The 55,084-nt window shown below is 70.2% G+C and carries 57 protein-coding genes, 1 tRNA gene and 5 pseudogenes (1 of these 63 cut by a window edge); 45 read left to right on the top strand and 18 right to left on the bottom strand.

Annotated features, from left to right (window positions below):
• Positions 1-255 precede the first annotated feature (255 nt).
• A complete protein-coding gene (locus tag ABZ659_RS20795) occupies positions 256-981 on the bottom strand; it encodes a hypothetical protein (protein ID WP_360221893.1) in 726 nt (241 codons plus the stop codon).
• A gap of 380 nt (positions 982-1,361) precedes the next feature.
• Positions 1,362-2,459, bottom strand: a complete 1,098-nt coding sequence (locus tag ABZ659_RS20790) for a DUF1152 domain-containing protein (protein WP_360221890.1) — start codon at positions 2,457-2,459, stop codon at positions 1,362-1,364.
• Positions 2,460-2,539: 80 nt separating this feature from the next.
• On the opposite strand from ABZ659_RS20790, the gene ABZ659_RS20785 reads away from it, so the two are divergent.
• The 13 genes and pseudogenes from ABZ659_RS20785 (at position 2,540) to ABZ659_RS20725 (ending at position 11,037) form a co-directional block, all read left to right on the top strand.
• Complete coding sequence (locus ABZ659_RS20785) at positions 2,540-3,280, top strand: GntR family transcriptional regulator (protein WP_210924146.1); 741 nt, start codon at positions 2,540-2,542, stop codon at positions 3,278-3,280.
• 276 nt (positions 3,281-3,556) lie between these two features.
• A complete protein-coding gene (locus ABZ659_RS20780) occupies positions 3,557-3,997 on the top strand; it encodes an ATP-binding protein (protein ID WP_360221887.1) in 441 nt (146 codons plus the stop codon).
• A gap of 89 nt (positions 3,998-4,086) precedes the next feature.
• Complete coding sequence (locus ABZ659_RS20775; protein WP_360221884.1) at positions 4,087-4,815, top strand: GntR family transcriptional regulator; 729 nt, start codon at positions 4,087-4,089, stop codon at positions 4,813-4,815.
• Between the two features lie 127 nt (positions 4,816-4,942).
• Entirely contained in the window at positions 4,943-5,293 is a 351-nt protein-coding gene (locus ABZ659_RS20770; RefSeq protein WP_210924143.1) for a hypothetical protein, read from the top strand.
• Positions 5,294-5,298: 5 nt separating this feature from the next.
• Positions 5,299-6,672 (top strand): FtsK/SpoIIIE domain-containing protein, encoded by a 1,374-nt coding sequence (locus tag ABZ659_RS20765; protein ID WP_360221881.1) that lies wholly within the window; start codon positions 5,299-5,301, stop codon positions 6,670-6,672.
• 84 nt (positions 6,673-6,756) lie between these two features.
• On the top strand, positions 6,757-7,350 hold the full coding sequence (locus ABZ659_RS20760; protein ID WP_360221878.1) for a DUF2637 domain-containing protein: 594 nt from the start codon (positions 6,757-6,759) through the stop codon (positions 7,348-7,350).
• Positions 7,351-7,368: 18 nt separating this feature from the next.
• Complete coding sequence (locus ABZ659_RS20755; RefSeq protein WP_360221875.1) at positions 7,369-7,560, top strand: hypothetical protein; 192 nt, start codon at positions 7,369-7,371, stop codon at positions 7,558-7,560.
• Entirely contained in the window at positions 7,560-7,751 is a 192-nt protein-coding gene (locus ABZ659_RS20750) for a mobile element transfer protein (RefSeq protein ID WP_360221872.1), read from the top strand. Before ABZ659_RS20755 ends, ABZ659_RS20750 begins: the two co-directional genes overlap by 1 nt.
• Before the next feature lie 9 nt (positions 7,752-7,760).
• Complete coding sequence (locus ABZ659_RS20745; RefSeq protein ID WP_210924133.1) at positions 7,761-7,955, top strand: hypothetical protein; 195 nt, start codon at positions 7,761-7,763, stop codon at positions 7,953-7,955.
• An 11-nt stretch (positions 7,956-7,966) separates the two neighbouring features.
• Positions 7,967-8,221: a SpdD protein gene (locus ABZ659_RS20740; RefSeq protein WP_360221868.1), complete on the top strand. Its 255-nt coding sequence runs from the start codon at positions 7,967-7,969 to the stop codon at positions 8,219-8,221.
• Between the two features lie 132 nt (positions 8,222-8,353).
• Entirely contained in the window at positions 8,354-9,655 is a 1,302-nt protein-coding gene (locus tag ABZ659_RS20735; RefSeq protein WP_360221865.1) for a replication initiator, read from the top strand.
• A complete protein-coding gene (locus tag ABZ659_RS20730; RefSeq protein ID WP_360221862.1) occupies positions 9,652-9,867 on the top strand; it encodes an excisionase family DNA-binding protein in 216 nt (71 codons plus the stop codon). Before ABZ659_RS20735 ends, ABZ659_RS20730 begins: the two co-directional genes overlap by 4 nt.
• Positions 9,867-11,037, top strand: a pseudogene (locus tag ABZ659_RS20725) (site-specific integrase). Before ABZ659_RS20730 ends, ABZ659_RS20725 begins: the two are co-directional and overlap by 1 nt.
• A 49-nt stretch (positions 11,038-11,086) precedes the next feature.
• Here ABZ659_RS20725 and ABZ659_RS20720 read toward each other — a convergent pair.
• Positions 11,087-11,160 (bottom strand) — tRNA-Gly (locus tag ABZ659_RS20720).
• Positions 11,161-11,708: 548 nt separating this feature from the next.
• Between ABZ659_RS20720 and dcd the strand changes: the two genes are divergently transcribed.
• Together dcd and ABZ659_RS20710 are read left to right on the top strand one after the other, a co-directional pair.
• Positions 11,709-12,284, top strand: a complete 576-nt coding sequence (gene dcd / locus ABZ659_RS20715; protein WP_360221859.1) for a dCTP deaminase — start codon at positions 11,709-11,711, stop codon at positions 12,282-12,284.
• A gap of 2 nt (positions 12,285-12,286) precedes the next feature.
• A complete protein-coding gene (locus ABZ659_RS20710; protein WP_360221856.1) occupies positions 12,287-12,775 on the top strand; it encodes a phosphoribosyltransferase in 489 nt (162 codons plus the stop codon).
• A gap of 74 nt (positions 12,776-12,849) precedes the next feature.
• Here the strand turns inward: ABZ659_RS20710 and ABZ659_RS20705 are convergent, their stop codons facing one another.
• Complete coding sequence (locus ABZ659_RS20705; RefSeq protein ID WP_360221853.1) at positions 12,850-13,866, bottom strand: Yip1 family protein; 1,017 nt, start codon at positions 13,864-13,866, stop codon at positions 12,850-12,852.
• Between the two features lie 177 nt (positions 13,867-14,043).
• On the opposite strand from ABZ659_RS20705, the gene ABZ659_RS20700 reads away from it, so the two are divergent.
• Positions 14,044-14,382: an antibiotic biosynthesis monooxygenase gene (locus ABZ659_RS20700; protein ID WP_360221850.1), complete on the top strand. Its 339-nt coding sequence runs from the start codon at positions 14,044-14,046 to the stop codon at positions 14,380-14,382.
• Between the two features lie 107 nt (positions 14,383-14,489).
• Here the strand turns inward: ABZ659_RS20700 and ABZ659_RS20695 are convergent, their stop codons facing one another.
• The 4 genes from ABZ659_RS20695 to ABZ659_RS20680 all read right to left on the bottom strand — a co-directional run bounded on the left by ABZ659_RS20695 (position 14,490) and on the right by ABZ659_RS20680 (position 18,691).
• Positions 14,490-14,615, bottom strand: a complete 126-nt coding sequence (locus tag ABZ659_RS20695) for a hypothetical protein (protein WP_360221847.1) — start codon at positions 14,613-14,615, stop codon at positions 14,490-14,492.
• The gene (locus ABZ659_RS20690; RefSeq protein ID WP_360221844.1) at positions 14,612-15,280 is read right to left on the bottom strand and encodes an ATP-binding cassette domain-containing protein; all 669 of its coding nucleotides are present in this window, start codon (positions 15,278-15,280) and stop codon (positions 14,612-14,614) included. Before ABZ659_RS20690 ends, ABZ659_RS20695 begins: the two co-directional genes overlap by 4 nt.
• A 46-nt stretch (positions 15,281-15,326) precedes the next feature.
• Entirely contained in the window at positions 15,327-16,088 is a 762-nt protein-coding gene (locus ABZ659_RS20685; protein WP_360221841.1) for a hypothetical protein, read from the bottom strand.
• Between the two features lie 398 nt (positions 16,089-16,486).
• Positions 16,487-18,691: a (Fe-S)-binding protein gene (locus ABZ659_RS20680; protein WP_360221838.1), complete on the bottom strand. Its 2,205-nt coding sequence runs from the start codon at positions 18,689-18,691 to the stop codon at positions 16,487-16,489.
• A 229-nt stretch (positions 18,692-18,920) separates the two neighbouring features.
• On the opposite strand from ABZ659_RS20680, the gene ABZ659_RS20675 reads away from it, so the two are divergent.
• The 5 genes from ABZ659_RS20675 (at position 18,921) to ABZ659_RS20655 (ending at position 24,243) form a co-directional block, all read left to right on the top strand.
• Positions 18,921-19,973, top strand: a complete 1,053-nt coding sequence (locus ABZ659_RS20675; RefSeq protein ID WP_360221835.1) for an MraY family glycosyltransferase — start codon at positions 18,921-18,923, stop codon at positions 19,971-19,973.
• Between the two features lie 93 nt (positions 19,974-20,066).
• Entirely contained in the window at positions 20,067-21,914 is a 1,848-nt protein-coding gene (gene dnaK, locus ABZ659_RS20670; RefSeq protein ID WP_360221832.1) for a molecular chaperone DnaK, read from the top strand.
• Positions 21,911-22,558, top strand: a complete 648-nt coding sequence (grpE, locus tag ABZ659_RS20665) for a nucleotide exchange factor GrpE (protein ID WP_360221829.1) — start codon at positions 21,911-21,913, stop codon at positions 22,556-22,558. Before dnaK ends, grpE begins: the two co-directional genes overlap by 4 nt.
• 45 nt (positions 22,559-22,603) lie before the next feature.
• A complete protein-coding gene (gene dnaJ, locus ABZ659_RS20660; protein WP_360221826.1) occupies positions 22,604-23,785 on the top strand; it encodes a molecular chaperone DnaJ in 1,182 nt (393 codons plus the stop codon).
• Between the two features lie 5 nt (positions 23,786-23,790).
• Complete coding sequence (locus ABZ659_RS20655; RefSeq protein WP_360221824.1) at positions 23,791-24,243, top strand: helix-turn-helix domain-containing protein; 453 nt, start codon at positions 23,791-23,793, stop codon at positions 24,241-24,243.
• Positions 24,244-24,290: 47 nt separating this feature from the next.
• Here ABZ659_RS20655 and ABZ659_RS20650 read toward each other — a convergent pair whose 3' ends face one another.
• Positions 24,291-24,464, bottom strand: coding sequence for a hypothetical protein (locus tag ABZ659_RS20650; protein ID WP_360221822.1), 174 nt, complete (start codon positions 24,462-24,464; stop codon positions 24,291-24,293).
• 295 nt (positions 24,465-24,759) lie between these two features.
• Here ABZ659_RS20650 and ABZ659_RS20645 point away from each other — a divergent pair, with 295 nt between their 5' ends.
• Complete coding sequence (locus tag ABZ659_RS20645) at positions 24,760-25,869, top strand: substrate-binding domain-containing protein (RefSeq protein ID WP_360221819.1); 1,110 nt, start codon at positions 24,760-24,762, stop codon at positions 25,867-25,869.
• A 440-nt stretch (positions 25,870-26,309) separates the two neighbouring features.
• Positions 26,310-27,338: a LuxR C-terminal-related transcriptional regulator gene (locus tag ABZ659_RS20640; RefSeq protein ID WP_360221816.1), complete on the top strand. Its 1,029-nt coding sequence runs from the start codon at positions 26,310-26,312 to the stop codon at positions 27,336-27,338.
• On the opposite strand, the gene ABZ659_RS20635 is transcribed toward ABZ659_RS20640, so the two are convergent.
• Together ABZ659_RS20635 and ABZ659_RS20630 are read right to left on the bottom strand one after the other, a co-directional pair.
• The gene (locus ABZ659_RS20635; RefSeq protein ID WP_360221813.1) at positions 27,301-28,287 is read right to left on the bottom strand and encodes a helix-turn-helix transcriptional regulator; all 987 of its coding nucleotides are present in this window, start codon (positions 28,285-28,287) and stop codon (positions 27,301-27,303) included. The genes ABZ659_RS20640 and ABZ659_RS20635 overlap by 38 nt on opposite strands.
• A complete protein-coding gene (locus tag ABZ659_RS20630; protein ID WP_360221810.1) occupies positions 28,284-29,276 on the bottom strand; it encodes a helix-turn-helix transcriptional regulator in 993 nt (330 codons plus the stop codon). The genes ABZ659_RS20635 and ABZ659_RS20630 overlap by 4 nt, the downstream gene beginning before the upstream one ends.
• 320 nt (positions 29,277-29,596) lie before the next feature.
• Here ABZ659_RS20630 and ABZ659_RS20625 point away from each other — a divergent pair, with 320 nt between their 5' ends.
• Positions 29,597-29,932: a hypothetical protein gene (locus tag ABZ659_RS20625; protein ID WP_210924086.1), complete on the top strand. Its 336-nt coding sequence runs from the start codon at positions 29,597-29,599 to the stop codon at positions 29,930-29,932.
• A gap of 151 nt (positions 29,933-30,083) precedes the next feature.
• Here ABZ659_RS20625 and ABZ659_RS20620 read toward each other — a convergent pair whose 3' ends face one another.
• The gene (locus ABZ659_RS20620; RefSeq protein ID WP_360221807.1) at positions 30,084-30,500 is read right to left on the bottom strand and encodes a TIGR03618 family F420-dependent PPOX class oxidoreductase; all 417 of its coding nucleotides are present in this window, start codon (positions 30,498-30,500) and stop codon (positions 30,084-30,086) included.
• A 177-nt stretch (positions 30,501-30,677) separates the two neighbouring features.
• On the opposite strand from ABZ659_RS20620, the gene clpB reads away from it, so the two are divergent.
• The gene (gene clpB, locus ABZ659_RS20615; protein WP_360221804.1) at positions 30,678-33,275 is read left to right on the top strand and encodes an ATP-dependent chaperone ClpB; all 2,598 of its coding nucleotides are present in this window, start codon (positions 30,678-30,680) and stop codon (positions 33,273-33,275) included.
• 25 nt (positions 33,276-33,300) lie between these two features.
• Here clpB and ABZ659_RS20610 read toward each other — a convergent pair whose 3' ends face one another.
• Positions 33,301-33,741 (bottom strand): hypothetical protein, encoded by a 441-nt coding sequence (locus ABZ659_RS20610; protein WP_360221801.1) that lies wholly within the window; start codon positions 33,739-33,741, stop codon positions 33,301-33,303.
• A gap of 171 nt (positions 33,742-33,912) precedes the next feature.
• Between ABZ659_RS20610 and ABZ659_RS20605 the strand changes: the two genes are divergently transcribed.
• On the top strand, positions 33,913-34,440 hold the full coding sequence (locus ABZ659_RS20605; RefSeq protein WP_360221798.1) for a YbjN domain-containing protein: 528 nt from the start codon (positions 33,913-33,915) through the stop codon (positions 34,438-34,440).
• Positions 34,441-34,494: 54 nt separating this feature from the next.
• On the opposite strand, the pseudogene ABZ659_RS20600 reads toward ABZ659_RS20605, so the two are convergent.
• Positions 34,495-34,742 (bottom strand): annotated as a pseudogene (locus ABZ659_RS20600) (aminotransferase); the annotation flags it as partial.
• Between the two features lie 85 nt (positions 34,743-34,827).
• Here ABZ659_RS20600 and ABZ659_RS20595 point away from each other — a divergent pair.
• A complete protein-coding gene (locus tag ABZ659_RS20595; RefSeq protein ID WP_360221795.1) occupies positions 34,828-35,379 on the top strand; it encodes a Uma2 family endonuclease in 552 nt (183 codons plus the stop codon).
• Between the two features lie 3 nt (positions 35,380-35,382).
• Here the strand turns inward: ABZ659_RS20595 and ABZ659_RS20590 are convergent.
• Positions 35,383-35,821, bottom strand: a pseudogene (locus tag ABZ659_RS20590) (aminotransferase class I/II-fold pyridoxal phosphate-dependent enzyme); the annotation flags it as partial.
• 272 nt (positions 35,822-36,093) lie between these two features.
• On the opposite strand from ABZ659_RS20590, the gene ABZ659_RS20585 reads away from it, so the two are divergent.
• The 4 genes from ABZ659_RS20585 (at position 36,094) to ABZ659_RS20570 (ending at position 39,947) form a co-directional block, all read left to right on the top strand.
• On the top strand, positions 36,094-38,181 hold the full coding sequence (locus ABZ659_RS20585) for a hypothetical protein (protein WP_360221790.1): 2,088 nt from the start codon (positions 36,094-36,096) through the stop codon (positions 38,179-38,181).
• 117 nt (positions 38,182-38,298) lie between these two features.
• Positions 38,299-39,045 (top strand): UPF0158 family protein, encoded by a 747-nt coding sequence (locus ABZ659_RS20580; RefSeq protein ID WP_360221787.1) that lies wholly within the window; start codon positions 38,299-38,301, stop codon positions 39,043-39,045.
• A 69-nt stretch (positions 39,046-39,114) separates the two neighbouring features.
• Complete coding sequence (locus tag ABZ659_RS20575) at positions 39,115-39,600, top strand: prevent-host-death family protein (RefSeq protein WP_360221784.1); 486 nt, start codon at positions 39,115-39,117, stop codon at positions 39,598-39,600.
• Positions 39,601-39,701: 101 nt separating this feature from the next.
• Positions 39,702-39,947 carry a hypothetical protein gene (locus ABZ659_RS20570; protein WP_360221781.1) on the top strand — a complete coding sequence of 82 codons (246 nt, stop codon included), beginning with the start codon at positions 39,702-39,704 and terminating at the stop codon, positions 39,945-39,947.
• Between the two features lie 24 nt (positions 39,948-39,971).
• Here the strand turns inward: ABZ659_RS20570 and ABZ659_RS20565 are convergent.
• Positions 39,972-40,403 (bottom strand): annotated as a pseudogene (locus tag ABZ659_RS20565) (aminotransferase class I/II-fold pyridoxal phosphate-dependent enzyme); the annotation flags it as partial.
• A 101-nt stretch (positions 40,404-40,504) separates the two neighbouring features.
• On the opposite strand from ABZ659_RS20565, the gene ABZ659_RS20560 reads away from it, so the two are divergent.
• Complete coding sequence (locus tag ABZ659_RS20560) at positions 40,505-40,774, top strand: type II toxin-antitoxin system Phd/YefM family antitoxin (RefSeq protein ID WP_360221778.1); 270 nt, start codon at positions 40,505-40,507, stop codon at positions 40,772-40,774.
• Complete coding sequence (locus ABZ659_RS20555; RefSeq protein ID WP_005483716.1) at positions 40,767-41,030, top strand: type II toxin-antitoxin system RelE/ParE family toxin; 264 nt, start codon at positions 40,767-40,769, stop codon at positions 41,028-41,030. Before ABZ659_RS20560 ends, ABZ659_RS20555 begins: the two co-directional genes overlap by 8 nt.
• A 164-nt stretch (positions 41,031-41,194) precedes the next feature.
• Here ABZ659_RS20555 and ABZ659_RS20550 read toward each other — a convergent pair whose 3' ends face one another.
• Positions 41,195-42,388 (bottom strand): pyridoxal phosphate-dependent aminotransferase, encoded by a 1,194-nt coding sequence (locus tag ABZ659_RS20550; protein ID WP_360221775.1) that lies wholly within the window; start codon positions 42,386-42,388, stop codon positions 41,195-41,197.
• A gap of 126 nt (positions 42,389-42,514) precedes the next feature.
• Here ABZ659_RS20550 and ABZ659_RS20545 point away from each other — a divergent pair, with 126 nt between their 5' ends.
• From ABZ659_RS20545 to ABZ659_RS20510, 8 genes are all read left to right on the top strand, one after another.
• A complete protein-coding gene (locus ABZ659_RS20545) occupies positions 42,515-42,820 on the top strand; it encodes a hypothetical protein (protein WP_360221772.1) in 306 nt (101 codons plus the stop codon).
• 374 nt (positions 42,821-43,194) lie between these two features.
• Positions 43,195-43,764, top strand: a complete 570-nt coding sequence (locus tag ABZ659_RS20540; RefSeq protein ID WP_360221769.1) for a DUF2617 family protein — start codon at positions 43,195-43,197, stop codon at positions 43,762-43,764.
• A gap of 81 nt (positions 43,765-43,845) precedes the next feature.
• The gene (locus ABZ659_RS20535; RefSeq protein ID WP_360221766.1) at positions 43,846-45,486 is read left to right on the top strand and encodes a polyamine aminopropyltransferase; all 1,641 of its coding nucleotides are present in this window, start codon (positions 43,846-43,848) and stop codon (positions 45,484-45,486) included.
• A gap of 118 nt (positions 45,487-45,604) precedes the next feature.
• Positions 45,605-46,453: an SRPBCC domain-containing protein gene (locus ABZ659_RS20530; RefSeq protein WP_360221763.1), complete on the top strand. Its 849-nt coding sequence runs from the start codon at positions 45,605-45,607 to the stop codon at positions 46,451-46,453.
• 44 nt (positions 46,454-46,497) lie between these two features.
• Positions 46,498-47,286, top strand: a complete 789-nt coding sequence (locus ABZ659_RS20525) for an aldose 1-epimerase (protein ID WP_360221760.1) — start codon at positions 46,498-46,500, stop codon at positions 47,284-47,286.
• A 20-nt stretch (positions 47,287-47,306) separates the two neighbouring features.
• The gene (pyrE, locus tag ABZ659_RS20520) at positions 47,307-47,855 is read left to right on the top strand and encodes an orotate phosphoribosyltransferase (RefSeq protein ID WP_360221757.1); all 549 of its coding nucleotides are present in this window, start codon (positions 47,307-47,309) and stop codon (positions 47,853-47,855) included.
• 124 nt (positions 47,856-47,979) lie between these two features.
• Complete coding sequence (gene fbaA / locus ABZ659_RS20515; protein WP_360221754.1) at positions 47,980-49,011, top strand: class II fructose-bisphosphate aldolase; 1,032 nt, start codon at positions 47,980-47,982, stop codon at positions 49,009-49,011.
• 61 nt (positions 49,012-49,072) lie between these two features.
• Positions 49,073-50,545: an MFS transporter gene (locus ABZ659_RS20510; RefSeq protein WP_360221751.1), complete on the top strand. Its 1,473-nt coding sequence runs from the start codon at positions 49,073-49,075 to the stop codon at positions 50,543-50,545.
• A gap of 150 nt (positions 50,546-50,695) precedes the next feature.
• Here the strand turns inward: ABZ659_RS20510 and ABZ659_RS20505 are convergent, their stop codons facing one another.
• Positions 50,696-51,115, bottom strand: a complete 420-nt coding sequence (locus ABZ659_RS20505) for a DUF3151 domain-containing protein (protein ID WP_351869014.1) — start codon at positions 51,113-51,115, stop codon at positions 50,696-50,698.
• Between the two features lie 122 nt (positions 51,116-51,237).
• Between ABZ659_RS20505 and ABZ659_RS20500 the strand changes: the two genes are divergently transcribed.
• From ABZ659_RS20500 to kynU, 4 genes and pseudogenes are all read left to right on the top strand, one after another.
• Positions 51,238-52,686: a recombinase family protein gene (locus ABZ659_RS20500; RefSeq protein WP_360221748.1), complete on the top strand. Its 1,449-nt coding sequence runs from the start codon at positions 51,238-51,240 to the stop codon at positions 52,684-52,686.
• Positions 52,687-53,555: 869 nt separating this feature from the next.
• Positions 53,556-53,711: pseudogene (locus ABZ659_RS20495) on the top strand (DUF3151 family protein); the annotation flags it as partial.
• A 146-nt stretch (positions 53,712-53,857) separates the two neighbouring features.
• Entirely contained in the window at positions 53,858-54,697 is an 840-nt protein-coding gene (locus tag ABZ659_RS20490; protein WP_360221745.1) for a tryptophan 2,3-dioxygenase family protein, read from the top strand.
• A protein-coding gene (gene kynU / locus ABZ659_RS20485) for a kynureninase (protein ID WP_360221742.1) crosses the window boundary here: on the top strand, positions 54,690-55,084 show its start. It continues 796 nt past the right edge of the window; only the first 395 of its 1,191 coding nucleotides appear in the window; the start codon lies at positions 54,690-54,692; the stop codon falls past the right edge of the window. Before ABZ659_RS20490 ends, kynU begins: the two co-directional genes overlap by 8 nt.

Genomic DNA, 55,084 nt, shown 5'->3' with positions numbered 1-55,084 from the left:
GGCCCGTTCGTGGGCTGCAGCCGACTCGTGGTCTTGCCTGAACGGCCCTGAACGGGGCTGAATGAGACGGAAACTGAGACGGGGACCGCCCTCCGGCCTCACTGGTTGCGACAGCCCACGCTGTCACGCGGTGCGGGTCGACGCCTTCGGGCGCGTTGCCGCGCAACAGTCGGTACGTATCCCAATCCACGGATCACCTCGATGGGCAAGGCCGCTGTCGGCCGCATTACTCTACGATCGGACCGCTCATCTACGTCACAAGGAATCTCGCCTGATCCACTCGTCGTCAATCCATAGATATTCAGTGAACCCATCGGTTCCGTACGTAACGAACGGAGCGCCATCATCGTCGATACGAATTACCTCACGCTTACCGTCAACTAGAATCGGCAGTTCAAGGTGCCATTTATGGCGACCCTCACCAGCTGAGGCGAAAAGGTAGAACTGTTCAGTCTCACCTTTATCCAACGCGAGGCTTAGCGACTGCATTGGCTCGCCATCGGCTCCTACCCACCTGGTCGTACCCGAGTCAAGGTCCACTTGAATTCGGCGAGGTTCGACAGCGGCACCACCCGCCCGGCAGGTAACTACAACACCTTTTGGCGGTTTGCCGAGTGGGAGCTGCTCGAAGCGAAGTTTAGGCGGGTCGACAACAACGGTGGTCATCTCTCGACACGTCACAGTGATCTTGAGGTAGGTCATGGCGGCATCCGCTCCACCGATTCCCTTCGCCCACATTGACCAATCCGTTGGATGCTGCGGTGCACCTGCAGGAAGTTCTGGTAGCCAAGCTGACGCAGCAATCCAGTTAGGGAATCCAGCCCAGGCAATGGAAGGATCCTTCTCGACATGGACGCTTACCGCTTGAACTCTGTACCACCTTCGCGAGAGGGCCTCCAGTCGCTTCGATATGGGATGAATAATTACTGTCAAGAAAAGCATCAGCACCGCCGCCGTGAAAGCGGCGTAGAACTTGTCCAAGTTGGCCTCCCCCTCTGCATATCTACTGGCGCTGGAGGGTAGCAGCAAGGTCGGTGGAGCGGCTTTGGGGTGGCGCTGCTTTGGCGCGAGTGATCATGGCCCCGTAAGCTTTCGGCGCGTCGGGCAGGTAGTGGACCTGCCTAAAGCACGACGTTGGGGCCGTGATCTTCGAGGCTCGCGCCAAAGTGGCTCCGTAAAGCCGTGGAGCCGACCGTCCCAGCCACGACGTACCCCTTCAACGGCAAGTGGCTGATTGCTGTGCGCGCGGCATGGACACCGGCCGGGCTGGAGCGGGGCGGAGACAGGAGCGCAGGCCCGGCCGAGGGCCGGGCCGCGCGCGGTGAGCGGAGCGAGCCGCCTTGAACCCGTGAAGAAAGTTGTTACTCAGGCGTGGTTGTGATGCGCCACAAGGGTGCGTCGTATTGCTCTGGGCGGCTGTTGATCAGTAGCTCGCGTAGGTCTTGGCGCTGGGTGCCGTTGAGGTTCAGGGCCTCGGTGAGGTGGCGGAACGTCGTGTGGGTGACTCCGCGGCTGCGGGCCTCGGCCTCGAAATCGTCCAGCCTGACCAAAACCGTCTCCGGGTTCAGGTCCAACGGTGCCTGTTCGGTGAGCCATGCCGCCTTGTTGCGTTCGTAGTCGATCTCGGAGTAGCCGCAGATTTCGCGGCTGTGTGCTTCCGCCTCGGAGAGATTGGCGGTGTGCAGGATCGCGCGGGCCAGCTGGTTGCGGCTCAGGGCCTCGTCCATGTCGGCCTCGTGGACTGCCGGGCCTTCGGCTGTCAGGGGTACGGGTAGTCCTGCGTCGCGTACCTCGCAGGTGCCTCGTACTCCTCGTGCCGTCGCTGCGAGCATCGCGGTGGCTTCGGAGGGGTGCCACTCCAGGACTGAGCTGATGGGGTCCACGTCTTTCGCCGTGAAGGTGTGGGTCGCCGGGCCGACTGCGTCGAGTACGTCTTCGGGCGGCAACTCGCCGTCCAGGCCTGGGCCTGCCACTAGGAGGCGGACCGGGGCGTTCACCTGGCAGCACGCGGCCAGTGTGAGGGCGTCGGCGAGCGGGCTCTTGAGGGTTGGTTCGTCGCCTCGGGCCAGGATGTCGCCGCCTACGTCCAGGAGGTCGATGGACGTTGGCGCCAAGTGCTCCACCAGCTCCTCCAGTTGGCGTGTGATGCCCTGGGCGCCTTGGTGCGGGTCGATCAGTGCGAAGGTGTGGGGGAGTTCCGCGGCCAGGCGGGGGAGCGTGGAGCCTGCTGGTGCGATTGGGCGGGCCTCGGCTGGGACTGTCCATACCGCTGGGGTGAGCTGTTCGAGGCCAGTGAAGTCCTGTGGGCCTCGTGGGCCTGGGATCGGGTCAATCAGGAGGCGGTCCCATGCGTACGTGAGGATCACCGCTTGGTCCTCGTCGCCGTAGAGGGCGGCGTGAAGCATTGCGGCGGCGACCGCGTCGCCCCCTCCTCCTGCTGCGACGATCAACCGCGTCATGCGGTCAGCCTACGGGGTCGGGCATTGGCCATTCACCCTATAGTGGCTAGAGGCCATAGCCACTTGGACAAGGAGGGCGGATGCCCCAGATTGAGGAGGCTCAGCCGAAGTATCTCCAGATCGCGCACTACATCCGCGATCAGATCCTTCGGGGCGACCTGCGGCCGGGCGACGAGGTGCCGTCGGAACGGCAGCTCGCCGCGACCTGGAAGGTATCCCGGCCCACGGCTGCACGGTCGCTTGAGGCGCTGAGTCACCAGGGCTTGGTCGAGAAGCGTCAGGGGTCGGGCACGTACGTGCGGAGTCTGGAAGTCAACAGGCGCGCACGCGAGTTGTACGGGCGCGCTCGGCAGACGGGGAAGATCTACACGCCCGGCGAGTACGCGGTCATCACCTCGGCGGGGTGGCTGGAGGCTCCGGACTATGTCGCTGAGGCGTTGGGGCTGGCCAAGGACCGGCAAGCGGTGCATCGGCGACGGGTGACCAACAACCAGGACGGGCCCATCACGCTCTCCACCTCTTGGTTCGCCCCGGACGTCGGGCAGCGGGCGCCGAAGCTCACCGACCCTGAGCGCATCCAAGAGGGCACGCTGATGTACGTGGAGAAGATGACCGGGCGGCAGGGGAGTTACGCCGAGGATCGGATGTGCGCCCGGCAGGCCACCGAGGAGGAGGCGGCCGACCTTCGGCTTGAACCCGGCTCGGCAGTCCTGGTCGTCCATCACGTCGTCTACGACCTTCAGGACCGGCCGTTGGAGTTCGCCGAAGCGACTTACCCGCCCCACCGGTGGGCCTTCGAGCAGGGGTACCCGCTCACCTGATGGGTTGTCAGTTGAGGCTTACCGCTTGCATTCCGCAAGTGGCCAATGCCACTATCCAGTAAGTGGCTAAGGCCACTTACTGGAAGGGGGCACGGCGTGATGAGTCAGCGGCCGGATGGGGGCGCGCAGTCCACTTGCCGGGGATGCCGGGGGCGCGGTTGGAAGCGCGTCGGCTCCCGTACGGCTCTGGCGCTGTCCACGGCCAATGATCGTGCCCGTGCCACATCGAAGCGGCGCTGCCTGGACTGCGACGGCAGCGGCAAGGAGTGAGCACGGATGGGCAACATCCCCGCGGCCCGCAACGGGCCCAGCGACTCGGTACCCCTCGGAGCGATGACCTTGCACCCTCTGCCGGAATCGGTGCCGCTGGCTCGGCGGTGGTTCCGGAAGTTCATCGCGCCGTACGATCCCGCCTGCTCGGTCGACGACTGCGCCTTGATGATCTCGGAGTTGGTCACCAATGCCATCGTCTATGGCCGGGCGGATGAGACGTGGGTTGTGCGTGTCGAGTGGTTCCGCAGGGGTGCTTCACTGCGGGTAGGCGTGCACAATCCCGGCTTCCCGGCGAGCGTGCGGATGCGACGCCCGGATGCCAATGACGCGCACGGGCGCGGGCTGCTCCTCGTGGATGCCCTCGCCGAGTCCTGGTACGCGGGCCCCAGTCGCTTCGGCGGCACCTTGGTCTCCTTCGAGATGGCCGATGCCTGGCCGTCTTGAGGGCAATACGCTCCGCTTCTACAGCGGCGGGGGAGTGGCCGCTAGTCTGGTTGACCAGTTGACTTGGCCAATCTCGACGGGCGGCGTTCATGGCGTATGAAGTGGAGGCACCGAAGTACGTGCGCCTCGCGCAGACGATCCAGCGTCGCATCGAGGACGGTACGTACCCGCCGGGCACCCGGGTCCCCAGTGAGAACCAACTGGTGCAAGCCTTCGGCATGTCCCGCCCGACTGTCGTGCGGGCGCTCGATCTGCTGAAGCGGGATGGCTGGCTGGAGTCGAGGCAGGGCTACGGGACCATCGTCCGGGGCCGTCCTGAAGTCGTCGAGCAGAAGGATCGTCGGGGGCGTGAGGCGCTGGAGCGTGACGAGTCACGGGCTTCCGGGCGCCTGGTCGAGGCCGGTCGTGTGCCGGTTCCGGCTCGCGTAGCTTCGATGCTGGGGTTGCCCAAGAAGGCTCATGTCCTCATGCGGCGTTTTCTCGTTGAGGCCGACGGCGAACCTGCTGAGCTGGTCTCGTCGTACTTCCCCGCCGATCTGGCTGAGGGTACCGACCTTGGCGCCTCTGAAGTCCTGAGCGGCAGTGCGCGTGAGCATCTGGAGGCGCGCAGGAAGGTGCGCTTCGATCACGTCACGGAACGGGTCTCCGCTCGTCTGCCCAGTAGCGATGAAGCCGCTCTCCTGGAGCTGCCGGACGCCGTGCCGGTGCTGAGTGTGCTGGTCGTCGCGCTCGACGCGTCCGGGCAGGCACTGCAAGTCGCTGACGTGGTCCTTCCAGGGGACCGGCAGGAACTTGAAGACACCTATCGCTTGAACTGACCTTCGGTCGGGGCCAGTTCGCCAACAAGCTCACTTGACAAGTCAACCTGGCATCTCTAGCTTCAAACTTGCTAAGTCAACCTGTCAGGTGGCGGGTTGATCACCTGTCCAAGAAGGAGAGTTACCTGTGCGTGTGATCCGCATCGACGCCTCGGCCGCGACGATCCTGCTCACCGAGGCCCCGGCGCCCAAGGTGCGCGACCGGCAGACCGGTGAGATCGCCAAGGACGCCGTGAGCGGTGAGGCCCTGATGACGGTCGGCGTCGTCTACATCGACGAGGGTGAGTCGTCGCTGATCCAGGTCACCATCCCCGAGAGCGGTGTCACGGACGGGCTGACCGTCGGTGCTCCGGTCTCGCTGCCGGGCCTTGTGGCTCGGCCGTGGGAGAGCGTGTTCAACGGCCAGCAGCGGCACGGCATCGCCTACCGCGCTACGGCCGTGATGCCCGGCGCCTTCCCGATGGCTCAGGCGGGCTGACTGTCATGACCGACCTGGTGACATGGGCCGAGCTGGGCGGGTCGCTCGCTGCGATAAGCGGTGCGGCCTACGCCCGGCACGCCCACCCGGCGGCGTACTGGTCGACGGTCGGACTGCCCGTTTCCGTGGTCCGCCTGCTGGCCTCGTACTCCTCGACCATGGAAGCGTGCGGCCTCACGGTCGAGCCGTCGCGCTGGCGGGCGCTGGCGGTCAAGGCGGCCACACGGCGAGAGGTTCGGCCCGTACCTCCTCGCCGGGGCCTGATTCGGCCCACCACGACCGGACTGCGGTTACGGCTGCGGCTCGCCCCCGGCCAGGAACCTGCGGACGTCGCGGCCTCGGCCGAACGGCTGCGGCACGCCTGGGGTGTCCACGCCGTGTACGTGCGGGACGTCAAGCCCGGAGTCGTGGAGCTGCGGCTCGTCGGCTTCGATGTGCTCCGCAAGGTACGGATGCCTCGCCGGGTCCCTGGTGGCCCACTCCGGGTGCCGGTGGCGCTGCGGGAGGACTCGACCGCGTTCGTCCGCGACTACCACGCCGTACCTCACGAACTCGTCCTCGGCGCCACGCTGTCCGGCAAGTCCATGTACCTGCGCAACCTGCTCACCGGGCTCGCCGTCCAACCGGTGGTCCTGGTCGGCATCGACTGCAAGCGCGGTGTCGAGCTGGCACCGTTCGCTCCTCGACTGTCGGCGCTGGCGACCGATGCCGATCAGGCGGCCGAGCTGCTGCCCGTGCTCGTGAGGGAAATGGAGGACCGGTACGACCTGATCAAGGCTCGGCAGGGCCTCGCACCCGGCACCCCGGACGAGCAGATCACCTCCGATATCTGGGGGCTGCGGGAGTCCGAACGCCCTTACCCCCTCGTGTTGTTCATCGACGAGGTGGCGGAACTGTTCCTCGTCGCCACCCGGAAGGAGGAAGAACGGCGGGACGAGATGGTGACCCAGCTCATCCGCCTCGCTCAGCTCGGCCGGGCCGCCGGGATCTACCTGGAGGTCTGCGGACAGCGGTTCGGCGCCGAGCTGGGCAAGGGCGCGACCATGCTCCGTGCTCAGCTCACGGGCCGGGTGTGTCACCGCGTCAACGACGAAGCCTCCGCCAAGATGGCGCTCGGGGACATTGCCCCTGAGGCGGTCTTCGCCGCCTGTGCCATCGCCGCCGAGCTGCCCGGTCTCGCCGTCGTCGGGGACACCTCTGGCGGCTGGTCCCGCATCCGTACCCCGCATCTCTCCCTCGCCGACGCTGCGGCCACCTGCCGTGAGACGGCCCACCTCGCGCCCGACGTACCGGCGCTCACGCCCTTCCGGCCGTACGTCCCGCCAGTGCCCGTGAAGAACTCCGGGACTGTAGCCACTCCCCGCCCGGTCACCGAGTAGCCGTACCCGCTTCCCACGGTCGGCGCGGCCGTCCCGCGCCAAGTCCCTACCCCCTCCATGCCCGAATCCGGAAGGAGTGGCGCCGTGCGTGCCCTGCCCGTCCGCGTTGACGCCGTGCTCGTCCAAGCGCTGATCGCCGCCGCGCTGTCCTTCGCTCACCTGCACGACCTGGCTTCCGCTGCCGGACAGCACGGATGGAAGGCCTGGGCCTATCCGGTCTCCGTCGACCTGCTGATGGTGGCCGCATGGCGGCGACTCCGCTCCGGCGGAGCGAAAGCGGCCGGGTGGTGCTGGTTCATCGTCGCCCTGACCGCCTCGCTCGGCGCCAACGTCGCCACCGCCGGGCTGCTCGACCTGAACGACGTACCGGCCTGGCTGCGGATCGTCGTCGCCGGGTGGCCCGCCATCGCCTTCCTGGGCGGGACGCTCCTCGCTCACGGCGGGGTTCGGGAGCAACCGGCCGCGCCTGCGTCATCGACCGCCACTGAAGAACCGTCGCCCCCCGACTCGGCTCCGCCCGCGGCGGCTCCCGTTCCGCCCGCCCTCGTCGCCCTCGCGCGCAAGGTCGCGGACGACCACCGCGCCCGGACCGGCGCCCCCATCGACACCGCGACCCTTCGCAACCGCCTCGGCGTCCCGCTGCCGCTCGCCGAAGCCATCGCAGCTCAACTCATCTGACCCGGAGGGCTCTCCACCGTGCGACCGTCCACGCTCCGCGCGCTGAAGCGCGCAGCCGAGCTGACCCGACAGAACCGCCTCACCGAAGCCGTGCTCATCGCCGAACCGGTGATCCTCGCCGCCGACAGCTACGAGGGTGACGAGATCTTGCGCTGGCTGGCCGAGCACGTCACCGACTTCACCGGCGAAACCGACAAGGAGGTGCACTGATGCCCGCCAGCCGTCGCTTCCGGCGCGTCGTCCGGATCGGCCCCGTGCAGGTCGCCACCTACTACGACGGCCGTGGCCGCGAGAAGCACACCGCCGCCTGTACGGCCCCGCGCTGCGGCTTCTCGACCGACTACGACAGCCGTGCCGCCGCCGAGCTGGCCGCCCGTACCCACCGCTGCGCCGTCCGCTGAGGAGATCCCGTGACCGTCTCTCTGCCGCTGGTCTTCGTCCTGGGCGTCATCGCCTGGGCCGCGATCAAGTTCCTCGGCGTCCGTCTCTGGGTGGCCGTCGTCATCGCCCTATTTGGCTTCTGGCTCTCCCACACCTTCCTGGCCCCGGCTGTCGAGTCCGGCACCCGGTCCGGGGTCGACGTCATCAACGGCACGAACGAGTGAGGAGTCCCGTCATGTTCCGTCCCAAGCTGCCCGACGCACCCCAGGTGCCGGTGGCCCCGACCACACAGCGGTTCCACGCCCCCGCCGCGTCCGCTGACCGTTCGGCTGCCCCGTACGTGGGGGCCGGGGTCGGTGCGGTCGCCGCCCTGGTCGTCGTCGGCGTCGTCCTCACCGCGCTCCTGGCGGCGGTCGCCGTCTCGGCCGTGTCCGTGGCCATCGCCGCCGTGGTCCTGCGGTCCCTCGTCAACGGCGCCAACAAGCGCTGACCGGCCGCCGGGGCGGCAACAACGCCGCCAAGCATCCCGCCGCCCCGGGGCCGTCCCTCCCGACCACCGAAACAGCCGAAAGGAACTCCCATCATCACCCGGCAGACTCCGCCCCCGCTGGCGGAACTCTCCATGCTGGCCTCCCTCGGCACCCTCCCCGAGCTGGCCCGCCAACTGCCCGGCCTGGGCGGCTGCACCCGCCCGGTACGCCTCGACGGCCACCGCACCGCGTACGCCGTCGACACGACGACCGGTGAGGTCGGGCGCGTCCTGCACCACCTGGACTCGAACGCCCTCCCCGCCGGGAACCTTCTCGTCCGCTGCAACAACCGCCGTGCCACCCGCTGCGCGGCCTGCGCGGAGGTCTACCGCCGCGACACCTTCCACCTGATCACCGCCGGACTGCGCGGCGGCAAAGGCACCCCGGAACAGGTCGGCACGCACCCGCGCGTCTTCGCCACCTTCACCGCGCCGAGCTTCGGCCCGGTCCACAACCGCCCCTCCAGCGGGCGGCCCTGCCGCTGCGGTGTTCGGCACGACGCCACAGACCCGGCCCTCGGCACGCCCCTCGATCCGGACACGTACGACTACGAAGCGGCCGTGCTCTGGAACGCGCACGGCGGGGCCCTGTGGCGTCGGTTCTCCATTTACCTGCGTCGTGAGGTCGCCAAGCGCGCGGGCCTCACGCAACGGGCCTTCCGCGACCACGCCCGCGTCTCCTTCGCCAAGGTCGCCGAGTACCAGAAGCGCGGGGCCGTCCACTTCCACGCGGTCATCCGACTCGACGGTCCTGAGGGAGGCGACACCTCGCCCCCGGCCTGGGCCACGGCCGAGCTGCTGGGCGACGCCATCCACGCCGCTGCCGCCGCCACCCGCGTCCACGGCCCGACCGTCGACGGCCGGACGCACTCCTTCGTCTTCGGCCGTCAGCTCGACGTCCGCCCGATCCGCTCAGCCGACTTCGACGACGGCCAGGAGCTGACCGAGCGAGCCGTAGCGGCGTACATCGCCAAGTACGCCACCAAGGGCGCCGAGACCGCGACCGGCACCCTTGACCGGCCGATCCGCTTCCTCGCCGAGCTGGCAGGGGCCCGGATCACCGACCACGCCCGCCGCATGATCCGAACCGCCTGGACCCTCGGCGCACGCCCCGAACTGGCAGACCTCCGCCTACGGGCCTGGGCGCACATGCTCGGCTTCCGCGGCCACTTCTCCACCAAGTCCCGCCGCTACTCCACCACCCTCGGCGCACTCCGCGACGCCCGCGCCGAGTGGCGCCGCACGCAGGCGGCCCCGCCCGAACCCCAGGACGGCGAAACCACGCTCGTCCTCGCTCACTGGGTCTTCGCCGGAACGGGCCTCAGCGCGGGCGAAACCTGGCTGGCCGCATCCCTCGAACCCGCTCCCGGAACGGAAGGAGAGCCGACCACATGAACGACCGCTACCTGTCCGTCGACCAGGTCGCCGAGCTGCTGGGCACGACGGTCCGCTTCCCCCGGCGGCTCATCGAGGAGCGGCGCATTCGGTACGTCAAGGTCGGCCGACACGTCCGTATCCCCGAGAGCGCCCTTCGCGACTACCTCGCCTCTCGCACCGTGGAGCCGCTGCGGCGGCCTCGGTCTCGCTTCGGGAGGGCTGCTGCCTGATGGCCAACAGCAAGGGCAGGCGCCGCCGTTTCGGCGCGATCAGGCGACTTCCGTCCGGCCGGTACCAGGCGCGCTATCCGGGCCCTGACGGCGTGATGCGTCCGGCTCCTGTCACCTTCGAGACGACGGCGGACGCCGACGACTGGCTTGCCGAGAAACAGACCGAGATCCGGCGGGGAGAGTGGCGCGACCCGGACGCAGGCGCGGTGCGCTTCCGGGCCTACGCCGACAAGTGGGTGGACGAGCGGGAACTTGCGCCGCTCACGCGCGACCTCTACCGCTACCTACTCGACAAGCACTTGTTCGCCTTCGCTGACGTGGACTTGGACGAGATCACCGCTCCGCGCGTCCGGGAGTGGCGGGCCGATCGGCTGCGGGCCACGAACGCCAAGACGATGACGGCAAAGGCGTACCGGCTCCTCAAAGCCATCATGGAAACGGCCGTGGATGACGAGCTGATCACCCGCAACCCATGCCGGATCAAGGGCGCGGGGAAGGAGAAGGCGGCTGAGCGGCGCATCGCGACCGTCGCCCAGGTCGATGCCCTCGCCGAAGCGGTGGGGATGCGGTGGCGGCTCATGGTCTACCTCGGCGCGTACGGTCCGATGCGTCCGGAGGAGCTGGCGGGCCTCCGACGCCGAGACATCGACCTCGACAACCGTCGAGTCCGCGTGCGCCTCGCCGAGCCCGAGCGGATGAACGGGCGACGCGTCCAGGGCGACACCAAGTCGGAGGCGGGCACCCGGACTGTGATTCTTCCCGTGTTCCTCCGCCGGGAGCTGCGCTGGCATCTGGAGAGCTACGCCGAGCCAGGCCCGGACGGGCTGGTCTTCGTCAGGGGAGAAGGGTGCTCCGTTCCGGCGCAGCACCTTCGGGCGGAGATGGCGGCGGGCGCGGGAGGTCGTGGGGATGCCTGAGGGCTTCCGGTTCTACGACCTTCGGCACACCGGGCACACGCTCTCCACGCGCTCCGGTGCCACGCTCAAGGACACCATGGTCCGGGCCGGGCAGTCCTCGGAGAAGGCGGCGCTGATCTACCAGCACTCCGACGACGAGCGTCAGGAAGAGGTCGCCGCCGGGCTGGACGCGACCGTGCGGAAGGCTCGGGCTGGGGCAAGGAAGAAGGGGCCCGAGCGGCCTTCTGGCACGGATCTGGCACGCGACCGCTGATCACCACGGACAGCAAAAAGGCCCGGGTCTCTGACCTGGGCCTTAATCATGGAGCGGGTGACGAGAATCGAACTCGCGCTCTCAGCTTGGGAAGCTGATGTTCTACCATTAAACTACACCCGCGTAAGACGCCGACCGAGTCGGTGTCCGAATGCTCGCTCACTCTACCTCATGTCAGGCCCCCGGTGCTCAGGCCGTGGGGCCTGATGGTGTTTCAGAGGTGGGGTGGGGGCTGCGGGGGGCGGGAGTTGGGGCGTACGGTGGGGGTGTTCCGGGTGGGGGTCTTGGGGGTTCGCTGGCGTGGGCTTCGGGGGCTCGGTCGGGGGGTGCGGGAGTCGGAGTGCCGCCTGGAAGGGCGTTCGGTTCGTCCCGTAATGTGGGGGTTCGTCGTCACGGCAGTGGCAGCCAGACGCGGCTCTTGGGGAAGGGACTCTTGGACTTGATGGAGCGCACCGTCGTCCGTTGTGCCGATGGGCACGTGTTCAGCACCGCTTCGTTCCCGATGCAGCAGGCCGAGCGGCTTGGTCCTGGTCGGCTCATGCGTTGTCCGCGTTGTGCGCGGCTTCGCAGTGTCGTGCCGGTCAGCTTCGAGAAGCGGTAGCGAGCGGGAGCGGAAGGTCTGGCGCGGGTCCCTTGTGTGGGGGCCCGCGCCACTTGCGTATCCTCGGGGCGTGCTTCTCTCTGACAAGGACATCCGGGCCGAGATCGACGCCGGGCGGGTACGGATCGATCCCTACGACGAATCCATGGTGCAGCCGTCGAGCATCGACGTGCGGCTGGACCGGTATTTCCGGGTGTTCGAGAATCACCGGTACCCGCATATCGACCCCTCCGTGGAGCAGGTCGACCTGACGCGGCTGGTGGAGCCCGAGGGGGACGAGCCGTTCATTCTGCATCCCGGGGAGTTCGTTCTCGCCTCCACGTACGAAGTGATCTCGCTGCCTGATGATCTCGCCTCGCGGTTGGAGGGGAAGAGTTCCCTCGGGCGGCTCGGGCTCGTTACCCATTCCACCGCCGGGTTCATTGATCCGGGGTTCTCCGGGCACGTGACCTTGGAGTTGTCCAACCTCGCCACGCTCCCCATCAAGCTGTGGCCGGGGATGAAGATCGGGCAGCTGTGCATGTTCCGGCTCACTTCGCCCGCCGAGTCGCCGTACGGCAGTGAGCGGTACGGGTCGCGGTACCAGGGGCAGCGTGGGCCCACCGCGTCCCGGTCCTTCCTCAACTTCCACCGGACCCGGGTGTGAGCGTGCGCGAGAACCTCAGTTACGAGCAGTTCGGCGGCGCCGTAAGGGAGTTGGCGCAGGCCATCGCCGATGACGGATATGAGCCGGACCTGGTGTTGAGCATTGCCCGGGGTGGGGTTTTCGTCGCCGGCGGGCTTGCTTATGCGCTCGGGTGTAAGAACATCCATCTGGTGAACGTGGAGTTCTATACGGGGGTCGGGACCACTCTCGACATGCCCGTCATGCTTGCTCCCGTTCCCAATGTCGTTGATTTCTCGGAGAAGAAGGTTCTTATCGCCGACGACGTCGCCGATACCGGGAAGACGCTCAAGCTCGTGCGTGACTTCTGTCTCGACGCCGTCGCCGAGGTGCGTAGCGCCGTGATCTATGAGAAGTCCCACTCCCTCGTCCAGTGCGAGTACGTGTGGAAGCGGACCGACGAGTGGATCGACTTCCCGTGGTCCGTCGAGCCCCCTGTGGTGCGGCGGAGTGGGCAGGTCCTCGACGCCTGAGCGTGCGGGCAGCGTGAACAGAATGAAGGGAGGGTACCGGCCGGACGCCGGGGCCCTCCCTTCATACGGTGTGGTCAGAACGTGCCGAGCTTCACGATCGACAGCAGCGCGATCAGCTGGATCGCCGACGCGCCCAGCGCCTTCGGCCAGGGCAGGTCGTGGGAGCGGCTGACCATCAGGGTGAGGAGAGCGCCGCCCGCGACCCAGGTGGCCCAGCCGAGGATCTGGACGAAGGGCGCGTCGCCGCCGAGGAACATCGCGACGACCAGTCGGGGCGCGTCCGACAGGGACATGATCAGCATGGAGAGGCCGACCGTCGGCTGCCACGCCCCGTCGCCGCCCAGCTGGCGGGCCAGGGTGTGGGTGACCACGCCCAGGACGAAGGAGCTGATCACCATCGCGACCGCGGTGGTCAGGACGATCGGGACGGCGTTCGACAGCGTGGCGTTGATCGCGTCGTCGCGGGCGCCGTCGAAGCCGAAGACGGCCAGCAGGCCGTAGAGGAAGGTCACGACGAGGGCCGGGACCCACATCGTGTAGTCACGCATCCGGAGGAAGGTCTGGCTGGGCGACAGCACGATGCCGCGCAGCAGGTCCTTCCAGTGCAGCCGGGGGCCGACCGGGCCGGGCGGGGGCTGGTTCGCCGTGCCCGCGCGGTACGTCTCGCCCTGGGAGTACGGGTCCTCGCCGATCGAGAACGCCTGGGTGTGGCCCGGGTTGTTCGCCGCGTACGGGTCCGGGCCGACGGGGCCCCCGGCCGGTCCGTGCGGGTAGCCGCCGTCTCCGAAGTACTCCGGCTCTCCGTGAGCACCGCCATGCCCGCCGTGCCCGCCATGCCCGCCATGCCCGCCGTGGGCCCCATGACCGCCCTGGGCGCCGTAGCCCGGGGGCTGTGGGGCCGCGGGCGGGTAGCCGTACGACGGTCCCTGCGGCGCCTGCTGTCCGTACGGGGGGTGCGCTTGCGGGGCGCGGTCGTCCCTGCCGCCGCGTCCGATCCTGAATCCAGCCACGTCTTCGAACGTACCTGAGCCGGGAGATCGGTGTGCCGGGCCCTGGTGTACGGGCCCGGCTTTGCGGCCGAGCTGTGACATCCCCTAGGGGAACTCCGCGGTGGAGAACACCAGTACCCGGCGGACCCGCGACCAGGCTCCGCCCCACGACAACGCCCCAGCAACGACGCACGCGTTCGGGAAGCCTCGGCACCCCCGCGCCCGCGCCGACTGGGGTGTCCCGCCCGGTCCGGTGGGGGGAGCGGGCAGGATGGGGGCATGAGCGTAGTGAAGATCAACGTGCTGACCGTTCCCGCCGAGCAGCGGGAGGTGCTGGAGAAGCGGTTCGCCTCGCGTGCGCACGCCGTCGAGGGTTCCGACGGGTTCGAGTGGTTCGAGCTGCTGCGGCCGGTCGAGGGGACCGACCAGTACCTCGTCTACACGCGCTGGCGGGACGAGGCGGCGTTCCAGGCGTGGATGGAGGGGCCGATGAAGTCGGCCCACCAGGGCGGCAGCGCCCCGCAGGGCGGCGAGGGTGGCGGCGAGCGGCCGAAGCCCGCGGCGTCCGGGTCGACGCTCTGGTCCTTCGAGGTGGTCCAGCAGGCGTCCCCGAAGTAGTCCGGCGCCGGGGTGCCCCGCGGAGTGGGGCACCCCGGCGCTCGGCCTGAACGTGCTCAGACCACGTCAGACACCGTCAGACCACGTCAGACACTGTCAGACCGCCGTCAGAACACCGTCCCCCCGATCCGCCCCAGGATCGTGAACGTGTGCGTGCCGTACACCGCGAAGGCGGCGATCGTGGCGACGGTGAGGAGGCCGACGGGTACGGCCCGACCGAGTCGGATCTTCATGCGGGTTGCTTGCCTTTCGCTGGTACGGGTGAGGTCGTGCCGCCGACCGTCAGGACGGCGTCACAGCGGTCGCGTACGGCGTCGTCGTGGGTGGCGATGACGACGGCGCGGCCCTCCTCGCTCATCGCGCGGAGGACGTCGACGACGAGGGTGGTGTTGTCGTGGTCGAGCGCGCCCGTGGGTTCGTCGGCCAGGACGAGCGAGGGCTGCTTGACGAGGAGCCGGGCGAGGGCGACGCGCTGCTGCTCGCCGCCGCTGAGCCGGTGCACCCGCTCCTGCTCCCGTCCGGCCAGCCCGACCCGCTCCAGCGCCTCGGCGACGGTCGGTGCGCCCACCCGCTTCCGGCGGGGTCTCAGCGCGACATCGAGGTTGGCGGCGACGGTCGCGTTGTCGATCAGCGCGTAGCTCTGGAAGAGGTAGCCGAGGACGTCCCGCCGGTACAGCCGGGCGGCGCGCGGTCCGAAGCCGGTGATGTCCCGGCCCTCGTGGCGGATCGCCCCGGAGGTCGGGGTGTCGAGCAGGCCCGGGCAGTTGAGCAGGGTCGGCTTGCCGGAACCGCTCGGCCCGACCAGCGCGAGCAACTGCCCCGCGCGCACGGTGAAGTCGAGGCCGGACCAGAGGGTGCGCGGGCCGTAGGACTTGCTCAGGTTCTCGATCTCGATCACAGCGTGGCTCCCTGGGGACGGCGGGGGGTGCGGGTCGGGTGGGGGATCACGCCTCCGCCGCCCCTTCCTTCACGATCCGGCGGTGGAACACGGCCAGCGCGACCAGCACCGCGGCGACCTCCACGACGACGAGCGCGGTGTCGGCGGTGAGTCCGAGGCCGGTGATCTGGACGGGCTCGGCCGGTGGCTTGACGCCGTTGGCCCGGTACTCGGCCAGCTCCCTGTTCCGCCACCACACCTGGAACGGCACCCAGGCGGCGAGCAGCACGGCGAGCACCCCCTCCACGGCGAGCAGGGGCCGGTGGACGGCGGTGAAGCGCCAGCCGCTGAGGTGGCGGGCGAAGACGGCCTGCGCGTTCTTGCGGGAGTGCACGACGCACGCGCCCACCCCGGTGATCAGCAGGACCAGCACGGCCACGCCCAGGTTGAACAGCTGGAGCCGGAAGTCGGCGACGAGGTCGCGGAGCCTGAGGGCGGCGTTCTGGCCGACCGGGCTCATACCGGTGACGTACGTCTCCAGGTGGTGCTCCTCGATCCCGGCGGTGACGTCGTCGGGGTCCTTGAAGACCAGGCTCTGCTGGGAGGCGTAGGCGATGTAGCCCCGCTCGCTGAGGTACGGCGCCCCGTCCGGGTAGACGACGACCACCGGGTCGTCGGCGAAGGACTCGTCGGCGTCGGGGTTGGTGGCGGCCTGGAGGCGGCCGCGCGGGTTGTACGTGAACAGGCGCTGCCCGTCCCGGGTGGTGAGCGGGGTGATCCGGTCGGCGGGGACCCGCTGTGGCTCGCCCGGGTTGAGCAGTTCCGGCACGAGGGCGGCGAGGCGGTCGGTGTACGGCGTCAGCTCCGCCGGGACCAGCAGCCGGACCCGCGTGTCGTCGCCGGTCGTCGCGGGGAGGCGGTGGCCGGTGGCGTCCCGGACGGGCTGGGCGGCGAGGTAGGACTCGTTGACGATCAGCAGGTCACGGTCGGGCAGGTCGGCCAGGCCGCCCGCGTGCCGGAACCTGCGGTGCCCGGCGACGATGACCTGTCCGTCCCGGTCGGCCTCGCGGAGCCAGCCGCCAAGATCATTTATCGACTGTCAAGTGCGAACTGGGCGTCTGATGTGCTGCTTTGGTGTTCCACCTGTGCGAAAGCGACGCCCCGCCTGTCCGGGGTGAACCGGGCGGGCGGGGCGTCGCTGGCGGTGCTGAGGGCGTGCGGGGCGGACTACTTCACGGGTTCGGGCTCCGGCGCGCTCTCCGACTCCGCCGCGTCCTGCGGGTCGGCGGGCGTCTTGACCGACTCCAGCAGCAGCTGGGCGACGTCGACGACCTGGACGGACTCCTTGGCCTGGCCGTCGTTCTTCTTGCCGTTGACCGAGTCGGTCAGCATGACCAGGCAGAACGGGCAGGCGGTGGAGACGATGTCCGGGTTGAGCGACAGCGCCTCGTCGACCCGCTCGTTGTTGATGCGCTTGCCGATGCGCTCTTCCATCCACATCCGCGCACCGCCGGCGCCGCAGCAGAAGCCGCGCTCCTTGTGCCGGTGCATCTCCTCGTTCCGGAGGCCCGGGACGTTGGCGATGATCTCGCGCGGGGGCGTGTAGATCTTGTTGTGGCGGCCCAGGTAGCACGGGTCGTGGTACGTGATGAGGCCCTCGACCGGCGTGACCGGGACCAGCTTGCCCTCGTCCACGAGGTGCTGGAGCAGCTGGGTGTGGTGGATGACCTCGTAGTCGCCGCCGAGCTGCGGGTACTCGTTGCCGAGGGTGTTCAGGCAGTGCGGGCAGGTCGCGACGATCTTCTTCGCCGACTTCGGCTTCTTCGTCGACTCGTCCTCGTCATCCTCACCGAACGCCATGTTCAGCGCGGCGACGTTCTCCATGCCGAGTTCCTGGAACAGCGGCTCGTTGCCCAGGCGGCGGGCGGAGTCGCCGGTGCACTTCTCGTCCCCGCCCATGATGGCGAAGCTGACGCCCGCCATGTGCAGCAGCTCCGCGAACGCCTTGGTGGTCTTCTTCGCGCGGTCCTCCAGGGCGCCCGCGCAGCCCACCCAGTACAGGTACTCGACCTCGGACAGGTCCTCGATATCCCTGCCGACGACCGGGACCTCGAAGTCGACCTCCTTGGTCCAGGCGAGGCGCTGCTTCTTCGCCAGGCCCCAGGGGTTGCCCTTCTTCTCCAGGTTCTTGAGCATCGTCCCGGCCTCGGACGGGAACGCCGACTCGATCATCACCTGGTAGCGGCGCATGTCCACGATGTGGTCGATGTGCTCGATGTCGACCGGGCACTGCTCGACGCACGCGCCGCAGGTGGTGCAGGACCACAGCACGTCCGGGTCGATGACGCCGTTCTCCTCGGCCGTGCCGACCAGCGGCCGTTCGGTCTCCGGGCCGGTCCCCCCGGCGAGCAGGTAGGGCGCCTTGGCGTGCGAGTGGTCGCGCAGGGACATGATCAGCAGCTTGGGGGAGAGCGGCTTGCCGGTGTTCCAGGCGGGGCACTGCGACTGGCAGCGACCGCACTCGGTGCACGTGGAGAAGTCCAGCAGGCCCTTCCAGGAGAACTGCTCGATCTGCGAGACGCCGAACACGTCGTCCTCACCGGGGTCGGTGAAGTCGATCGCCTTGCCGCCGGACGTCATCGGCTGGAGGGCGCCCAGCGCGCTCTCACCGGTCGCGTTGCGCTTGAACCAGATGTTGGGGAAGGCCAGGAACCGGTGCCACGCCACGCTCATGTCGGCGTTCAGCGAGACGACGATCATCCAGATGAAGGAGACGCTGACCTTGATCCCGGCGAACAGGTAGACCAGGGTCTGGAGCGAGGACAGGCTCAGGTCGTCGAAGACCGTGACCAGCGGGTACGAGGCGAAGAACGCGGCCTCGTAGTGGTCGACGTGGTGGATCGCGCCTTCCAGTCCGCGCAGGACGTAGATCACGGTGCCGATGGTCAGGATGATGTACTCGACGAAGTACGCGTGCCAGGGCGTCGAGCCCGCGAAGCGCGACTTGCGGCCCGCCCGCAGGGGCAGGTTGAGCAGCCGGATGACGATGAGGGTGGCGATGCCCACCGTGGTCATCACGGTGATGAACTCGACGTACATCTCCCAGGGCAGCCAGCCGCCGATGATCGGCAGCGTGAAGTCGGCGACGTAGAGCTGGCCGATGGCCTGCACCAGGATGGGGATCAGGGTCAGGAAGCCGATCGCCACGAACCAGTGCGCGATGCCGATGACTCCCCACCGGTTCATCCGCGTGTGGCCGAGGAACTCCTTCACCAGCGTCACACTGCGCTGGTAGGGGTTGTCGGTCCGGACCCCGGCCGGCAACGGCTGGCCGAGCCTGAAGAACGTGACGAACTGGGCGATGACGCGGGCGAACAGGGCCGAGCCGACCACTGTCAGGACCATCGACACGATGATCGAGGCAAGTTGCATTCCGGGGCTCCTCGGGCCTGCGAGGGAGATTACTAAGCGGTAACTTAATGCAGTTCGTTCGAGAGTACCCGCATCATGCCCCGCACTGTAGTTACCGGCTCGGTGATCTGTGTCGCTGAGCCTCCCCTGACCCCCCGTCCGGTACCGGGGGTGGCCGGGACGGGCGCGGCGCGCCGCGCTTATCGCGCCATTCATACCAAAACATGACGTTCGGACTTAGCTTAGGCCCGTGCTCTACGGGATCGCCGCCGCCATCGCCGCCCTGCTCCTCGCCGCCCTGCTCGCGGGACTCCTCCGGGTGCCCGGACTGCGGCTCGGGCTGGTCGACCGGCGCCGCGCCCGGCCGGTGCCGGTGGTCGGCGGCATGGCGGTGGTGCTCGCGACGGTGCTGGTGGCGGGGGCGGGCGAGTGGACCGGCGTGGCGCCGCTCGGCCCGGGCGTGGGGACGCTGCTCGGCGCCGGGGCCGGGGTCGCCGCGCTCGGGCTGGTGGCCGACGTGTGGCGGCTGCGCGCGCGGGTGCCGCTCGCCGGTACGGCGGTGGCGGCGCTGTGCGTGGTGCCGTACGAGGGCGGAGGGGTGACCGGGGTGGTCGGCGGGGTGCTGGCGGCGGCGTGGGTCGCGGTGGTGGCCGGGGCGTTCCGGGCGCTGGACCACGCGGACGGGCTGGCGGGGACGGTCGGGGTGGTGACCGCCTTCGGGGTGGGCGCGTGCGCGGCGGTCGAGGTGCTGGACGGGGTGGCGGTGCTGCTGAGCGTGCTGGCGGCGGCGCTGACCGGGTTCCTGATGCACAACTGGCATCCCGCGCGGGTGGCGTTCGGCGGGTGCGGGGCGCTGTTCACGGGGTTCGTGCTGGCGTCGGCGGCGGTGCTGGTGCGCACCGGGTACGACGCCGTGCCGTCGGCCGGGGTGCTGTTCGCGCTGACCGGCGTGGTGAGCGTGGACGCCGTCCTGGTGGTGCTGGCGCGTCGGCTGGCGGGGCGGCCGGTGACCCGGCGCGGCCCCGACCACCTGGGGCACCGGCTGCGGCGGCTCGGTCTCACCTCGCGGGGTGCGACGGTGGTGGTGGGTGCCGGGACGTTCGCGAGCGTCCTCGTGGGGGTGCTCGTGCACGGGGGGTGGGTGGACGCGGGTGCCGTGTGGTGGGTGGCCGGGGGCGGGGCGGTGGCGGTCCTCGGGCTGCTGTGCGTCAAGGGGGCGGGGGCGCGCGCGGTACCGGCCGCACGGGCGTCCGTGCAGGTCAGGGGAGAAGTGCGGCGGCCCTTGCGTGTAAGGAACGGATAAGAGTTGAGTCCGCTTGGCTCAGGTCTGTTGACCCATTCCGGGTCGTCGTGCACACTTGAGTCCGTTCCACTCAAGTCGCTGGAGGAATCAACCATGGCACGTGCGGTCGGCATCGACCTGGGCACGACTAACTCCGTCGTCAGCGTTCTGGAGGGCGGCGAGCCCACCGTCATCACCAACGCCGAGGGCGCCAGGACCACGCCGTCCGTCGTCGCCTTCGCCAAGAACGGCGAGGTGCTGGTCGGCGAGGTGGCCAAGCGCCAGGCGGTCACCAACGTCGACAGGACCATCCGGTCGGTCAAGCGCCACATGGGCACCGACTGGAAGATCAACCTGGACGGCAAGGACTTCAACCCGCAGCAGATCAGCGCCTTCGTGCTGCAGAAGCTGAAGCGGGACGCGGAGGCCTACCTGGGCGAGAAGGTCACCGACGCGGTGATCACCGTCCCGGCGTACTTCAACGACGCCGAGCGCCAGGCCACCAAGGAGGCCGGTGAGATCGCCGGTCTGAACGTGCTGCGGATCGTGAACGAGCCGACCGCGGCGGCCCTGGCCTACGGCCTCGACAAGGACGACCAGACGATCCTCGTCTTCGACCTCGGCGGCGGCACCTTCGACGTGTCGCTCCTGGAGATCGGTGACGGCGTCGTCGAGGTGAAGGCCACCAACGGTGACAACCACCTCGGTGGCGACGACTGGGACCAGCGCGTCGTCGACTTCCTGGTCAAGCAGTTCCAGTCCGGTCACGGCGTGGACCTCAGCAAGGACAAGATGGCGCTCCAGCGCCTCCGTGAGGCCGCCGAGAAGGCCAAGATCGAGCTGTCCTCGTCCACCGAGACCTCGATCAACCTGCCCTACATCACCGCCTCCGCCGAGGGCCCCCTGCACCTCGACGAGAAGCTCACCCGCGCCCAGTTCCAGCAGCTGACCGCGGACCTCCTGGAGCGCTGCAAGACGCCGTTCCACAACGTCATCAAGGACGCCGGGATCGCCCTCTCCGAGATCGACCACGTCGTTCTCGTCGGTGGCTCGACCCGTATGCCGGCCGTCGCCGAGCTGGTCAAGGAGCTGACCGGTGGCAACGAGGCCAACAAGGGCGTGAACCCGGACGAGGTCGTCGCCATCGGCGCCGCCCTCCAGGCCGGTGTCCTCAAGGGCGAGGTCAAGGACGTCCTGCTCCTCGACGTCACCCCGCTGTCCCTCGGCATCGAGACCAAGGGCGGCATCATGACCAAGCTGATCGAGCGGAACACGACGATCCCGACCAAGCGGTCCGAGATCTTCACCACCGCCGAGGACAACCAGCCGTCCGTGCAGATCCAGGTCTACCAGGGCGAGCGCGAGATCGCGGCGTACAACAAGAAGCTCGGGATGTTCGAGCTGACCGGTCTGCCGCCCGCCCCGCGCGGTGTCCCGCAGATCGAGGTCGCCTTCGACATCGACGCCAACGGCATCATGCACGTGACCGCGAAGGACCTGGGCACGGGCAAGGAGCAGAAGATGACCGTCACCGGCGGCTCCTCGCTGCCGAAGGACGAGGTCGACCGGATGCGCCAGGAGGCCGAGAAGTACGCCGAGGAGGACCACGCCCGCCGCGAGGCCGCCGAGTCCCGCAACCAGGGCGAGCAGCTCGTCTACCAGACCGAGAAGTTCCTCAAGGACAACGAGGACAAGGTTCCCGGTGACGTCAAGAACGAGGTCGAGGCGGCCGTCGCCGAGCTGAAGGAGAAGCTCAAGGGCGAGGACACCGGTGAGATCCGCACCGCCACCGAGAAGGTCGCGGCCGTCTCCCAGAAGCTCGGCCAGGCCATGTACGCCGACGCGCAGGCCGCGCAGGCGCCGGGCGGCCCCGAGGGTGCCACCGCCGGCGGCGCCAAGGCCGACGACGACGTGGTGGACGCCGAGATCGTCGACGACGAGCGGAAGGACGGTGCCGCGTGACGGAGGAGACCCCGGGCTTCGACGAAAAGCCCGACGTCCCCTCCGGCGCCGCCCCTGACGACGCCGAGCCGAAGGCCGCCTCCGAGGAGGGGGCGGCCCCGGCCGGGGACGCCACCAGCACAGACCCCGGTCTGCTGGCCCAGCTGGACCAGGTGCGCACCGCGCTCGGCGAGCGCACCGCGGACCTCCAGCGGCTCCAGGCCGAGTACCAGAACTACCGCCGCCGGGTCGAGCGCGACCGCATCGCGGTCAAGGAGATCGCCATCGCGAACCTCCTGACCGAGCTGCTGCCGGTGCTCGACGACATCGGCCGCGCCCGCGAACACGGCGAACTCGTCGGCGGCTTCAAGTCCGTCGCCGAGTCGCTGGAGACCGTGGCCGCGAAGATGGGCCTCCAGCAGTTCGGCAAGGAGGGCGAGCCCTTCGACCCGACGGTCCACGAGGCGCTGATGCACAGCTACGCGCCGGACGTGACCGAGACGACGTGCGTGGCGATTCTCCAGCCCGGGTATCGCATCGGCGAGCGCACCATCCGCCCCGCGCGGGTGGCCGTCGCCGAGCCGCAGCCCGGCGCGCAGACCGTCAAGGGCGAGGAGTCCCCTGAAGGCGACGACAAGGAGAGCGGTGGCCCGGACGAGGGCTGAGCTTGACGACGTAGGGACGTACGCGAGGAAGGAGGGACGTCGGGGATGAGCACCAAGGACTTCATCGAGAAGGACTACTACAAGGTCCTCGGCGTCCCCAAGGACGCCACCGAGGCCGAGATCAAGAAGGCGTACCGGAAGCTCGCCCGCGAGTTCCACCCGGACGCCAACAAGGGCAACGCCAGGGCCGAGGAGCGGTTCAAGGAGATCTCCGAGGCGAACGACGTCCTCGGCGACCCCAAGAAGCGCAAGGAGTACGACGAGGCGCGCACCCTGTTCGGCAACGGCGGCTTCCGCCCGGGGCCGGGCGCGGGCGGCGGATCGTTCAACTTCGACCTCGGCGACCTCTTCGGGGGCGGGGGCGGCGCGCAGCAGAGCGGCGGCGGCTTCGGCGGCGGCATCGGTGACGTCTTCGGGGGCCTGTTCAACCGGGGCGGCGCGGGCACGGGCACGCGGACCCAGCCGCGCCGCGGCCAGGACATCGAGTCCGAGGTCACGCTGAGCTTCAACGAGGCGATCGAGGGCGCGACGGTTCCGCTGCGGATGTCGTCGCAGTCCCCGTGCAAGGCGTGCTCCGGCACCGGCGACAAGAACGGCACGCCGCGCGTGTGCCCGACCTGCGTCGGCACCGGGCAGGTCGCCCGTGGCTCGGGCGGCGGCTTCTCGCTGACCGACCCGTGCCCGGACTGCAAGGGGCGCGGGCTGATCGCGGAGGACGCCTGCGAGGTCTGCAAGGGCTCCGGCCGCGCCAAGTCCTCGCGGACGATGCAGGTGCGGATCCCGGCCGGGGTGAGCGACGGGCAGCGCATCCGGCTGCGCGGCAAGGGCGCGCCCGGTGAGCGCGGCGGTCCGGCGGGCGACCTGTACGTGGTCGTGCACGTCAAGGAACACGCCGTCTTCGGGCGCAAGGACGACAACCTCACCGTCACCGTCCCCGTGACCTTCGCGGAGGCGGCGCTCGGCGGGGAGGTGCGGGTGCCGACCCTCGGCGGGCCCCCGGTCACCCTGAAGCTGCCGCCCGGCACGCCCAACGGCCGCACCATGCGGGCGCGGGGCAAGGGCGCGGTGCGCAAGGACGGCACCCGTGGGGACCTGCTGGTCACCGTCGAGGTGAGTGTGCCGAAGGACGTGACGGGGAAGGCTCGTGACGCGCTGGAGGCGTATCGCGAGGCGACCGCGGATGAGGATCCGCGGGCGGAGCTGTTCCAGGCGGCGAAGGGAGCTTGACGACGATGGACGGCCGTCGACGCAACCCGTATGAACTGACCGAGGAGACCCCGGTCTACGTCATCTCGGTGGCGGCCCAGCTCTCCGGACTCCACCCGCAGACGCTGCGCCAGTACGACCGCCTGGGCCTGGTCTCCCCGGACCGCACCGCGGGCCGGGGCCGGCGCTACTCGGCCCGCGACATCGAGCTGCTCCGCCAGGTGCAGCAGCTGTCGCAGGACGAGGGCATCAACCTCGCCGGCATCAAGCGGATCATCGAACTGGAGAACCAGGTCGCCGCGTTGCAGTCCCGCGTCGCGGAACTCCAGGCGGCCCTGGAGGGCGCGGCGGCCACCATGCGCCAACGCGAGGCCGCGGTCCACGCGTCGTACCGCCGCGACCTGGTCCCGTACCAGGAGGTCCAGCAGACCAGCGCGCTGGTGGTGTGGCGACCGAAGCGGCAGCAGCAGACGGACTGACGAGCGCGTAGGGGCCCCGCGGAGGCGGGGCCCCTACGCGTGTCCGCTCAGGGGGTCGTGACCGCCCAGCCGTCCGCGGGGGCTGGACCCTCGAAGACGGGGGAGGTGCAGCTCGTCGCCGCGGTGGCGGGCGTGGTCACGGCGGTGAGCAGGCCGCCCGCGGTGGCGAGTACGACCGCGGTCGAGGCCGCGGCGGTCGTGCTGCGTCTGGCTGGGATCATTCGGTCCTCCGACGCGGGAGCGCGGCGGGGAACGCCGTCGCGCAGCTCCCGACTGACGAAGAATGGGATGGGTTGTACGGATCTCGGACGCACGCGAAATCCGGTGCGGTGAAGGCGCGGTGAGGCCCGTGCGCAGGTGATTCCGCTCCGTCTCCACAGGTGAAGCGGAGCGTGATGTTGTCATCTCGTTAAGTGATTCGGCTTGACGCTGGGCGCCGACGAAGCGTTGTCTTTTGAGACACCTGGGTAGCAAGGCTGCTCCCACGTCCGGAAGACATCAGAAGTGAGCCCCCGTATGCGTCGTATCGCCATATCCGTCGCCTTGTCCGCGTTGACTCTTTCGCTTGCCGGGTGCGGTGTGCTGGGCGCGACGGACGACGGCGCCGACGCCTCCCCGACCAAGGGCGACGACATCACGGTGGGGCTGCTGCTGCCCGAGACGGCGAACTCCCGCTACGAGAAGTTCGACTACCCCATCATCAAGGAACGCATCGCCTCCCTCACCAGCAAGCGCGGCAAGGTCGAGTACGCCAACGCCGAGGCGGACGCGGACAAGCAGGCCGCGCAGATGCGGCAGATGATCGACGACGCGGTGGACGTCATCCTGCTGGACGCCGTCGACTCGCACGGCATCGCGGACACCGTCCAGCAGGCCAAGGACGCCGGGATCCCGGTCATCGCCTACGACCGGCTCGCCGAGGGCCCGATCGACGCGTACATCTCCTTCGACAACGCCCTCGTGGGCGAGGTGCAGGGACGTTCCGTCATCGAGGCGCTGGGCTCCGGGATCGACACGGCCGACAAGGTCGTGATGATGAACGGCTCGCCCACCGACCCCAACGCGGGCCAGTTCAAGCAGGGCGCGCTCTCCGAGCTGACCGGCAAGGTGACGATCGCCAAGTCCTTCGACACCAAGGACTGGAAGCCGGAGAACGCCGAGGCCAACATGGCCGAGGCGATCAACGAGATCGGCGTGGACAACATCGCCGCGGTGTACTCCGCCAACGACGGCATGGCGGGCGCCGTCATCAAGGCCCTGCAGAGCGCGGGCGTCAGCGAGCTGCCGCCGGTCACGGGTCAGGACGCGGAGCTGGACGCCGTACAGCGGATCGTCCTCGGTGAGCAGTACATGAGCGTCTACAAGTCCTACCCGCAGGAGGCCGAGGCCGCCGCGGAGATGGCCGTCGCCCGGGTCCAGGGCAAGGACATCCAGTTCGACGCCCTCACCCGCGACCGCGTCGACAGCCCCACCGACAAGGACATCCCGGCCCAGCTGGTCACCGTGACCGCGCTGACCCAGGAGAACATCGAGGAGACCGTCGTCGCGGACGGCATCTACAAGGTCTCGCAGATCTGCGCGGGCAAGTACGCGGACGCCTGCGCGGAGATCGGCCTGAAGGACTGACGGTCGGTTTCGCGCCACGGGAGTGGGCTTCGGGGGCACCTTCCGGCCGTCTTGACCGTACGGGGCCGTGGTGCCGTACCAGTGCGCCGGACCCGGGGCGTCCTCGGCGCTCGGGATTTCCCGGAGTCGTGCTGGAGCGGCGGTTCGAGGTGCCCGGCGCCCGGCGGGGGCGCCGGACGCGGGACCCCCTTCCGGTGCCCGGTCGGCGGGCCGGGGGGAGGCCGCCAGCTCGGACCCGGGGGAAGCGGCTCCCGCGACGCACCCCCGCGCGCCCCCATACCACCGTCATCTTGTTGCAATGCGCGGGACGGGGGCCCGGAAATACCGGGGCATAGTGGTGGTTTCCCAGGGTCACAGTGGGAAGAGCCGTGTTGCGGAGCAGTCCTCATCCGCGCATAGTTGCGCTGCGAGGAGCGCTGCAACCGGGGGTGGGATGGGCGATGGCCGGGCACAGGACGGACGAGCATCCACACGGTGCTGACCGACTGTGCGAGGCGGCGGACCGGGTGTACTCCCGAGCCGTACGGCGCGGGCGGGTTCCGCGCCACGACGCCGAGCCGGTGCCCTGTCTGCTCGAACTCGCGCTGCTGCACCCCGACCCCGACGACATGGACTGGCTGGTGCCGACCTCCCCGCAGGAGGTCATGACCCGGCTGCTGCGCGGGGTGTACGACGAGATCAGCGCCAGCCACCGGCGGGTGGGGTCGGCGGTCGCCGCCTTCGACTGGTACGCGGGCCTGGGCGGCAAGGACGCCGGACTGCCCCGTGCCGAGGGCACGTCGGCGCTGCGCGTGCTGGACGGCCCGTCCCGCATCCAGGCGGCGCTGGACGAGGCGACGGACGCGTGCACGACGGAGGTGCTGACCGTCCAGCCGGGCGGCATCCGGCGCGAACACGAACTCTCCGAGGGGCTGCACCGCGCCCTCGCGCTGCGCGGCCGGGGCGTCCGGATGCGCGACCTGTACAACCATGTCGCCCGGCACGGGCAGGGCCTGCTGAACTACCTGGAACTGATGGGCGACACGGTGGAGGCGCGCACCCTGGACGAGGTCATCGACCGGCTGATCCTCTTCGACCGCACGGTGGCCTTCATCCCCGCCAACGCCGACCGCACGATGGCCCTGGAGCTGCGCCACCCCGGCCTGGTGGCGTACCTGGTGACGGTCTTCGAACGCCTCTGGCGGCTGGCGGTCCCGCTGACGGCGCCCCTGCCGGACACCCGTATCGAGGGCATCTCGCACCGCGAGCAGTCCATCGCGGCGCTGCTCGCGGAGGGCCACCAGGACGCGGTGATCGCCGAGCGCCTCGGCATCAGCGTCCGCACCTGCCGCGCGCACATCGCCCGCCTCTCCGAGACCCTCGGCGCGGCCAGCCGCACCCAGCTGGGCGTCCGCATCGCCCAGGTCGGCCTCAACGGCCCACCGGAGCCCGTCAGCGTCCCTGATCCAGGATCCCGGAGCGTCCGATGAGGTAGCCGAGCTGCGCGCGGCTCTCGCTGCCGAGGGTGGCGGAGAGTTTGGCGATGTGTTCGCGCGCGGTGCGGACGTTCATGCCGAGGCGTTCGGCGATGACGGCGTCGGTGTGTCCTTCGACGAGGAGGGCGGCGATGGCGCGTTGGCGGTGGGTGACGCCGTTGAGGGCGGGTGGGGCCACGGCTTCGGGGTACATCGGGGTGGCGAGGCGCCAGAGGCGGTCGAAGGTGGTGGCGAAGTAGGTGACGAGGGCGGGGACCCGGACTTCCAGCGCCGTGGCGGACTCCTTGTCGCCGGGGACGAAGGCCACCTCGCGGTCGACGATGATGATGCGGTCGGTTATCTCGTCCAGGGTGCGGGCCTCGGAGTCGCCCGTGAGGTGCTCGTGGTGGGCGATGACCGAGGGCACATGGCGCTGGGTGTGCTGGTAGAGGGTGCGGATCCGGCCGCCGCGGTCGAGCAGGGCCTGGTCGCGGAGGTGGGAGATGGCCCGGGCCCGTTCCATGCGGGCGGCGCCGCGGTGAACGCTGGGCTGCACGCAGAGCAGTTCCCGCGTCGCCTCCGCCATCGCTTCGGTGATGGCCTGGTTGATCCGCACGGTGCCGACGAGCATCCGGATGGGGCTCTCCACGGGGCCGTCCGGGTGTCCGGCCCCGCGCAGCAGCGGCTCGAAGGTCCGGGCCAGCCGGACTTCGCGCTCACGCTCGTCGGCGACGCGGTTGGCCGAGGTGCGCAGCAGCCGGTGCAGGGCGAGGGCGGGCGGTACGGGTTCCAGCCGGCCCGGGTCGTCGAGGGCGGGGGAGAGGAGGCCGAGGTCCAGCAGGCAGGGCGCCTGTGCGGCGTCCTCGGCGCGGATACGGCCTTCGGCCAGGGCGCGTTCGTACAGCTGCGTACCCGCGTCGCACAGGTCCTCCACGCCGTGCTCCGCGTGCGGTGGCACGGTCACTCGCCGGCTCCCTCCTGATTGAGGATGCCCGACTGCGCGATGAGGTAGCCGAGTTGGGCGCGGCTGCCGCTGCCGAGGGCGGAGGCCAGCTTGGCGATGTGGGCCCGGCAGGTGCGGACGTTCATGCCGAGGCGGCGGGCTATGGCCTCGTCGACGTGGCCCTCCACGAGGAGCTTGGCTATGGAGTGCTGGATCTCGGTGATGCCGTCGGGCGCTGTCTCGTAGGGCGCGCCCGCGCTGAGCGGCACGGCCCGGTTCCACATGAACTCGAAGACCTTGATCAGGTACCGGACCAGCCCTCGGTGGCGCAGCTCCAACGCGATCTGCCGGTCGTCGCGGACCGGAATGAAGGCCACCGTCTCGTCGCAGATGATGAGCCGCTCCACCAGTTCGTCGATGGTGCGGTACTCGGCCCTACCGTTGGCGAACCGGTCCACGTAGGCGAGCCGCTCCGGGCTGTACCTCGCCGTGTGCTGATAGAGGGTGCGGATCCGCACCCCCCTTTCGATCAGGGTCTTGTCGCGCTCAAGTGCCTCCAGGAGCCGCTTCTCCGTACTCCGTCCGCTCGGCTGGACCGTGAGCATTTCGGCCTTGCACTCGGCAGTCGCCAGGTCGAGCGCCGCGTTGATGCGGTCGAGCCCCTCTACCACTGTGATCGAGTGACCGGATCCGGTTTCCTGGGTGCTGAGGGTCATGAACGGCTCGAAGGCCTCGGTGAGCGCGATGCTCAACCGTCGGTGCTCGGAGATCTCACGTTCGATGGGAGTCAGCCGCTGCGCAAGGGCAACTGACGGCAGAACGGGCCGGAGCCAGTTGGGATCATCGGGATCCGGGTGCAGAAGGGCGAAGTCGGTCAGGCACGGAGCCGACTCGGCATCGGTCCTCGGGATCCGCCCGGTGCGCAGGGCGTTTGCGTAGAGGCGGCTTCCCTCCTCGCACAGCTCTGTGACCGCATGGGGATGTGTCGCCCTTGTCCCGTTATTACCCAAAACTCCACCCCCCAGGGTCCTGAACGTGCAGGAACATGATGCACCGTTCGTGTGGCCATGACGTACCTGAATGAGCCATCGTCTTATCCGACGGGGGAGTGAGGGGACCTTCAAGTGAGGACGAAGCCGACTATGCGCAAGAGAATGCTTCGCTCGGTGCTTGTTGCCGCCTTCTCCGCCGTTGTGGCCTTGGGAACACTGGCGGGCCTCTCCGGTGGGAAGGGCGACGTGCACGAGGCGGGGGGCCAGGATGTCGTTGTCGAGGACGCGGGTACTCAACCTTTGTACTTCCCTGCCGACAGCAGGTGGGACTGATAACGATGACGACTCCTCCTGACGACCGTTCCTTCCGTCGCGAGATGGCCACCGCCTACCGCTCCGGCTGGCACTTCATCGACCTGGTCACCGCTCTCCCCCACAACGGTGACTCCCTGATGGTGACGGTCTTCGGTGAGCCCGTCGTCGTCACCCGGGACGAGGACGGCGACGTACGAGCGTACCGGTGTCTGCGCAAGCCGCGAGGGGCGCCGCAGCCCGTGCGGTGTGCCATCCGGTACGGAATGATCTTTGTGAACCTGGACCAGCGAGACCACCGGCTGGCGGAGCCCGAGGCCCCAACCCCGCGGACCATCTCAGCCACCCCCCGCAGTGCCTGACGCGATTCCCCCGTCGTAAGAGATCGCTCAGGTGCTTCCCCCCGCAGCGGCGTCACCGTGACCTGAACACGGTGACGCCGCTGTCGTTTGGTCGGGTGTGGGCGGGTATCCGCTGATCGCGGACGTGGCCGAAATCCATCGACGCCGGGTATCAACCGCGCCCCATCGCACTCGTCAGCGCGATCTCGATCACGACCCGCGTCGGCTTGGGGGTCGGGTTTCGGCCGTACCGCTCGGCGTAGCGCCGTTCCGCCTCCGCGACCCGCGCCGGGTCGGTGTGGACGGTCGCCCGCCCCTCCAGTGTGGCCCAGCGCCGCCCCGCCACCTGGCAGACCGCGACCGCCGCCCCGTCCGTGCCCGTGGCCAGGACGTTGGCCACCTTGGCGCTCGCCTTGTCGGCGATGACGCGCGCGAGCCGGGCGGCGGGATCGTAGGTGACGCCCACGGGTACCACGTGCGGGGTGCCGTCCGTGCGGAGCGTCGTCAGGGTGCACAGGTGCCGTTCCCGCCAGAAGCTGAGGAAGGCGGCGTCCGGTGCGCCGGGGTCCTGGGAGTAGGAGGTGGCCATGACTGCGCAACCTAACCCCTCCCGGAGCTTTCCGTGCGCCGCCGCCCTCCCGGAACGGCCTTGAGTGGAATAGACTCAACTTTGTATAAGTTGTGTGAGTCAGCACAGTCAGACCGGGAGACCGGCGATCTGACCCGACCTGGCAGAGAGCGCTGACGCGAGGAGGAGAACGCGAACGTGGACGCCGAGCTGACCAACCGGAGCCGGGAAGCGATCAACGCGGCCGGGAACCGGGCCGTGACCGAGGGGCACCCCGACCTCACCCCCGCCCATCTGCTCCTCGCGCTGCTCCAGGGCCAGGAGAACGAGAACATCACCGACCTGCTCGCCGCGGTCGACGCCGACCAGGCCGCCGTACGCTCCGGCACCGAGAAGGTGCTCGCCGGGCTGCCCAGCGTCACCGGGTCGACCGTCGCGCCCCCGCAGCCCAACCGCGAGCTGCTCGCCGTGATCGCGGACGCGCAGGCGCGCGCCAGGGACCTCGGCGACGAGTACCTGTCGACCGAGCACCTGCTGATCGGCGTCGCGGCGAAGGGCGGTGCCGCCGGTGACGTGCTGACCGGGCAGGGGGCCACCGCGAAGAAGCTGCTGGCCGCCTTCCAGAAGGCCCGCGGCGCGCGCCGGGTGACCACCGCCGACCCCGAGGGCCAGTACAAGGCGCTGGAGAAGTTCGGCACCGACTTCACCGAGGCCGCCCGCGAGGGCAAGCTGGACCCCGTCATCGGGCGGGACCAGGAGATCCGGCGCGTGGTGCAGGTGCTCAGCCGCCGGACCAAGAACAACCCCGTGCTCATCGGTGAGCCGGGCGTCGGCAAGACCGCCGTCGTCGAGGGGCTCGCCCAGCGGATCGTCAAGGGCGACGTGCCCGAGTCGCTGAAGGACAAGCGGCTGGTCGCGCTCGACCTGGGCGCGATGGTCGCCGGGGCCAAGTACCGCGGGGAGTTCGAGGAGCGGCTGAAGACCGTCCTCGCGGAGATCAAGGACTCCGACGGGCAGGTCATCACCTTCATCGACGAGCTGCACACGGTCGTCGGCGCGGGGGCCGGCGGGGACTCCGCCATGGACGCGGGCAACATGCTCAAGCCCATGCTCGCCCGTGGTGAGCTGCGCATGGTCGGCGCGACCACCCTCGACGAGTACCGCGAGCGCATCGAGAAGGACCCCGCCCTTGAGCGGCGCTTCCAGCAGGTGCTGGTGGCCGAGCCGAGCGTCGAGGACTCGATCGCGATCCTGCGCGGTCTGAAGGGCCGGTACGAGGCCCACCACAAGGTGCAGATCGCGGACAGCGCGCTGGTCGCCGCCGCCACCCTCTCCGACCGGTACATCACCTCCCGCTTCCTCCCGGACAAGGCCATCGACCTCGTCGACGAGGCGGCGTCCCGGCTGCGCATGGAGATCGACTCGTCCCCCGTCGAGATCGACGAACTCCAGCGCGCCGTCGACCGGTTGCGGATGGAGGAGCTGGCGCTCGGCAAGGAGACCGACGCGCCCTCGCGCGAGCGGCTGGAGAAGCTGCGCCGCGACCTCGCCGACAAGGAGGAGGAGCTGCGCGGCCTCAACGCCCGCTGGGAGAAGGAGAAGCAGTCCCTCAACCGCGTCGGTGAGCTGAAGGAGCGCCTCGACGACCTGCGCGGCCAGGCCGAACGCGCCCAGCGCGACGGCGACTTCGACACCGCGTCCAAGCTGCTGTACGGCGAGATCCCGGCCCTGGAGCGGGACCTGGAGGCCGCCTCCGAGGCCGAGGAGGAGGTCGCCCGGGACACCATGGTCAAGGAGGAGGTCGGCGCCGACGACATCGCCGACGTCGTCGCCTCCTGGACCGGCATCCCGGCCGGGCGGCTGATGGAGGGCGAGACGCAGAAGCTGCTGCGCATGGAGGACGAGCTGGGCAAGCGGCTGATCGGGCAGCGGGAGGCCGTACAGGCGGTCTCCGACGCGGTGCGCCGCTCGCGCGCCGGGATCGCGGACCCCGACCGCCCCACCGGGTCGTTCCTCTTCCTCGGGCCGACCGGTGTCGGCAAGACCGAGCTGGCCAAGGCGCTCGCCGACTTCCTCTTCGACGACGAGCGGGCGATGGTCCGCATCGACATGAGCGAGTACAGCGAGAAGCACAGCGTGGCCCGGCTGGTCGGCGCCCCGCCCGGGTACGTCGGCTACGAGGAGGGCGGCCAGCTCACCGAGGCGGTCCGGCGGCGCCCGTACAGCGTCGTCCTCCTCGACGAGGTGGAGAAGGCGCACCCGGAGGTCTTCGACATCCTGCTCCAGGTGCTCGACGACGGCCGCCTCACCGACGGCCAGGGCCGCACGGTCGACTTCCGCAACACCATCCTGGTGCTGACGTCGAACCTGGGCAGCCAGTTCCTGGTCGACCCGATCACCAGCGAGGCGGAGAAGAAGGAGCAGGTCCTGGAGGTGGTGCGGACCTCCTTCAAGCCGGAGTTCCTCAACCGCCTCGACGACCTGGTGGTCTTCTCGGCCCTCACCAAGGACGAGCTGAGCCGTATCGCCCGCCTCCAGATCGACCGCCTGGCGCGGCGCCTGGCCGAGCGGCGGCTGACCCTCGACGTCACGCCCGACGCGCTGACCTGGCTCGCCGACGAGGGCATGGACCCGGCGTACGGCGCCCGCCCGCTGCGCCGCCTGGTCCAGACCGCCATCGGGGACCGCCTCGCCAAGGAGATCCTCTCCGGCGAGATCAAGGACGGCGACACGGTCCGCGTGGACACGTTCGGCGAGGGCCTCCTGGTGGGCCCGTCGACCGGCAAGACCCTGTAGGACGGCCCGGCACGCGCCCCGTGCCTCAGTACGTGGACGCCGAGTACCGCACCAGCGCGGTCTCGGCGTCCACGTACACCACACTCACCTTGACCCCGTCGGCGCCCACGACGCTCGACAGGCCGTTGGTGTAATCCACATCCAGGCAGAAGGCCGCGTCGTCGTCCGGGCAGTACTCCGTCTCGGGGGCGGGGGCATCCGGGTAGCTGGTGGAGAGCCAGTCCTCGACGTCGGCGCGCGGCATCCGGAAGACCGCGCTGTAGTACAGGTCCTGCCAGCCCGCCTCCGTGCAGTCCCCGACCGGCTCCGCCCCGGCGGGCAGCTCCGCCCCGCCGAACTCCAGGACATCCGCGCAGGGCACGTTCTCGGGTCCGCCGCCAAGCGGGTACTCGGACTTCGAGAGGAGGAGGCCCGTGAGGACGATGACCATGGGGAGCACCAGGAACAGCGCCGGCAGAGCCACCACAGCCGCGAAGAACCCCCACCGCGTCCGCCCCACGACCACCCTCCCGTGTCCCGGCCGCCCACCCGACCGGCCGGATCATGTCAGCCCAAGGCTGACAGGCCCTGTCGGGGCTTGCCACCCCCCTCCCCTCCTGGGAGAGGATGGCGGAATCCGTACGAAGGGAAATTCACGGTGACCATCGACCCGTCCTCGATTCCGAACTTCGGGGGCCAGCCCCAGCCGCAGTCCCAAGGACCGGCGGGCCCCGTCGTCCCGGATCAGGACCTTGTGAAGCAGCTCCTCGACCAGATGGAGCTGAAGTACGTCGTCGACGAAGAGGGCGACCTCGCCGCGCCGTGGGAGCAGTTCCGTACGTACTTCATGTTCCGCGGCGAGGGTGACCAGCAGGTCTACTCGGTGCGGACGTTCTACGACCGCCCCCACAAGATCGACGAGAAGCCGCAGCTGCTGGAGTCGATCGACGACTGGAACCGTCGCACGCTGTGGCCGAAGGTCTACAGCCACACCCACGACGACGGCACCGTCCGCCTGATCGGCGAGGCCCAGATGCTGGTCGGCACCGGCGTGAACCTGGAGTTCTTCGTCTCGTCGACGGTGAGCTGGGTGCGCGCGGCCATCGAGTTCGACCGCTGGCTGGTCGAACAGCTCGGCCTGGAGCAGGAGGTCAACGAGTCGGAGAAGCCCGAGGGCGAGGAGTAGGACCGCCCCGCCCCCGGCGGACCGCGGTGAGGGGGCGCGCACGCCCCCTCACCCTCACCCCCGCAGCGCCTTCAGGCGGCCCACCGCCTGCGCCAGCACCTCCCCCGCTTGCGGAACGCGAACCGCACGAACGGCGCCCCCGCCTCCCGGTGGTCGTGGAAGACCGCGTTCGGGATGGCGACGATGCCCGCGCGCTCCGGCAGGGCGCGGCAGAAGGCGAAGCCGTCCGTCTCGCCGAGGGGGCGGATGTCGGTGGTGACGAAGTAGGTGCCGGACGGGCGGAAGACGTCGAAGCCCGCCTCCGGACCGGTAACGGGGCCGCGCCGCTGGACCCGTTGACGCGGCACTGTCCGTCGTATCCTGACCACACACGGGAAGGAGCCGTCCATGAGCGTCGACGCGATCGTGCACACCGAGTTCCCCAAGGGGTACACGGTCCTGTTCGGGGCCGACGGAAAGGTGATCATGACCCCGCAGAGTGAAGAGCACTCCAGCACCATCAGGTCGATGCAGATCGACTCTCTCGCTCTCGGCCGTCATGCGAAGGTCACCTCCGACGTCTACATCGACTTCCCCGCCGACGAGAACTCCGCCCCCGACCTGGCGATCCTGCGCGAGGACGCGCGCAAGGAAGGCAAGCGTTACAGCTTCGAGGACGTCCTGCTGATCTCCGAGGTCGTCTCGACCTCCTCCGCGCGCAAGGACTACGACGACTGCACCGCGAAGTACGGCCGCTACGGCATCCCGATCTACCTGGTCGTGGACCCCTACGCCCAGGAGGTCGTCCTGCACACCCAGCCGACGGCCACCGGCTACATCGCGGCTCACACGCACAAGTACGGCACGGGCAAGCTCCCCATCCCCCTGGCCGACGGCCGCACCTTCACCCTTGACCTCGACGAACTCCCGCGCCCGGAGCCCGAGGCGGACGCCCGCTGAGGTTCACCTCCGACTTCCGAACGTCTTGAGCCGGGCTGCGGCTTCCTGCAGGACCTCGGCGCGTTCGCAGAACGCGGACCGTACGAACGGTGCGCCCGCCTCCCGGTGGTCGGGGAAGACGGCGTTGGGAATGGCCACGACGCCGGCCCGGCAGGGCGCGGCAGAAGGCGAAGCCGTCCGTCTCGCCGAGGGGGCGGATGTCGGTGGTGACGAAGTAGGTGCCGGACGGGCGGAAGACCCCGAAGCCCGCCTCCGCCAGCCCGTCCGCCAGCAGGTCCCGCTTGGTCCGCATGTCCGCGCGGAAGGCGTCGAAGTAGCTGTCGGGCAGCGCCAGCGCCTCGGCGACGGCGTACTGGAACGGCCCCGCGGAGACGTACGTCAGGTACTGCTTCGCCGACCGCACCGCCGTGACCAGTGCGGGAGCCGCCGTCACCCAGCCGACACCTCGTTCGTACACCTATTCGCGTGCCGCGCGGAACGCCCTCGGAGGGGCCGGCGAGGTCGGCCGGCCCGTTGCCATGAGTCCGTGTGGCGGAGGACCCGGTTCGTCGCACGGAGGTTCAATGCCGCAGTCGCTGGGGGTGACACCCCCCATGTACGGCCCTTGCGGTAGCCGGCCGCTCGCCTTTGGCCGGGTTGTCTTGTCGACCCCGGACGGGCGATAGCGTGAGGCGGCAAGGACTGTTCCTGACAGGGCGGACGATTTTCATGCGGATGCGGTTCGAACCCGAGGCCGAGGAAGAGTTCGAGGCGGCGTGCGGGCTGCTGGTCGACCGCCTCGTCAGGTGGGCCGGGGAGCAGGCGCTGCCGGTGGACGGGTTCACGGCTGAGAGGGCACTGGACTACCGGCACCGGGCGACTGTCGACGGCCGACTGGGACTGTGGGAGTCGCGCCATGTGGAGGAGCTACTCCTCTCCTGGCTTCCCGAGCAGGTCACCGAGGATCCCGGGGAGGAACACGCCGACGCTCCGGCCACACTGCGCACGCTGCTGCGCTATCTGCACGCCACACAGTTGGCGGACCCGCGCGGCCCCGTCCTTGAGGACTCCCTCGCGGCGGTCGACGCGACGGCGGGGCAGTATCCGGTGGCGATGGCGGACCGCACCCGCTGGGGGATGGCGAAGTTCTGGGCTGTGACAGCCGCCGAACAGGGCGTGGACGTCTTGGACGGGGCGGCGTTGCAGCGGTTCGCGGAGCGGGCGCAGCGTGGGGAGGTCGTCTACGACCAGCAGGTCCTCGATGTGATCATGAAGCGGCGGCTGACCGGAAACACACTGCACAGTGTCGAGCGGGCCGAGCCGCAGCTGCCTGTGATGCTCCCCCCGGACGGCGAGCTGCGTCGACGGGCCGAGGTACTGGCGATTCTCGCGCAGTTGCGCGGACTCGCGGAGTGGGCGGGGCGCGACGGCCGCGCGGTGACGGCGGCGGGGCGGCTGCGGATGACAGATGCCCGAGAGCTGGTGGACGTACTGGACACCGGGGACGAGGTCGACGGGGTGCGCTCTTCGGCCGACCTGCCGCGGCTGGGCCTGCTGTTGGAGTGGGCCAAGAAGGCGCGGCTGGTCCGGGTGGCCAAGGGGCGGTTGTACGCGGTGGCCAAGGCAGGGCCGGTGCTGGCCGACCCGCTCCAGCTGTGGCTGCGCGCCTTCGACGCGTGCTTCGAGCTGCGGCAGGCCCTGATCGGCGCGCGCAGCGGCTGGCACGTCGAGTCGATGCTCTTCGACGTCTACGAGGACATCCTGGAAGATGTGCTGAACACGCTGTACAGCCTGCCGTACCCGATGCCCTGGCCGCGGCTGCGTGACTCCGTGCACCTGGCCTATCGGGGCCGCTTCCAGCTGGGCGGCGGGTCGGATCTCCGGCACCGGACGTGGTTCGAGCACGCCGACCGGGACCTGCGCACGGTACTCGACCTGCTGGACGACCTGGGCGCGATCGAACGTGACCGCGGGATGGCCGACCCGGTGTTCCTGGACGTCGACCTCTCCGATTCCGGACCCGAGCTGCCCGCTGACATGCCGCCGGAGCTCGCGGAGCTGCTGGGCGTCGCGGAGGCGGTAACGGACCCGGCGGCGCGGGAGCGTGCCGATGCCCGGCGTGAGGAGCTGACCGCCGGGCCGGTCGAACTCATCCGTCTCACCGAGCTCGGTACACGGGCCGTACGACAGCGGTTGCTGGCGGCCGGCCGGGACGCACCGTTGGTCGGTGAACTGGCCCGGGCCCCGGCGGCCGGCCTGCTGGGGGTGCTGGCCGAGGAGTACGCCCCGGACGCCGCCCGCGTGGAGCTGGCCGGCTGGATCACGGCCCGTGGCGATCGGGATGCCACGCTGCGGCAACTGACCGACGCCGTACGGTCCATGACCTTCCGCACGCGTGCGCAGGCGATGCTGGACGTGCTGCCGGCGGCGTTGCCGGACGGTGAGGGCGAGCGGCTGCTGCGCACGCTGCGGCGGGACACGCAGCTGGCGCCGCTGGCGCTGAACGCGCTGGCGCACCGTGAATTGCTGTCCCCAGAGGACATGACCGATGCCGAGCATCTGCTGGTGCTCGCGGAGAGCCTGCTTCAGCTGGTGGAGTTGGCGGGCGGCGGGGACGGCGCCGAGGAGATGTTGCGCGCCCAGGGCCCCCAGGCCAGGGACGCGGTTGCCGCTGCATTGGACTCGGCGCACCCGGACCGGGCAGGACTCGACGAGCTCAGGCAGTTGGCCGCCCGGGCACTGGGTACCCACGGCGCCCGCGTCGGCCGCGCCCGGAAGGCCCGGCGCTCCTCTGGCAGGAGCGGCCGCAAGCGGCGCCGCTGACCGGGCAACTCCGCTTGGCCCCCAGACGCCGGGTGCGCCAGTACTGGCATGGAGCCGGGCCGAGGGAGACCGATGGTCCTGGCGTCATGCGTCCTTGGTGGCGCTACCGTCGGGGTCGTGGTTGAGGGATGGGGCGAGGACGGACTGCGGGCCCTGCCTGGCGCGCTCCACGCGCAGGACGGGGTGGCGCTGCAGGCGGCGTTGCGTCGTGGACTCGAGCGTGAGGTGCTTCAGTTGGCCGGCGACGCTGTGGCCGGGGCCGCGGCGCAGGGCCTGCCGGGGGCCGCGGAGACGGCGGTCTTGTTTCTCGCCGCGCTCCAGGAGCGTGCTTTCCGGGGCGACGGGGAGCTGGCGGACCGGTTGCGCGTGGCCACGGGAGATGCGGTGATCCCCCTCCTGCGTCCGCTCGCGGTCGATCTGGAGATGCTCGCCATGCTGCTGGAAGGTGACCCGGCCGAGTCCGGTGGCCGGATCGATCTGTCCACCGGGGAGCGCTGGCCGGCGTTCACCGATGAGCTGGGGCCTGGGCCCGAGGCCGAGGAGGACGACGATCCGGAGCGATGGCTGTATGTGCCGGCTCTGGGGTCCAGGGCCGGTTACCGGGACATGGAGTTGTTCATCGAGGAGATGGAGGACGCTGCCCTTGCCGACCGGCTGCGGATCGCCATCGGCGGGCGGGGCGCCATCCGGCGCTTCAAGGCCGTCCTCGCGGGTGACGAGCGCTCCTGGAGCCGCTACCACCGGTTCCGCGATGAGCGACAGCGCGGCCGGGCCCGCGTCTGGCTGGCGGAGGAGGGCTACTGCCCGCCTATCACCTTCCGTGTAGAGCCCAGCTCGGGTTCGTGTCCTCCGGGGCCGGTATGACTCTCCATTTGTTTCCTGGCTCCACGTCGCGCGATAGAAATCAGAGCACAATCTGAGTACAGTCTGAGTATGAGTATCGCACCCTTGGCATCCGAATCGGAGTCCGTCTCGTTCACCGATCTGTCCCGGAACCCGAAGGCGGTCGCCGCCAGGGCCGCCGCCCTGGGGTGTCTGCGGGTCACGCACCGGGACGCGCCCGACATGGTCTTGACCACGGCCATATACGCAGAGCGCGCCGAGGAAAACCTGACCACGGCGTCCCGGCTGTTCCTGGCACTGCTGAAGCAGGACGACGGTGCCGAGTCGCTTTTGCTCGCGCTGCCCGAGGTGTTCCCGTGGGTGCGCCACCTGGACGCCGAGGAAGTCCGGGAATTCACTGTCGAGCTTCTGGAAGCGTTGTCCGACGCCGCTGAACTGGGCGCCAGGGAGGCTGTGCACCGAGCGATCGTCTCGTGGCGGGCGACTGCCCGCATCAACGCCGACCCCGACCAGCTCAGGGAAGCGCTTCGCCCGCTCGGTGACGTCGACCTCGGCCCCGTCGAGGTGCACGAGTGAGTCCGAAGAAAGGTGATCGGGTCAGTGTTCCTCCGCTGAGCGGCTGGAACGTCATTTACGGCACGACCGAGGCCGCGACCGGTTGGGAGGAGCTCTGCCGGGTGGCGTTGCCGAACGCGCACCGCTGCCTGGAAGCCCTTCGCGCAGACCCGCTGTCGCGGGCCAACTGGAACCGCCAGCACCAGCTCCGAGGCAGACACGCCACCAGGGAGTGGAAGGGCTCTGAGCTGGAGCAGTGGGAGTACGAGATCACCAGCGGCGGCCGGGTCCGCTACCTGGTCAGCCCGGACACCTCGACTGTGATCCTTGTGTACGCCTCCCCGCGACACCCGAAGGACACCGAATAGCTCGACCCCCTGGGGCTCGGCCCCCTATGCGCCCAGTGTCTTGAGGCGGGAGGCGGCCTCCTCCAGCACCGACGTCCGCTTGCAGAACGCGAACCGCACCAACGGGGCGCCCGCCTCCCGGTGGTCGTAGAAGACCGCGTTGGGGAGCGCCACGACTCCGCAGCGCTCGGGCAGCGCACGGCAGAAGGCGAAGCCGTCGCTTTCGCCGAGGGGGCGGATGTCGGTGGTGATGAAGTACGTGCCGGCCGTCCTGAACACCCCGAAGCCGGCCTCCGTCAGGCCCGCCGCCAGCAGATCCCGCTTGGCGCGCATGTCGGCTCGGAACTCGTCGAAGTACGCGTCGGGCAGGCGCAGGGCCTCGGCGACGGCGTACTGGAAGGGTCCGGAGGCGACGTATGTCAGGAACTGCTTTGCGGAGCGTACGGCGGTGACGAGTTCCGCCTTACCGCTTACCCAGGCGACTCCACGTTCACGCACTCATTTGCATCTGGGCCGACAGGGCTGCACTTCTGAGCAAGCCTTTGTGTACACGTGAGTCATTCGGTACTCTTGGGCGCATGACGCAGACCATGCCCATAGAGTCCATCCGCGATGTCCGGGCACACCTGGCCGAGGTCGTGGAGCGGGCCGACAGGGACGATGTGCCCACCGTCATCACCCGGCGCGGCAAGCAGGTCGCCGCCGTGGTGTCCATCGAGGTGCTGCGCAAGTACCAGGAGTGGGAAGAGCGCGAGATCAACCGGATCATCGACGAGCGCATGAGCAACCCGGCACCCGGCATCCCGATCGAGGACATCATGAGGGAGACGCTGGCGCGCAGTGAGTGAGTACCGCACCGTCTTCCGAGCCGAGGCCCAGGCCGAGCTCCGCAAGGTCCCGCGAGACATGGCCCTCCGTATCCTGGCCAAGCTGACTGAGCTGGAGAGCGACCCGACGGGGTTCAACACCACGGCCCTCGTCTCCCAGCCCGACCGGCGCCGCCTACGGGTGGGCGACTACCGTGTGATCTACACAATCGACAACGGCGAGCTGGTGGTGTGGGTCGTACATGTCGGGCATCGCTCCACCGTCTACGACACCTGAGCACTCCTGACATCAGGGCAGCCTCGATGTCCGGGCGTCGGCGGCGGGCGGTGCGGCAAGCGCCAGAATGACGGCCGAGACCGGGGCGCCTCCGGCGCAAGTCCCTGGCGGGCGAGGGGCGGCAGGCAACGAGGAATGCGACGACCGGCCCCGTAGGGCGGCGGTCAGTGTGCGAATGCCTTGCGGAGCCGTTCCGTCGCGTCCGCCAGTACCTCGGTGCGTTTGCAGAATGCGAACCGGACGTAGGGTGCCCCGGCCTCCTCGTGGTCGTAGAAGACCGCATTCGGAATGGCGACGACACCTGCCCGCTCGGGCAGGGCGCGGCAGAAGGCGAAGCCGTCGGACTCGCCGAGGGGGCGGATGTCGGTGGTGATGAAGTACGTGCCGACCGGCCGGAAGACGGTGAACCCCGCCTGCTCCAGGCCGCCCGCCAGCAGGTCGCGCTTGGCCCGCATGTCGGCGCGGAACGCCTCGAAATACGAGTCCGGCAGGCTCAGGGCCTCGGCGACCGCGTACTGGAAGGGACCGGAGGCCACGTACGTCAGGAACTGCTTGGCGGAACGGACGGCGGTCACGAGATCTGCGGTACTGGTAACCCAGCCGACCTTCCAACCGGTGTACGAGAACGTCTTCCCGCTTGAGGAGATCGTGATCGTGCGCTCGCGCATCCCCGGGAACGTCGCCAGCGGGACGTGCCCGGCCGGGTCGAAGACCAGGTGCTCGTAGACCTCGTCCGTGACGACGAGCAGGTCACGCTCCACTGCCAGCTCCGCGACCGCCGCCAGCTCCGCGCGGGTCAGCACGGTGCCCGTCGGGTTGTGCGGGGTGTTCAGCAGCAGCAGCCGGGTGCGGTCGGTCACCGCGGCCCGCAGCTCGTCCAGGTCCAGCCGGAACGCGCCCTCGTGCGGTCGCAGCGTCACCGGCACCCGTGTGCCGCCCGCCATGGCGACACAGGCCGCGTAGGAGTCGTAGTACGGCTCCAGGGCGACGACCTCGTCCCCCGGCTCCAGCAGGCCCAGCAGGGACGCCGCGATCGCCTCCGTGGCGCCCGCGGTGACCAGCACTTCCGTGTCGGGGTCGTACGACAGCCCGTAGAACCGCTCCTGGTGCGCGGCGACGGCCGTCCGCAGCTCGGGGACGCCGGGACCCGGCGGGTACTGGTTGCCGCGCCCGTCGCGCAGCGCCCGTACCGCCACCTCCCGGATCTCCTCGGGGCCGTCCGTGTCGGGGAAGCCCTGGCCCAGGTTGATCGACCCGGTGCGCAGCGCCAGCGCGGACATCTCCGCGAAGATCGTCGTTCCGAACTCGGCCAGGCGTCGGTTGAGGAGGGGGCGCGTGGTGGACGTCATGCCGGCCATCCTGCGCCCAAGCTCTGGAGTTCCTCAACTGTGCTTTGGGCCGACCACGGGCAGGGCATCCCCCGGTCAGCACGTACGAGGCGCCCACGGGGGGCCGCTTCGGGGGACACGGAAGGGGGTGGCGCCATGTTCAGCATCGGCATGGGGTTCGTTCTGGCCGGGGTGGTGGCGCTGGCCGTACCGCTCGTCGTGATCGTCATGGTCGTCGCGGCGGTACGGCGGCGGACGCCGCGGGTCGGCGGGAGGAGCGGGGCCCGCCGGTACAGCAGGTCGGGCGGCTCCGGCAGCGGCTCGGGTAGTTGGTGGGTCGACTCCGGGAGCAACGGCGGTGACTCGGGAGGGCACAGCTCCTGCGCGGGTGGGGGGCACTCGTCGTGCGGGGGAGGGTCGTCGTCCTGTGGGGGCGGGGGCGGTTGTGGGGGCGGCAGCTGACACGGGTCGTCACGGGGGCTCATGACCGTACGGGCGTCCGCCGGTTCACTCCGACCGGCGGGCGCCCTCGCGTCCTACCGCGCTCCGGCGCACGCTGCAACCCGACAGGAGTGCGCCGGAGTTGAACTGATGAGCTGTGCGGCCCTCTGAGGGATGGAAATACCACGAAGTTGGGTAAAAACGCTGTGGCGGCGCCACAGTTCGTGATTCCCTCGGAAACGCCGACGCAGCCTGCGGACGTCCTTAGGGCACCTTCCTGACTCTGACCGGGCTGACCGGGCGGTCTCCCCGGTGCAGACCGGGGTACACCGACGCCGACCGGGTACTCCGGAACCCCACACCGCCTTTTTCTTTGCCGCCAGCGGAGCCGATCCATGCTCACGACCCTCACCACCTCCTACACCGATACGCGCGCGGCCGACCTCGCCTGGGCACTGGGCCGTGAGCCGCTGCCCGCCCTCGCCACCCTCGACCTCGAACTGACCGGCGCCAGACTCCAGTTGCGACTGCTCGGCGCGTCCCACCAGGTCCTCCTGGAGGAGGACGAGGTGCACTGCTCGGAGACGGTCGCCTGCATCCCCGGCAGTAGCACCCCGCTGCCGCTGGGCGTCGCCAAGCGGGTCGGGGACTGGGAGTACGAGTTCGCCGCGCGCGTCGAGGTCCTCTCCCCGGGCTCCTTCGCGGGCCGCGCCCAGGAGTTGCTCGCCCTCGTCTCCGACCACCCGCACGGACTCGCCGGGGTCTTCCCCGGCAGCCCGCACGCCTTCACCGCGATGCTCGCCCAGCGCCACGAGGGCCAGGTGCACTGGCGCACCTGGCACGCCTACCCGCAGGACGGGCAGTTGGTGGCCACCCGGACGAGGGTGGGCGTGCGGCCCCGCTCGACGGCGGCCAGACCGCCCGCGGGGGTCGAACCGGGGCGGCTCGACCCGTCCGCCGTCTGAAACGCCCCAGGCCACTGGAACGTGCGTCTCCACACGTGTGGGTGACGAGCCGCCGCACATCCGTGACGTAACGTCCCTGTTGTGATCGACCCGCACGCGCCGTCACGCCCCGGCGTCCCGCCGTCCTGGCGCGGCCCCGCGAAGCTCCCCGTCCGGCCGGACACCGGACGGTTCCTGGTCCTCGCGGGCGTCTTCGTCTGCGCGGCCTGCGGACTCGTCTACGAACTCGAACTGGTCGCCCTCGCCTCGTACCTGATCGGCGACTCGGTCACCCAGGCGTCCGTCATCCTCTCCGTGATGGTCTTCGCCATGGGCGTCGGCTCCCTCGGCGCCAAGCGGCTGCGCCGCCACGCCGCCGCCGGGTTCGGCGCCGTCGAGGCGGTGCTCGCGCTGATCGGCGGGTGCAGCGCGCTCGTCCTGTACGCCGTCTTCGCCTGGACCGGCGACTGGGGCGGGGTGTGGGGCTACGGCCCGCGCTGTCTGCTGGTCGCGTTCTCGCTCGCGATCGGTCTGCTGATCGGCGCCGAGGTCCCGCTGCTGATGGAGCTGATCCAGCGCATCCGGCGGCAGGACGCGGGCCGCGCGGTGGCCGACCTGTTCGCCGCGGACTACGTCGGCGCGCTCGTCGGCGGCCTCGCCTTCCCCTTCCTCCTCCTGCCGTTCCTGGGCCAGTTGACGGGCGCGCTGCTCACCGGCGCGGTCAACGTCGTCGCGGGCGGCGCGCTGGTCCTCGGCCTGTTCCGCGGCGACCTCACCCGGCGCGCCCGCTGGCTGCTGCTGGTCGCCAACCTCGCCGTGCTCGGCGTGCTCGCCGTCACCGCCGTACTCGTCGACGACTTCGAACGCGCGGCCCGCCAGGCGGTCTACGGCAAGGGCGTCCGCGTCGCCCTGCAGAGCGACGTGCAGGAGATCGTCCTCACCGGCGGCACCCGGGGCCGCCCCCTCGACCTCTTCCTCGACGGACGGCTGCGGATCAGCGGGCGCGACGAGCGGCGCTACCACGAGGCCCTCGTCCACCCCGCGATGAACGGCCCGCACGCGCGCGTGCTCATCCTCGGCGGCGGCGACGGACTCGCCGCCCGCGAGGTGCTGCGCCACCCCGGCGTGCGCGAGGTGCACATCGTCGACCTGGACCCGGCCGTCGTCCGGCTCGCCCGCCAGGACCCGGCCCTCGCCGCGCTCAACGGCCACGTCTACGCCGACCCGCGCGTGCGCGTCTCCACCGGCGACGCCTTCCAGTGGCTGCGCCGGGCGCCCACCGCCTCGTACGACGTCGTCCTCTCCGACCTGCCGGACCCCGGCATCACCGCCAGCGCCAAGCTGTACTCACAGGAGTTCTACGGGCTCACCCGGCAGGTCCTCACCGACGGCGGGCGGCTCGCCGTGCACGCCGGGCCCGTGACGACGCGCTCCCACGTCTTCTGGACCGTCGAGACCACCCTGCGCGCCGCCGGGCTGCGCCCCGCCCCCTACCGGGTCGGCGGCGACGTCACCGGCTTCGGCGCCGGACCCGACCGCACCGCCAGACCCTCGCCCTCGGGACACGACTGGGGCTTCCTCCTCGCGGGCCGCGCGCGGCGCCCGGCCCTGCGGCTGCCCACCGCGCCACGGCTGCGCACCCTGACCCAGGACACGCTGTCGGGGGACGCGCGGGCGGCCGGTCGGACCCGGGTACGGGGGCTGGCGGCCTCCACGCTGGTGCATCCGCGGTACACGAGGTGAGGCGTCGGGCGGCTGTGGAACGCCGCCCCGGTCCGGCGCCACGCCGGCGCCCCGGTCCGGCGCCCCGGTCCGGCGCCTCCGGCGTAAAGACGGCCCCCGCTGGGTAGGCTCCGTCGACATGGAGCATGAGGTCTTCGTTCCGGTTGCGGCCGAGCGGTTGCGGGAGGCGCTGGCCGACCCCGCGCGGGTGGCGCGGGCCGTTCCCGGGCTCCAGCAGGAGGCGGGCGCCGAGCCCGTCGCCGGGCGCCTGAAGGTGCGGATCGGCTCGACCAGCATCACCTACCGCGGTGCCCTGCGGATCACTCCCCGGGAGGACGGCGCCTACGCCGTCGAGGGCGACGCCACCGAGGCCCGCGGCAGCGGCTCGGTCAAGGTCGCGCTGACGCTGCGGGTGCGGGCGGCCGAGGGCGGTGCCGTGCTCGCCGTCACCGGGACCGCCGACGCGGACGGGCGGGTCACCGAACTGCCCGAGGGCCCCGTCGGCACCGCCGTGACCCGGCTCCTCAACCGCTTCGGGGAACGCCTCGGCACCGAGTCGGTCGGGTCCGTCGCCACCGAGGACTTCCAGCCCTCCGCCTCCGGCGACTTCGAGGCCGCCCCGGACGCGGACGACGCGGAGGTGCCGCCACCGGCGGAGACGTCCGTGTACGAGGCGGAAGTGCCCCCGCCGTCCCTGGACCCGGACGAGTCGGACCAGGAGCCCGCCGACACCGACACCGACACCGATAGCGACACCGATACCGGCGCCGACGCCGAACCCCCCGCCGAAGCCGCCCACGCCCGCCGCACGATGATCGGGCGCAGCGCCGAAGAGGTCGACCACGCCCCGCCCCGGGGCCGCTACGCCCCCGTCCCCGCCCCGCAGGCCGGCACCCCGGTCGGCGCCGCCCTGCGCTGGGCCGCCCCCGCGGCGGCGGTCGTGCTGGCGTCGATCGTCGTCGGCCGGGTGCTGCGCAAGCGCCGGTGAGACGTTCCTCAGGGGCCGCCGGACCGGGACAGTAGGGTCGTCCCGTGAGTGACGAAGACATCACGTTGACCGCGGGAGACGCGGAAGCGACCGTGCAGGTGGGGAACGGCGGCCGGGTCGGAGGGGTCCGCGTCGGCGGTGTGGAGCTGCTGCGGCAGGGGGAGCGGTTCGGGTGCTTCCCGATGGTCCCCTGGTGCGGCCGGATCCGCGACGGCCGGTTCAGGGACGGCGCGACCACGCACCAGATGCCGCTGAACGCCCCGCCCCACGCCATCCACGGCACCGCCCGCGACGGCGCCTGGACCCTCGCCCGGCACACCGGCGACGAGGCGGTCCTGACGTACGACCTCACCGAGCCGTGGCCCTACCCGGGCCGGATCACGCAGGTGTTCGCGCTGGCGCCGGACGCGCTGACGCTGACCATGGCCGTGGAGACGTACGACTCCTCCTTCCCGGCGCAGATCGGCTGGCACCCGTGGTTCAACCGGGAGATCGGCGGGGCGTCGGTGGAGATCGGGTTCGACGCGGAGTGGCAGGAGGAGCGCGGCGACGACCACCTGCCCACCGGACGCCGTACCGACCCCGGGCCCGGACCCTGGGACGACTGCTTCGGGATGCCCGGCGGCGTGGACGTCACGCTCACCTGGCCGGGACAGCTGGAGGTGCGGGTGACCAGCCCCGAGCAGTGGGTCGTCGTCTACGACGAGCAGGACGCCGCCGTCTGCGTGGAGCCGCAGACCGGGCCGCCCGACGGGCTGAACACCGCGCCCCGCCTGGTCACGCCGCTGGAGCCGCTGGAGGCCACGACGACCTGGCGCTGGCGGCGCCTCTGAGCCGCCTTAAGCTGGCAGGCATGACGGACGTGCGTGCTGCGCTGCTTCAGCAGATCAAGGACAAGGCCGTGGTGCACGGCAAGGTGACCCTGTCGTCGGGCATCGAGGCCGACTACTACGTCGACCTGCGCCGGATCACCCTCGACGGGGAGGCCGCCCCGCTGGTGGGGCAGGTGCTCCTCGACCTCACCGACGGGCTGGAGTTCGACGCGGTGGGCGGGCTGACCATGGGCGCCGACCCGGTCGCCGCGGCCATGCTGCACGCCGCCGCCGGGCGCGGGCGGCGGCTCGACGCGTTCGTGGTCCGCAAGGCGGCCAAGGCGCACGGGTTGCAGCGCCGGGTCGAGGGTCCGGACATCGCCGGGCGGCGGGTGCTCGTCGTCGAGGACACCTCCACCACCGGCGGTTCGCCGCTCGCCGCCGTGGAGGCGGTGCGGGAGGCCGGGGCGGAGGTCGTCGCCGTCGCGACCATCGTCGACCGGGCGACCGGTGCCGCGGAGAAGATCCAGGAGGGCGCGGGGGTGCCGTACCTGTACGCGTTCTCGAAGGACGAGCTGGGCCTGGACTGAGCTTCCGGTTCTTCCGCAGCGGGACCCGTCTGGAAAGATGAGGGCGACGACGACGTCACCCCCAAGGTCTAGGTCAGGGCCGAAACACGCAGCACGCCAACCCGCACATACAAGGAGCGGACAGATGCCCATCGCAACCCCCGAGGTCTACAACGAGATGCTCGACCGGGCGAAGGCAGGCAAGTTCGCCTACCCGGCCATCAACGTCACCTCGACCCAGACCCTGCACGCGGCGCTGCGTGGCTTCGCCGAGGCCGAGAGCGACGGCATCGTCCAGATCTCGACCGGCGGCGCCGAGTTCCTGGGCGGCCAGCACAACAAGGACATGGTGACGGGCGCCGTGGCCCTCGCCGAGTTCGCGCACGTCGTCGCCGGGAAGTACGACGTGACGGTGGCCCTGCACACCGACCACTGCCCCAAGGACAAGCTCGACGGGTACGTCCGTCCGCTGCTCGCCGTGTCCGAGGAGCGCGTCGCCCGCGGCGAGAACCCGCTGTTCCAGTCCCACATGTGGGACGGCTCCGCGGAGACCCTCTCCGACAACCTGGCCATCGGGCAGGAGCTGCTCGCCCGCGCCGCCGCCGCCAAGATCATCCTTGAGGTGGAGATCACCCCCACCGGCGGTGAGGAGGACGGCGTCACCCACGAGATCAACGACGAGCTGTACACCACCGTCGACGACGCCCTCCGTACCGCGGAGGCGCTGGGCCTGGGCGAGAAGGGCCGCTACCTGCTGGCCGCGTCCTTCGGCAACGTGCACGGCGTCTACAAGCCGGGCAACGTCGTCCTCCGCCCCGAGCTGCTCAAGGAGCTGAACGAGGGCGTCGCCGCGAAGTACGGCCGCCCGGCCGGTGACAAGGTCTTCGACTTCGTCTTCCACGGCGGTTCCGGCTCCACCCCGGAGGAGATCGCCACCGCGCTGGAGAACGGCGTCGTGAAGATGAACCTCGACACGGACACGCAGTACGCCTTCACGCGTCCGGTCGCCGACCACATGTTCCGCAACTACGACGGCGTCCTGAAGGTCGACGGCGAGGTCGGCTCCAAGAAGACCTACGACCCGCGGACCTGGGGCAAGCTGGCCGAGGCGGGCATGGCGGCGCGCGTCGTCGAGGCGTGCCGGAGCCTGCGGTCGGCCGGTACGAAGCTGAAGTAACCGGCACGGTTTTCCCGACGAGCCCGGCGCCACGGCGCCGGGCTCGTTGTATATGTGGGGCATGTCCTCCGACGTGCGACTGGCCTCGCCGCAAGGCAAGTGGCTGCTGTTCACCACGGTCCTCGGCTCCAGCATGGCCCTGCTGGACTCCACCGTCGTCAACGTCGCCCTGCCGCGCATCGGCCGCGACCTGGACACCGACCTCGCGGCGCTCCAGTGGACCGTCAACGCGTACATGCTGACGCTGGCCGGGCTGATCCTGCTCGGCGGCGCGCTCGGCGACCGGTACGGGCGGCGCCGGGTGTTCGTGGTGGGGGTGGTGTGGTTCGCGGTGGCGTCCCTGCTGTGCGGGATCGCGCCCGACGCGGGCGTGCTGATCGCGGCGCGGGCGCTCCAGGGGATGGGCGGGGCGCTGCTGACGCCCGGGTCGCTGGCGCTGATCCAGGCGTCGTTCCACCCCGACGACCGGGGGCGGGCGGTGGGCCTGTGGTCCGGCTTCGGCGGCATCGGGGCGGCGGTCGGCCCGTTCCTCGGCGGCTGGCTGGTGGACGGTCCCGGCTGGCGGTGGGTGTTCCTGCTGAACGTGCCGCTGGCGCTGGTGTGCGTGCCGGTGGCGCTGCGGCACGTGCCCGAGTCGGGGGGCGGCGGGAAGGCGCGCGGCCGCTTCGACGTGCTGGGCGCGGCGCTCGGCGCGGTGGGCCTCGCGTTGGTGACGTACGCCCTGATCGAGGCCGGGGAGGGCGAGCCGGGGCTGGTCGTGGCGGGCGCGGCGGTGCTGGGCGTCGCCGCGGGGGTGGCCTTCGTGTGGGTGGAGCGGCGGCGGCCCGACCCGATGCTGCCACCCGCGATCTTCGCGTCCCGGCAGTTCACGGCGGTCAACCTGGTCACGCTGTGCGTGTACGCGGCGTTCGGCGGTTTCTTCTTCCTCGGCGTGGTCCAGTTGCAGGTCGTCTCCGGCTACTCGGCGCTGCGCGCGGGTACGGCGCTGCTGCCCGCGACGCTGCTGATGCTGCTGTTCTCCGCCCGGTCGGGCGAGCTGAGCGACCGGATCGGCCCGCGCGTGCCGCTGACGGTGGGCCCGCTGCTGTGCGCGGCGGGCCTGCTGCTGATGCTGCGGGTCGGCGAGGGGGCGTCGTACGCGACGGACGTGCTGCCGGCCGTCCTGGTCCTCGGCGTCGGCATGGTGACGCTGGTCGCGCCGCTCACCGCGACCGTGCTGGCCTCGGTGGACACCGGGCGGGCCGGGCTGGCCAGCGGCATCAACAACGCGGCGGCGCGGGCGGCGGGCCTGGTGGCGGTGGCGGCGCTGCCGCTGCTCGCCGGGATGGGCCCGGACGCGTACCTCTCGCCCACCGCCTTCGACGCCGCGTTCGGCCGGGCGATGCTGATCTGCGCGGGTGTCCTGGCGGTGGGTTCGGCCGTCGCCTTCGCGACGGTCCGCCGCCCGCCCCCCGGCTGCGCCCGCCCCGAGTGCCACACGCACGGCTCGGTGGCGGTCCCGCCGTTGGAGGGGCGGCGGGGCGGACGGCTGTGACGGGGGCGCGGGGGCTGGCGCGGCGCGGGGCGGGGCGGCTACGGGCTGGTGCCGTGGGAGAATGGAGCTACATGTAATTGTTCAATTTCTGCATTCCGTGCCGCCGTCGCTGCCTGAGTGACGGCGGCACAGACGTCTCAACTGCGGTGACTACCGCTTCAGTTCGGTGTACGCCTCGGCGCTGCTGTCCTTGAGGAACTGCCAGCAACGCTCCGTCTCGTCCTTCTCGTCGATCTCGCCGGCGGCACGGGCGAGGGCGGCGAGGCAGCGCAGGAACCCGCGATTGGCCCGGTGGTCCCAAGGGATGGGGCCGTGTCCCTTCCACCCGGCACGGCGCAGCGAGTCCAGACCCCGGTGATAGCCGGTGCGTGCGTAGGCGTACGACTCGATCACTCGCCCCGCCTCGAAGGCGTCGTCCGCGAGCATCGCCCAGGCGAGCGAGAACGTGGGGTGCTTCGCCGCGACCTCGGCCGGGGCCTGGGACTCCTCGCCCAGCAGGCGGTACGCCTCTTCGTTCTCCGGGAGGTACGTCGGGTCCGGGCCGCCGAGCAAGTTCTTGTGCGTCGTCATGTAAGCAGTCTGCCACTTGAGGATGGGCGTCCGGGACGCCTCTGCGGATTATCGGCCGTGGACCAGATGAGTATGAGAATGGCGCTTGATGTATCTGATCGTGATATGCGACGATCCTGCGCATGGCGGCACGACGGTGGTCCTCCGGGGCCATCCAGGTGGGCATCTACACCCGGATCAGTAAGGATGACGAGGCCGAGGGGCTGGGCGTCGCACGGCAGGAGGAGGACTGCCGACTGCACTGCGCTGCGCGAGGGTGGGAGGTCGCCAAGGTCTACGAGGACAACGACCTCTCCGCTTACAAGCGCAAGACCGTACGCCCCGAGTTCCGGCAGATGCTGGAGGACCTGAAGGCCGGTCGGATCGACGGGGTCGTCGCCTGGGACATCGACCGCTTCACGCGGCAGCCCCGTGAACTGGAGGCGTGGATCGACGAGTACGAGGATGCCGAGCGCCGCAAGCGTCACCTCGTCTTCGACTCCGTGTCGGCCTCGGACATCGACCTGTCCACGGAGAACGGCCGGTTCATCGCGCGGATCAAGGTCACCATCGCCAACAAGTCCTCGGCGGACACGTCGAAGCGGACGAGGCGCAAGCACCTGGAACTGGCGGCGAAGGGCAAGCTCCCTGGCGGTCGGGCGCCGTACGGATGGAACCGTGAGGATCGCAGGACGCTGGTGCCGGAAGAGGCCGAGAACCTCCGCAAGGCGGTGAAGGATTTCCTCGGTGGCGTCCGCTGGGCCTCGATCGCGCGCGACTGGCGGGACAAGGGGGTCAGGTCGCACAGCGGCGGCGTCTTCGACGATTCCAAGATCAAGCGGATGCTGATGAACCCGCGGATCTGTGGCTACCGGATGCACCAGGGCGAGCTGTTCCTGGACGAGAGCGGTGCCCCCGTCGTCGGCGATTGGGAGCCGATCATCACTCCCGATGACTGGTACCTGCTGACGGAGAAGGTCAAGCGGGAGTCGGAGGGACGTGTCCCACGGGACAACGCCACCAAGTACCTGCTCTCCGGCATCGCCCGGTGCGGGCGGTGCGGTACGAAGATGCGGGCCTTCCCGTCGTACCGGAAGACGAAGACGTCGTCGCAGTTCAAGTACGCGTGCCCCGGTAAGAACGACGGCGGATGCGGGGGAGTGGCCAGGGCCGGTGAACCGGTCGACCGTCTCATCAGGAACGCGGTGTTCCTCAGCTCGGACAAGGCGCTGGCGAGCGTGCGTGAGCGGGCGCCGGAATGGACCAAGGAGGAGCAACTGGCTTCCCTGGAACGGGACATGGCCGAGTTCAAGCAGGCATGGCAGGAGAAGCGCATGTCAGCCGCTCGTTACATCGCGCTCACCGAGGACCTGGAGAAGCAGATCGCGGAGCTGCATCGGGAGCGAGCCCTGCACCGGGCAGAGGCCGCGAGTCTCGCAGCGGGCCCCATCGACATACGGGGTCGGTGGGAGAGCCTGGCGATCGAGCAGCAGCGTGCCGCGGTCCTCAAGGTCTTCCGCGCGGTCATCATCAAGCCCGCGTCCAACGGGCCGATCTTCGATCCGGCGGACATCGAGCCGGTGCTCCGGTGACAGCTGGCACGGGAAGGTCTGGCTGTACGGGGGGTGGCCGACGGAGAGGACCTCGACTGGTTTTCTCAGACACGTCATTGGGGTGGAGCCTTCGTGTCGTCTCGGCGCCCGGCCCACCCCCGCGGGGAAACCTCAGGGGCGGGCCGGGCCGTCAACAGCCGCCCGCACGGTGGGGCGCGGCGGGCGACCAGCACCCAGACAACTCCCTTGTCCAGCAATTTGGTTAGGACGTTCAGGCACTCAGCCGACGGACCGACCCAGGGCGTTTTGACCTCTCCTTTACCTGGCGGGTGGGGATCGCGCGGACTACCGTGCCCGCACGGACACCACCCGCGACACCGTTCCTGAGGCGTGGATGACCGAACACGGCTACAGCTCCAACAGCCTCGCCGAGGCCGTGAACAGGGCCATTGAACGGTTGACCGGGGCCCTGGAGGACTCGGCGGCTCATCGGTCCGGGCGTGGAAAGCGGGCCGGGTCACGTGGCCAAAGTCAGCCGCCCGCAACGCACTTGAGGACGCCACCTCGCAGCGGCGGCCGCAGCAGCAGCCGCTCCTGGCAGCGGACGGAGTGGTACGACCCGCTGGGCGGCGGATCGGCGCTTACGGCGCACATGCTCTGACCAGGTGGTTCCGGACACCGAACCAGTGTCCGGAACCACCCAACAAGCTTTGGCCAGGACTTTTAATCCGTTGGACGTGGGCGAGACTCTCCTGTCGGGGGCTTGTCGCCCGCCCACTCGGTGGAGCAGATCCTGGCAAGGTCCGACACCCAGTCCAGATCCCGCTGCGGCAACTGGGCGGCGAGGCTGTCCAGCCACTCCTGCTCGGTCATACCGTGCCCCCTCATGCTCTCGGATACATCTTTCACCAATTTTTTGAGAGCACGAGCCGAACCGCGGCTTCCTGCGCGCCCTGCACGCCCTGGCCCGCGCCGCGGGCGCGATCGGGGAGCGGGAGGAGCACGAGCGCTGCGCGCAGTTCCTGAAGGACTCCTCGGCGACGGCCGCCCAGACCCTGGGCTGACCCCGTGGGCCCGGCCCGTCTGGTGTGATCAGACGGGCCTTGCGGGCGGGCGGGGCCATTGCGGAGGATGCTGGTGGGGACCGGGGCCCCCGTGCCGGAATCGGCAGGGGCGGACCGCTACCCGGATGACACAGCAGGAGACAGCGATGTCCCATGAGGCTCAGCAGGCCCACGAGCCCGAGACCCCGCATCTCGACTTCCAGGGCACGACACCGTACGAGGACTACGTCAAGGCGGACGTGCTCACCCACCTCCAGCACACCCTCTCCGACGATCCCGGAGAGATGGTCTTCCTGGTCACGACCCAGGTGATGGAGCTGTGGTTCACCGTCATCGTCCACGAGTGGCGGACGGCGGCGGACGCGTTGCGGGAGGACCGGGTGCCGGTCGCGGTGGCCGCGCTGAAGCGGTCGGTACGGGAGCTGGAGGCGCTGAACGCCTCCTGGAAGCCGCTCGGCCAGCTCACCCCGCAGCAGTTCAACTCCTACCGGTCCGCCCTCGGCGAGGGCTCCGGCTTCCAGTCGGCGATGTACCGGCGGATGGAGTTCCTGCTCGGCGAGAAGTCCGCGTCGATGCTCGTCCCGCACCGGGGCGCCCCGCGCGCCCACGCGGAGCTGGAGAAGGCGCTGCACGAGCCGAGCCTCTACGACGAGACGCTGCGGCTGCTCGCCCGGCGCGGGTACGCGATCCCGGACGCGGTGCTGGGGCGCGACGTCTCCCGGCGCTACGAGCCGTCGGACGAGGTGGAGGCCGCGTGGGCGGCCGTCTACTCCGGCGACCCGGCCGACGAGCTGGCCCGGCTGGGCGAGGCGCTGTCCGACGTCGCGGAGCTGGTGTGGCGCTGGCGCAACGACCACCTGGTGGCGACCCGCCGCGCGATGGGCGCCAAGCCCGGCACGGGCGGCTCGGCGGGGGTGGCGTGGTTGGAGAAGCGGGCCCGGAAGAACGTCTTCCCCGAGCTGTGGACGGCAAGGTCGTATGTCTGAGCAGCGCGGGAAGGCGGAGAAGCTGGACGCCGGGGACGAACTCGCGGGGTCGCGCGCCCGTTTCGTCCTCGATGACGTGGTCTACCTGGACGGCAACTCGCTGGGCGCCCTGCCCGCCGCCGTCCCCGCCCGCGTCGACGACGTCGTCCGGCGGCAGTGGGGCGAGCTGCGCATCCGGTCCTGGACCGAGAGCGGCTGGTGGACCGCGCCCGAGCGGATCGGCGACCGGATCGCCCCGCTGGTGGGGGCGGGGGCCGGGCAGATCGTCGTCGGCGACTCGACCAGCGTGAACGTGTTCAAGGCGGTCGTGGGCGCCGTACGGCTCGCGGGGGAGGAGCGGGACGAGATCCTCGTCGACGCCACCACCTTCCCCACGGACGGCTACAT

This window comes from Streptomyces sp. NPDC006997, from assembly GCF_040635175.1.
In the GTDB taxonomy this organism is placed as follows: domain Bacteria; phylum Actinomycetota; class Actinomycetes; order Streptomycetales; family Streptomycetaceae; genus Streptomyces.
Note: the sequence above shows the minus strand (reverse complement) of the source record. Positions and strands in the feature narration are given on the sequence as shown.

Bases quoted from the DNA above. Each gene is read 5' to 3' on its own strand.
- ABZ659_RS20680 (WP_360221838.1), bottom strand. From the start codon at position 18,691: ATGCAACTTGCCTCGATCATCGTGTCGATGGTCCTGACAGTGGTCGGC.
- ABZ659_RS20655 (WP_360221824.1), top strand. From the start codon at position 23,791: ATGGACGGCCGTCGACGCAACCCGTATGAACTGACCGAGGAGACCCCG.
- ABZ659_RS20740 (WP_360221868.1), top strand. From the start codon at position 7,967: ATGTTCCGTCCCAAGCTGCCCGACGCACCCCAGGTGCCGGTGGCCCCG.
- ABZ659_RS20700 (WP_360221850.1), top strand. From the start codon at position 14,044: ATGAGCGTAGTGAAGATCAACGTGCTGACCGTTCCCGCCGAGCAGCGG.
- ABZ659_RS20620 (WP_360221807.1), bottom strand. From the start codon at position 30,500: ATGGCCACCTCCTACTCCCAGGACCCCGGCGCACCGGACGCCGCCTTC.
- ABZ659_RS20640 (WP_360221816.1), top strand. From the start codon at position 26,310: ATGGCCGGGCACAGGACGGACGAGCATCCACACGGTGCTGACCGACTG.
- dnaK (WP_360221832.1), top strand. From the start codon at position 20,067: ATGGCACGTGCGGTCGGCATCGACCTGGGCACGACTAACTCCGTCGTC.
- ABZ659_RS20730 (WP_360221862.1), top strand. From the start codon at position 9,652: ATGAACGACCGCTACCTGTCCGTCGACCAGGTCGCCGAGCTGCTGGGC.
- ABZ659_RS20585 (WP_360221790.1), top strand. From the start codon at position 36,094: ATGCGGTTCGAACCCGAGGCCGAGGAAGAGTTCGAGGCGGCGTGCGGG.
- ABZ659_RS20695 (WP_360221847.1), bottom strand. From the start codon at position 14,615: ATGAAGATCCGACTCGGTCGGGCCGTACCCGTCGGCCTCCTCACCGTC.
- ABZ659_RS20735 (WP_360221865.1), top strand. From the start codon at position 8,354: ATGCTGGCCTCCCTCGGCACCCTCCCCGAGCTGGCCCGCCAACTGCCC.
- ABZ659_RS20705 (WP_360221853.1), bottom strand. From the start codon at position 13,866: ATGTCACAGCTCGGCCGCAAAGCCGGGCCCGTACACCAGGGCCCGGCA.
- ABZ659_RS20650 (WP_360221822.1), bottom strand. From the start codon at position 24,464: ATGATCCCAGCCAGACGCAGCACGACCGCCGCGGCCTCGACCGCGGTC.
- pyrE (WP_360221757.1), top strand. From the start codon at position 47,307: ATGACGGACGTGCGTGCTGCGCTGCTTCAGCAGATCAAGGACAAGGCC.
- ABZ659_RS20545 (WP_360221772.1), top strand. From the start codon at position 42,515: ATGTTCAGCATCGGCATGGGGTTCGTTCTGGCCGGGGTGGTGGCGCTG.
- ABZ659_RS20540 (WP_360221769.1), top strand. From the start codon at position 43,195: ATGCTCACGACCCTCACCACCTCCTACACCGATACGCGCGCGGCCGAC.
- fbaA (WP_360221754.1), top strand. From the start codon at position 47,980: ATGCCCATCGCAACCCCCGAGGTCTACAACGAGATGCTCGACCGGGCG.
- ABZ659_RS20765 (WP_360221881.1), top strand. From the start codon at position 5,299: ATGACCGACCTGGTGACATGGGCCGAGCTGGGCGGGTCGCTCGCTGCG.
- ABZ659_RS20510 (WP_360221751.1), top strand. From the start codon at position 49,073: ATGTCCTCCGACGTGCGACTGGCCTCGCCGCAAGGCAAGTGGCTGCTG.
- ABZ659_RS20500 (WP_360221748.1), top strand. From the start codon at position 51,238: ATGGCGGCACGACGGTGGTCCTCCGGGGCCATCCAGGTGGGCATCTAC.
- ABZ659_RS20790 (WP_360221890.1), bottom strand. From the start codon at position 2,459: ATGACGCGGTTGATCGTCGCAGCAGGAGGAGGGGGCGACGCGGTCGCC.
- ABZ659_RS20645 (WP_360221819.1), top strand. From the start codon at position 24,760: ATGCGTCGTATCGCCATATCCGTCGCCTTGTCCGCGTTGACTCTTTCG.
- ABZ659_RS20575 (WP_360221784.1), top strand. From the start codon at position 39,115: ATGAGTATCGCACCCTTGGCATCCGAATCGGAGTCCGTCTCGTTCACC.
- ABZ659_RS20550 (WP_360221775.1), bottom strand. From the start codon at position 42,388: ATGGCCGGCATGACGTCCACCACGCGCCCCCTCCTCAACCGACGCCTG.
- ABZ659_RS20775 (WP_360221884.1), top strand. From the start codon at position 4,087: ATGGCGTATGAAGTGGAGGCACCGAAGTACGTGCGCCTCGCGCAGACG.
- ABZ659_RS20750 (WP_360221872.1), top strand. From the start codon at position 7,560: ATGCCCGCCAGCCGTCGCTTCCGGCGCGTCGTCCGGATCGGCCCCGTG.
- ABZ659_RS20530 (WP_360221763.1), top strand. From the start codon at position 45,605: ATGGAGCATGAGGTCTTCGTTCCGGTTGCGGCCGAGCGGTTGCGGGAG.
- dnaJ (WP_360221826.1), top strand. From the start codon at position 22,604: ATGAGCACCAAGGACTTCATCGAGAAGGACTACTACAAGGTCCTCGGC.
- ABZ659_RS20560 (WP_360221778.1), top strand. From the start codon at position 40,505: ATGACGCAGACCATGCCCATAGAGTCCATCCGCGATGTCCGGGCACAC.
- ABZ659_RS20625 (WP_210924086.1), top strand. From the start codon at position 29,597: ATGACGACTCCTCCTGACGACCGTTCCTTCCGTCGCGAGATGGCCACC.
- ABZ659_RS20505 (WP_351869014.1), bottom strand. From the start codon at position 51,115: ATGACGACGCACAAGAACTTGCTCGGCGGCCCGGACCCGACGTACCTC.
- ABZ659_RS20490 (WP_360221745.1), top strand. From the start codon at position 53,858: ATGTCCCATGAGGCTCAGCAGGCCCACGAGCCCGAGACCCCGCATCTC.
- ABZ659_RS20780 (WP_360221887.1), top strand. From the start codon at position 3,557: ATGGGCAACATCCCCGCGGCCCGCAACGGGCCCAGCGACTCGGTACCC.
- ABZ659_RS20595 (WP_360221795.1), top strand. From the start codon at position 34,828: ATGAGCGTCGACGCGATCGTGCACACCGAGTTCCCCAAGGGGTACACG.
- ABZ659_RS20785 (WP_210924146.1), top strand. From the start codon at position 2,540: ATGCCCCAGATTGAGGAGGCTCAGCCGAAGTATCTCCAGATCGCGCAC.